Annotated in this window: 47 protein-coding genes, 3 pseudogenes and 1 riboswitch (2 of these 51 only partly in view); of the genes and pseudogenes, 27 read left to right on the top strand and 23 right to left on the bottom strand. The window is 70.1% G+C overall.

Annotation, left to right across the window (positions count from 1 at the left end):
* A protein-coding gene (locus OHB00_RS02905) for a type III polyketide synthase (protein WP_406430869.1) crosses the window boundary here: on the top strand, window positions 1-350 show its end. It extends 835 nt beyond the left edge of the window; the window shows 350 of its 1,185 coding nt (coding positions 836-1,185); its start codon lies off the left edge, out of view; it ends in the stop codon at window positions 348-350.
* A gap of 33 nt (window positions 351-383) precedes the next feature.
* Here OHB00_RS02905 and OHB00_RS02900 read toward each other — a convergent pair whose 3' ends face one another.
* Window positions 384-2,516 carry a SpoIIE family protein phosphatase gene (locus OHB00_RS02900; protein ID WP_406430868.1) on the bottom strand — a complete coding sequence of 711 codons (2,133 nt, stop codon included), beginning with the start codon at window positions 2,514-2,516 and terminating at the stop codon, window positions 384-386.
* A gap of 442 nt (window positions 2,517-2,958) precedes the next feature.
* On the opposite strand from OHB00_RS02900, the gene OHB00_RS02895 reads away from it, so the two are divergent.
* From OHB00_RS02895 to OHB00_RS02885, 3 genes are all read left to right on the top strand, one after another.
* Window positions 2,959-3,468 (top strand): DUF1203 domain-containing protein, encoded by a 510-nt coding sequence (locus tag OHB00_RS02895; protein WP_406430866.1) that lies wholly within the window; start codon window positions 2,959-2,961, stop codon window positions 3,466-3,468.
* Window positions 3,469-3,577: 109 nt separating this feature from the next.
* Complete coding sequence (locus OHB00_RS02890) at window positions 3,578-3,787, top strand: DUF4177 domain-containing protein (RefSeq protein WP_406430864.1); 210 nt, start codon at window positions 3,578-3,580, stop codon at window positions 3,785-3,787.
* A gap of 405 nt (window positions 3,788-4,192) precedes the next feature.
* The gene (locus tag OHB00_RS02885; protein WP_406430862.1) at window positions 4,193-8,467 is read left to right on the top strand and encodes a discoidin domain-containing protein; all 4,275 of its coding nucleotides are present in this window, start codon (window positions 4,193-4,195) and stop codon (window positions 8,465-8,467) included.
* Window positions 8,468-8,541: 74 nt separating this feature from the next.
* Here the strand turns inward: OHB00_RS02885 and OHB00_RS02880 are convergent, their stop codons facing one another.
* Window positions 8,542-9,906: a glutamate decarboxylase gene (locus tag OHB00_RS02880; RefSeq protein WP_406430860.1), complete on the bottom strand. Its 1,365-nt coding sequence runs from the start codon at window positions 9,904-9,906 to the stop codon at window positions 8,542-8,544.
* A gap of 71 nt (window positions 9,907-9,977) precedes the next feature.
* Between OHB00_RS02880 and OHB00_RS02875 the strand changes: the two genes are divergently transcribed.
* The 3 genes and pseudogenes from OHB00_RS02875 (at window position 9,978) to OHB00_RS02865 (ending at window position 11,318) form a co-directional block, all read left to right on the top strand.
* Window positions 9,978-10,130 (top strand): hypothetical protein, encoded by a 153-nt coding sequence (locus tag OHB00_RS02875; RefSeq protein ID WP_406430858.1) that lies wholly within the window; start codon window positions 9,978-9,980, stop codon window positions 10,128-10,130.
* A gap of 116 nt (window positions 10,131-10,246) precedes the next feature.
* A pseudogene (locus tag OHB00_RS02870) lies at window positions 10,247-10,562 on the top strand (hypothetical protein); the annotation flags it as partial.
* Between the two features lie 225 nt (window positions 10,563-10,787).
* Window positions 10,788-11,318, top strand: coding sequence for a hypothetical protein (locus tag OHB00_RS02865; RefSeq protein ID WP_406446360.1), 531 nt, complete (start codon window positions 10,788-10,790; stop codon window positions 11,316-11,318).
* A 693-nt stretch (window positions 11,319-12,011) separates the two neighbouring features.
* On the opposite strand, the gene OHB00_RS02860 is transcribed toward OHB00_RS02865, so the two are convergent.
* The 4 genes from OHB00_RS02860 to OHB00_RS02845 all read right to left on the bottom strand — a co-directional run bounded on the left by OHB00_RS02860 (window position 12,012) and on the right by OHB00_RS02845 (window position 15,744).
* Window positions 12,012-12,239, bottom strand: a complete 228-nt coding sequence (locus tag OHB00_RS02860; RefSeq protein ID WP_406430856.1) for a WHG domain-containing protein — start codon at window positions 12,237-12,239, stop codon at window positions 12,012-12,014.
* Between the two features lie 212 nt (window positions 12,240-12,451).
* Complete coding sequence (locus OHB00_RS02855) at window positions 12,452-12,880, bottom strand: ACT domain-containing protein (RefSeq protein ID WP_406430854.1); 429 nt, start codon at window positions 12,878-12,880, stop codon at window positions 12,452-12,454.
* 299 nt (window positions 12,881-13,179) lie between these two features.
* A riboswitch (guanidine-III (ykkC-III) riboswitch) is annotated at window positions 13,180-13,249 on the bottom strand.
* Window positions 13,250-13,545: 296 nt separating this feature from the next.
* Complete coding sequence (locus OHB00_RS02850; RefSeq protein ID WP_406430852.1) at window positions 13,546-14,460, bottom strand: MBL fold metallo-hydrolase; 915 nt, start codon at window positions 14,458-14,460, stop codon at window positions 13,546-13,548.
* 24 nt (window positions 14,461-14,484) lie between these two features.
* Window positions 14,485-15,744 (bottom strand): MFS transporter, encoded by a 1,260-nt coding sequence (locus tag OHB00_RS02845; protein ID WP_406430850.1) that lies wholly within the window; start codon window positions 15,742-15,744, stop codon window positions 14,485-14,487.
* Between the two features lie 131 nt (window positions 15,745-15,875).
* Between OHB00_RS02845 and OHB00_RS02840 the strand changes: the two genes are divergently transcribed.
* The 3 genes from OHB00_RS02840 (at window position 15,876) to OHB00_RS02830 (ending at window position 18,175) form a co-directional block, all read left to right on the top strand.
* Window positions 15,876-16,085, top strand: coding sequence for a hypothetical protein (locus OHB00_RS02840; protein ID WP_406430848.1), 210 nt, complete (start codon window positions 15,876-15,878; stop codon window positions 16,083-16,085).
* Complete coding sequence (locus OHB00_RS02835) at window positions 16,072-17,463, top strand: amidase (protein ID WP_406430846.1); 1,392 nt, start codon at window positions 16,072-16,074, stop codon at window positions 17,461-17,463. The genes OHB00_RS02840 and OHB00_RS02835 overlap by 14 nt, the downstream gene beginning before the upstream one ends.
* Before the next feature lie 148 nt (window positions 17,464-17,611).
* Complete coding sequence (locus tag OHB00_RS02830) at window positions 17,612-18,175, top strand: TetR/AcrR family transcriptional regulator (RefSeq protein ID WP_406430844.1); 564 nt, start codon at window positions 17,612-17,614, stop codon at window positions 18,173-18,175.
* A 126-nt stretch (window positions 18,176-18,301) separates the two neighbouring features.
* On the opposite strand, the gene OHB00_RS02825 is transcribed toward OHB00_RS02830, so the two are convergent.
* The 5 genes from OHB00_RS02825 to OHB00_RS02805 form a co-directional block, all read right to left on the bottom strand.
* Window positions 18,302-19,162 (bottom strand): amidohydrolase family protein, encoded by an 861-nt coding sequence (locus tag OHB00_RS02825; protein WP_406430842.1) that lies wholly within the window; start codon window positions 19,160-19,162, stop codon window positions 18,302-18,304.
* Between the two features lie 417 nt (window positions 19,163-19,579).
* Window positions 19,580-20,494, bottom strand: coding sequence for an alpha/beta hydrolase (locus tag OHB00_RS02820; RefSeq protein ID WP_406430839.1), 915 nt, complete (start codon window positions 20,492-20,494; stop codon window positions 19,580-19,582).
* A gap of 252 nt (window positions 20,495-20,746) precedes the next feature.
* Window positions 20,747-21,328, bottom strand: a complete 582-nt coding sequence (locus OHB00_RS02815; protein ID WP_406430837.1) for an isochorismatase family protein — start codon at window positions 21,326-21,328, stop codon at window positions 20,747-20,749.
* Entirely contained in the window at window positions 21,309-22,754 is a 1,446-nt protein-coding gene (locus OHB00_RS02810) for an MFS transporter (protein ID WP_406430835.1), read from the bottom strand. Before OHB00_RS02810 ends, OHB00_RS02815 begins: the two co-directional genes overlap by 20 nt.
* A gap of 48 nt (window positions 22,755-22,802) precedes the next feature.
* Window positions 22,803-23,276 carry a MarR family winged helix-turn-helix transcriptional regulator gene (locus tag OHB00_RS02805; protein WP_406430833.1) on the bottom strand — a complete coding sequence of 158 codons (474 nt, stop codon included), beginning with the start codon at window positions 23,274-23,276 and terminating at the stop codon, window positions 22,803-22,805.
* 319 nt (window positions 23,277-23,595) lie between these two features.
* Here OHB00_RS02805 and OHB00_RS02800 point away from each other — a divergent pair, with 319 nt between their 5' ends.
* The 4 genes from OHB00_RS02800 (at window position 23,596) to OHB00_RS02785 (ending at window position 28,014) form a co-directional block, all read left to right on the top strand.
* A complete protein-coding gene (locus tag OHB00_RS02800; RefSeq protein ID WP_406430831.1) occupies window positions 23,596-25,503 on the top strand; it encodes a transketolase in 1,908 nt (635 codons plus the stop codon).
* Between the two features lie 25 nt (window positions 25,504-25,528).
* Window positions 25,529-25,846: a hypothetical protein gene (locus OHB00_RS02795; protein ID WP_406430829.1), complete on the top strand. Its 318-nt coding sequence runs from the start codon at window positions 25,529-25,531 to the stop codon at window positions 25,844-25,846.
* 51 nt (window positions 25,847-25,897) lie between these two features.
* Window positions 25,898-26,536, top strand: a complete 639-nt coding sequence (locus OHB00_RS02790; protein ID WP_406430827.1) for a LysE family translocator — start codon at window positions 25,898-25,900, stop codon at window positions 26,534-26,536.
* Between the two features lie 1,019 nt (window positions 26,537-27,555).
* Window positions 27,556-28,014, top strand: coding sequence for a hypothetical protein (locus OHB00_RS02785; RefSeq protein ID WP_406430825.1), 459 nt, complete (start codon window positions 27,556-27,558; stop codon window positions 28,012-28,014).
* 633 nt (window positions 28,015-28,647) lie between these two features.
* Here OHB00_RS02785 and OHB00_RS02780 read toward each other — a convergent pair.
* The 4 genes and pseudogenes from OHB00_RS02780 to dctA form a co-directional block, all read right to left on the bottom strand.
* Window positions 28,648-29,400, bottom strand: a complete 753-nt coding sequence (locus OHB00_RS02780) for an isocitrate/isopropylmalate dehydrogenase family protein (protein ID WP_406430823.1) — start codon at window positions 29,398-29,400, stop codon at window positions 28,648-28,650.
* 118 nt (window positions 29,401-29,518) lie between these two features.
* A pseudogene (locus tag OHB00_RS02775) lies at window positions 29,519-30,250 on the bottom strand (LysR family transcriptional regulator); the annotation flags it as partial.
* 40 nt (window positions 30,251-30,290) lie between these two features.
* A pseudogene (locus tag OHB00_RS02770) lies at window positions 30,291-31,318 on the bottom strand (glycerate kinase).
* A 121-nt stretch (window positions 31,319-31,439) separates the two neighbouring features.
* Window positions 31,440-32,864 (bottom strand): C4-dicarboxylate transporter DctA, encoded by a 1,425-nt coding sequence (dctA, locus tag OHB00_RS02765; RefSeq protein ID WP_406430821.1) that lies wholly within the window; start codon window positions 32,862-32,864, stop codon window positions 31,440-31,442.
* A gap of 437 nt (window positions 32,865-33,301) precedes the next feature.
* Here dctA and OHB00_RS02760 point away from each other — a divergent pair, with 437 nt between their 5' ends.
* The 5 genes from OHB00_RS02760 to OHB00_RS02740 all read left to right on the top strand — a co-directional run bounded on the left by OHB00_RS02760 (window position 33,302) and on the right by OHB00_RS02740 (window position 38,981).
* Complete coding sequence (locus tag OHB00_RS02760) at window positions 33,302-34,000, top strand: FadR/GntR family transcriptional regulator (RefSeq protein WP_406430819.1); 699 nt, start codon at window positions 33,302-33,304, stop codon at window positions 33,998-34,000.
* Window positions 34,001-34,065: 65 nt separating this feature from the next.
* A complete protein-coding gene (locus OHB00_RS02755; RefSeq protein ID WP_406430817.1) occupies window positions 34,066-35,514 on the top strand; it encodes a four-carbon acid sugar kinase family protein in 1,449 nt (482 codons plus the stop codon).
* Window positions 35,514-36,377: a ketose-bisphosphate aldolase gene (locus tag OHB00_RS02750; protein ID WP_406430815.1), complete on the top strand. Its 864-nt coding sequence runs from the start codon at window positions 35,514-35,516 to the stop codon at window positions 36,375-36,377. The genes OHB00_RS02755 and OHB00_RS02750 overlap by 1 nt, the downstream gene beginning before the upstream one ends.
* Window positions 36,378-36,615: 238 nt before the next feature.
* The gene (locus tag OHB00_RS02745) at window positions 36,616-37,557 is read left to right on the top strand and encodes an NAD(P)-dependent oxidoreductase (RefSeq protein ID WP_406430814.1); all 942 of its coding nucleotides are present in this window, start codon (window positions 36,616-36,618) and stop codon (window positions 37,555-37,557) included.
* Window positions 37,554-38,981: a GntP family transporter gene (locus tag OHB00_RS02740; protein WP_406430812.1), complete on the top strand. Its 1,428-nt coding sequence runs from the start codon at window positions 37,554-37,556 to the stop codon at window positions 38,979-38,981. The genes OHB00_RS02745 and OHB00_RS02740 overlap by 4 nt, the downstream gene beginning before the upstream one ends.
* Window positions 38,982-39,053: 72 nt before the next feature.
* On the opposite strand, the gene OHB00_RS02735 is transcribed toward OHB00_RS02740, so the two are convergent.
* Window positions 39,054-40,685 carry a subtype B tannase gene (locus tag OHB00_RS02735; RefSeq protein WP_406430810.1) on the bottom strand — a complete coding sequence of 544 codons (1,632 nt, stop codon included), beginning with the start codon at window positions 40,683-40,685 and terminating at the stop codon, window positions 39,054-39,056.
* A gap of 215 nt (window positions 40,686-40,900) precedes the next feature.
* Entirely contained in the window at window positions 40,901-41,173 is a 273-nt protein-coding gene (locus tag OHB00_RS02730; protein ID WP_406430808.1) for an enoyl-CoA hydratase/isomerase family protein, read from the bottom strand.
* 7 nt (window positions 41,174-41,180) lie between these two features.
* Here OHB00_RS02730 and OHB00_RS02725 point away from each other — a divergent pair, with 7 nt between their 5' ends.
* Window positions 41,181-41,378 carry a hypothetical protein gene (locus OHB00_RS02725; protein ID WP_406430806.1) on the top strand — a complete coding sequence of 66 codons (198 nt, stop codon included), beginning with the start codon at window positions 41,181-41,183 and terminating at the stop codon, window positions 41,376-41,378.
* A gap of 138 nt (window positions 41,379-41,516) precedes the next feature.
* On the opposite strand, the gene OHB00_RS02720 is transcribed toward OHB00_RS02725, so the two are convergent.
* Together OHB00_RS02720 and OHB00_RS02715 are read right to left on the bottom strand one after the other, a co-directional pair.
* Window positions 41,517-42,536, bottom strand: coding sequence for a LacI family DNA-binding transcriptional regulator (locus OHB00_RS02720; protein ID WP_406445589.1), 1,020 nt, complete (start codon window positions 42,534-42,536; stop codon window positions 41,517-41,519).
* Window positions 42,537-42,895: 359 nt separating this feature from the next.
* Window positions 42,896-43,909: a hydroxyacid dehydrogenase gene (locus OHB00_RS02715; RefSeq protein ID WP_406430804.1), complete on the bottom strand. Its 1,014-nt coding sequence runs from the start codon at window positions 43,907-43,909 to the stop codon at window positions 42,896-42,898.
* 364 nt (window positions 43,910-44,273) lie between these two features.
* On the opposite strand from OHB00_RS02715, the gene OHB00_RS02710 reads away from it, so the two are divergent.
* From OHB00_RS02710 to OHB00_RS02685, 6 genes are all read left to right on the top strand, one after another.
* A complete protein-coding gene (locus OHB00_RS02710; RefSeq protein WP_406430802.1) occupies window positions 44,274-45,596 on the top strand; it encodes an ABC transporter substrate-binding protein in 1,323 nt (440 codons plus the stop codon).
* 22 nt (window positions 45,597-45,618) lie between these two features.
* Window positions 45,619-46,572, top strand: coding sequence for a carbohydrate ABC transporter permease (locus tag OHB00_RS02705; protein WP_406430800.1), 954 nt, complete (start codon window positions 45,619-45,621; stop codon window positions 46,570-46,572).
* A complete protein-coding gene (locus OHB00_RS02700) occupies window positions 46,569-47,435 on the top strand; it encodes a carbohydrate ABC transporter permease (protein WP_406430798.1) in 867 nt (288 codons plus the stop codon). Before OHB00_RS02705 ends, OHB00_RS02700 begins: the two co-directional genes overlap by 4 nt.
* A 10-nt stretch (window positions 47,436-47,445) precedes the next feature.
* Window positions 47,446-50,364: a Tat pathway signal sequence domain protein gene (locus tag OHB00_RS02695; RefSeq protein ID WP_406430796.1), complete on the top strand. Its 2,919-nt coding sequence runs from the start codon at window positions 47,446-47,448 to the stop codon at window positions 50,362-50,364.
* Window positions 50,365-50,455: 91 nt separating this feature from the next.
* A complete protein-coding gene (locus tag OHB00_RS02690; protein WP_406430794.1) occupies window positions 50,456-51,637 on the top strand; it encodes a hypothetical protein in 1,182 nt (393 codons plus the stop codon).
* Between the two features lie 58 nt (window positions 51,638-51,695).
* A complete protein-coding gene (locus tag OHB00_RS02685; protein ID WP_406430792.1) occupies window positions 51,696-52,478 on the top strand; it encodes an alpha/beta fold hydrolase in 783 nt (260 codons plus the stop codon).
* Between the two features lie 53 nt (window positions 52,479-52,531).
* Here the strand turns inward: OHB00_RS02685 and OHB00_RS02680 are convergent, their stop codons facing one another.
* Both OHB00_RS02680 and OHB00_RS02675 read right to left on the bottom strand, forming a co-directional pair.
* Window positions 52,532-53,617: an amidohydrolase family protein gene (locus OHB00_RS02680; RefSeq protein WP_406430790.1), complete on the bottom strand. Its 1,086-nt coding sequence runs from the start codon at window positions 53,615-53,617 to the stop codon at window positions 52,532-52,534.
* A gap of 86 nt (window positions 53,618-53,703) precedes the next feature.
* Window positions 53,704-54,738 carry a LacI family DNA-binding transcriptional regulator gene (locus OHB00_RS02675; protein ID WP_406430788.1) on the bottom strand — a complete coding sequence of 345 codons (1,035 nt, stop codon included), beginning with the start codon at window positions 54,736-54,738 and terminating at the stop codon, window positions 53,704-53,706.
* Window positions 54,739-54,962: 224 nt separating this feature from the next.
* On the opposite strand from OHB00_RS02675, the gene OHB00_RS02670 reads away from it, so the two are divergent.
* Complete coding sequence (locus tag OHB00_RS02670) at window positions 54,963-56,288, top strand: MFS transporter (protein ID WP_406430787.1); 1,326 nt, start codon at window positions 54,963-54,965, stop codon at window positions 56,286-56,288.
* Window positions 56,289-56,838: 550 nt separating this feature from the next.
* Here OHB00_RS02670 and OHB00_RS02665 read toward each other — a convergent pair.
* Together OHB00_RS02665 and OHB00_RS02660 are read right to left on the bottom strand one after the other, a co-directional pair.
* Window positions 56,839-57,234 (bottom strand): DUF3500 domain-containing protein, encoded by a 396-nt coding sequence (locus tag OHB00_RS02665; protein ID WP_406430785.1) that lies wholly within the window; start codon window positions 57,232-57,234, stop codon window positions 56,839-56,841.
* A gap of 127 nt (window positions 57,235-57,361) precedes the next feature.
* Window positions 57,362-57,671, bottom strand: the 3' portion of a protein-coding gene (locus OHB00_RS02660; RefSeq protein WP_406430783.1) for a nuclear transport factor 2 family protein. 107 nt of this gene lie beyond the right edge of the window; only the last 310 of its 417 coding nucleotides appear in the window; the start codon falls outside the window, past its right edge; its stop codon occupies window positions 57,362-57,364.

Below are 57,671 nucleotides of genomic sequence, written 5' to 3'. Positions count from 1 at the left end.
TGGACCGCAGGGGACCACGCGCGGTGCAGGAGACGGTGACCGCGATGTGGGAGTGGCTGCGGCTGCGCCACCAGGACGACGGGCACTCCTGGCATCCCGACCTGCTGCTCGCGCACCCCGGTGGCACACGGGTGCTGGAGTACATGGAACAGACGATGCCCGCCGACTGGCCGGAGGGGCTGCTGGCCTACAGCCGGGACAGCTACACCACGGGCAACCGCGGCGGTGCCGCCGTACTCGACATCCTGCGCCGCGCGCACGACGCCGGCCAGAAGTCGGGCAGCCGTACGGTGCTGTACGCGGCCGCGCCCGGCCTGACGGCCACGGCCGTCGAGGGGGAGTGGCTCTAGCCGAAGGCCGTCCCTGTCAGCGCGGCACCGGCGCTACACCTCCAGCTCCGCCCAGACGGCTTTGCCGGTGTGGGTCCAGCGGACCCCCCAGCGGGTCGTCAGCTTGTGGACGACGTACAGGCCCCGCCCGGTGTCGTCGAGCGGGTCACCGCGGCGCAGCCGCGGCCGGCCGTCGCCGGTGTCACCGATCTCGCAGGTCAGGAGGCTCCCGGCGCGCACCAGGCGCAGCGTGACGGGCCCGGTGCCGAACCGGACGGCGTTGGCGACCAGTTCACTGATCACCAGCAGCGCGCTGTCCCGGGCCTGCTCGCCGGTGTGCCAACGGCGCAGGAGGGGAGCGGCCAGAGCGCGGGCGCGGGCGGCGGTGTCGGCACGGGCCGGCAGGTGCCAGGTGGCGGTGTCCCGGCCGCGGCGGCCGGAGAGCCGGGCGAGCAGCAGGGTGACGTCGTCGCGCAGCGGCTCCTGCGGGGCCAGCCTGGCGACCACGCGACGCGCGGCCTGTTGCAGATCCTCCCAGGGGTGCACCTCGCACACCACGTCCGTCAGTCTGCCGATGCCGTCGTCGATCGAGGCCGCCGGATCCTCCACCAGGCCGTCGGTGTAGAGGACGAGCAGCGAGCCGGGTGGCGCGTCGAACTCCTGCACCTCGAAGGGTTCCCGCACGACGAACTCGGCGCCCAGGGCCGGGTGCGGCTGCGTCGCCACGGTCTCGGCGGATCCGTCGGGACGGACGAGGACCGGGGGCAGGTGGCCGGCGTTGGAGATCACCAACCGGTGGTCGACCGGGTCGTAGACCGCGATGCAGCACGTCGAGCCCAGCGCGCTGTAGCCGGCCGCCAGGCCCGCGTCCGTGTCGTCCAGGAGCGTGACCGTCTCGTCCAACCGCTCCAGCACCTCGCCGGGGCCCAGTCCCGCCGACAACAGCGCCCGGGCCTCCATGCTCAGCTGGCCCATCGCCGCCGCGGCCCCCAGACCATGTCCCACGACGTCCCCGACCACCAGCGCGGTACGGTCACCCGGCAGCGGAAAGCTGTTCACCCAGTCACCGCCGACGCCCGCGCTGTCCGGGGTGGTCGGCTCGTAGACACTGGCGACCTCGATGGTGTCGCTGCCGGCCCGCGGCAGCAGCCGCCGCTGCAACGCCAGGACCTGGGCGTGCTCACGCTGATGCTGGCGGGCCAGGTCGACGTGGCGGGCGGTCTTGGCCACGAGCTCCTGCAGGTCGAGCAGCTCACCGTCGCGGAAGAGGCACTCCGGCCGCCGCCAGACCTCCGTCACCCCCAGCACGATGGGCCCCGGCGTGCCTTCGGGTCCTTCCACCACCAGCGGTATGCAGGCGACGCTCACCGGCCGGTCGCCGGGCACCAGGGCGCGCACCAGCCGCGGATCGCCGAGTGCCCGCTCGATCGCCGCACGGTCGGGGATGACGATGGCCTGCGGGACGTCGTCGCGCATGACCGCGCCGGCCAGCAGCTGGCTCGCTTCCCGGGGAAGGTTGTCCCCGGGGGTCAGATAGCCCTCGGGCCAGGCCCGGTCCGGCACCAGGGCCGCCCGCCGCAGCCGGATGCGCTCCTGCGCCTGCTCGGTGACCGCCTCGCCCGTCCACACCGCGTAGTCGAGGTTGACGGCGGCCACGTCCCCCCAGGCCAGCAGGGACTGGGCCAGGGACTGGGCCGTCTCCCCGATGTCCAGGGACGTCCCGATCGCGGTGGCGGAGGCGTACAGGTGCAGCCGCTTGGCCATGGCGATGAGGGAGACCGTCAGACCGTCCTGCGGCGGCGCGGCCGGCAGGATGCTCATCGAGACCACCAGTTCCGTCCCGTCGTCCCGCCGCAGGCGCTGGACCCGGGCGACATGTGCCTCGCGTGTCTCAAGGACGCGCCGCAGCCGCTGTGTGACCGTCGCGACGTCCTCGGGCGGCAGCAGATCGGCGAAGGCGGCCCCCGGCGCCGCAGTCACCCCCGCGAACGGAGCGGCGTCCAGGTTGGAGCCGCCGATCCTCAGATCCCGGCCGAGACTGACCACCCCGAGGATCTGTTCCCCGCCTTCGGGCGCCTCCGCCGGAGCCCCCGCGTCCGCCACCGTTGCTCCGCCCTTCGGGATGTAATCCCCCAGGGCGCCGCTGACCATGTCGAACGGCGAAGCAGAGGAGGGTGTGGGGTTCATGCAGCTCACACAGCTCGCTGACTCCGGCGCGTACCGGCAGATCTTCCCGAGTCCATGCGGTCGGGCCCGAGAAGCCCGGCCGCACATCTCATGAGTAACACAAATACCCTGCTCACCGAAGGGGCAAAAGTGATCCAAAGCACACAAACCGCTGGTCGCGTCGGCGCTACCAGGTCTGGTGGCCCGGCCTTCGATCTCGCGGCCGCCCGGATCCTGCTGCCGGACGGTCCCGCCGTCCTCTTCCCCGAGACCTACCGGCCGAGCCCGGACGCCGAGACCCTGCGCCGCGCTCGGCGCTGGGCGGTGCCGCGTGCCCTGTCCTGTCTCCACGTCACGGATGCCGGCGTCTCAGGGCGACGGTCCGCCGGGCAGGCGGGCCGGGCACACCGCAGGGTCCGATATCCGCCAGCGACCCGGGCCGTCCCGCGCCACGCTGAACGGCATGACCACTTCCTCTTTCCCTCCCCTTGCCATCCCCGCCGCCACTCTCAAGGAACTCCGGGTCCGTGACGACGCCGGGAATCCGCCCCGCCCGTACCGCGACGACGAAGGCGGTGCGCCACTGCGCTGCTGCCTGCGATCCAGTACCGCCGGAGAACGGATCGCCCTGATCTCCTATGCCCCGTTGCGCCGCTGGGCGGCCCGGACCGACGCCGACCCCGGGGCCTACGACGAGCAGGGGCCGATCTTCGTCCACGCCGATGACTGCGGCGGCCCGGCCGACGAGAACCTCGGCCGCTACCCGTGGGCGCGCCCCGGCGCCCTGCGCGTCCTGCGCCGCTACGACAGCCGAGGGCACATCGCGGGCGGTCGCATGCTGGCGCTTCCCGACGACGCCCAGGCGGCCTTCGTCGACGCGCTGGCCGCGGCCTTCGCCGACCCGGAGACCGCCCAAGTACACGTGCGCGCCGTCGAATACGGCTGCTACCAGTTCCGGGTGGACCGCCCCTGAACGAGAAAAACAGAGGCCCGCGGTGCGCCACCGCACCCGGGGGTGATTGTCTGGCCCTGGCCAATCCCACACCCCGACCCGGCTCCGCCGGCAGGAGGACCCCGCAGTCATGAGCAGTGCCTACGAATACAAGGTCGTCAGTTTCCGGGAGTCGCTGATCGGCGACGCGCTGGACAGCGACAAGCTGGAGAAGGTCCTCAACAAGCACGCCGAGGACGGCTGGGCCCTCAAGGCCATCACCTCCGCCGACGTCAAGGGTCGCATAGGCCCCGGAGCCGTCGAGGGTCTGCTCCTGACCTTCGAGCGTCCGCGCGGCTGACCCCAGCCCCACCACCAGCAGACCGAACGCCCCCCGACCCGCCGCCGCGGTCCGGGGGCGTTGTCGTGTCCCGCCTGACTCGTGCCAGTCACTTTCCTGCGTCACGGGCTACGCAGAAACACGCAAGAAGTTGCGTATTTTGCGTTCCCTTGCAGGGTGAGGCGCTGAGCCTGCCGTTGTGCCACGTCGTCCCGTCGGTTGCCCCTGTGTGCTGATCTCGCTGCAGCGTGAGTTCTTCCGGTGAAATTTGTGTCGTCCTGACGGTGGACGGGCTCGCAGCTATCTGCAATATTTCGATGAATCACTGCAAATTCTCGAGCACCGCACCTTTCTGCACCACTCCGTCAGGAACGAGCCGCCCTCGCCGCCCCTCCGGCGCGCGAGCCTCCGCAGGAAGCGACCCGCATGACTCGACACACGCCGAGATCCTGGAGACGCCGCGCAGCGACCGCTGTGCTCGCCTCCGCCGTAATGGTTCTGGGCCTGCCCGCCACCGCCGCACACGCGGCCGGCGGCCCCAACGCCGCCGCCGACGCCGCGACCACCGCGGGCAGCGCCCGCACCGCCCACGCGGCCCCCGACGTCACCGACGGCGACACCGACACCTACTGGCAGGCCGGAAAGAAGTCGGCCCAGTGGGTCCAGACCGACCTGGGACGGACCAGGCGCGTCCGAGAGGTCGTGCTGCGGCTGCCCGAGCACTGGCAGACCCGCAGACAGACGCTGGCGCTCCTGGGCAGTGCCGACGGCAAGAGCTTCGCCACGCTCAAGTCGCCCGCGCAGTACGTCTTCAGCCCCGGCAACGACAACACCGTGAAGGTCGCCTTCCCCGCGACCCTCGCCCGGTACGTCCGCGCCGACTTCAGCGCCAACTCGGTCGGCGGCACCGCCCAGCTCGCCGAACTGCAGGTCCTCACAACCGCCGTCACGACCCCCGACCTCGCCCTGGGCAGACCCTTCAGCGAGAGCGGGCATGCCGACGTCTACGGCGCGGCCAACGCCGGCGACGGCAACCGCAACACCTACTGGGAGAGCACCAACAACTCCTTCCCGCAGTGGCTCCAGGTCGATCTGGGCTCGTCGGTCCAGGTGAACCAGGTGACGCTGCGGCTGCCCAGCGGCTGGCCGAGCCGCAGTCAGACACTCAAGATCCAGGGCTCCACGGACGACAAGAACTTCACCGACCTGACGGCCTCGAAGGCCTACACCTTCGACAGCTCCGACGACCAGTCGACGACCATCGCCTTCGACGCGACCACGACGCGGTACGTGCGGGCGCTGTTCACCGCCAACGACGGCTGGCCCGCCGGTCAGGCGTCCGAGCTGGAGGTCTACGGACCGGCGACCGGCGACACCCAGGCGCCCACCGCGCCGTCCGGCCTGGGCTACACCGAGCCGGCCACCGGGCAGATCAAGCTGACCTGGCACGCGGCCACCGACGACACGGCCGTGACCGGCTACGACATCTACGCCGACGGCCAGTTGCGGGCGAGCGTCGCCGGGAACGTCCTGACCTACACCGACACCCAGCCGGTCGGCACCGACATCACCTACTTCGTACGGGCCAAGGACGCCGCGGGCAACGTCTCCGCCAACAGCAACAGCGTCACCCGCAAGGGCGCGAGCGGCGACACCCAGGCTCCCACCGCCCCGGGCAACCTCGCCTACACACAGTCCGGCGGCGACGTGAAGCTCACCTGGCAGGCGTCGAGCGACAACGTCCAGGTCACCGGCTACGACGTCTACGCCAACGACCAGCTCGTCAAGTCCGTGGCAGGCGACGTGACGACGTACACCGACACCCCGTCGGCGACGGCCACGGTCACCTACTACGTGAAGGCGAAGGACGCCGCCGGGAACGTGTCGGTGGCGAGCAACGGCGTCACCCGGCCCGGCTCCGGCTCCGGCTCCGACCTGGCCCAGGGCAAGCCCATCGAGGCCTCCTCGTACACCTTCACCTACGTCGCCGCGAACGCCGACGACGGCCAGATCGGCACCTATTGGGAGAGCGCGGGCGGCGCCTACCCGGCCACCCTCACCACCAAGCTGGGCGCGAACGCCGACCTCAGCCAGGTCGTCGTCGAACTCAACCCGGACCCGGCCTGGTCCACGCGCACCCAGAACATCCAGGTACTCGGCCGCGACCAGGACGCGACGTCCTTCACCAGCCTCGTCGCGGCGAAGGACTACACGTTCGACCCGGCCACCGGCAACACCGTGACCATCCCGGTCTCCGGTACCGCCGCCGACATCCAGCTCAAGTTCGCCTCCAACACCGGCGCCCCCGGCGGACAGGTCGGCGAGCTCCAGGTGATCGGCATCCCGGCGGCCAACCCGGACCTCAAGGTCACCGGCATCACCAACACCCCCGCCGCCCCCGTCGAGTCGGACACCATCAGTCTCTCGGCGACCGTCACCAACAGCGGCAGCAAGGCGTCCAAGGCCACCGACCTGAACTTCACCCTCGGCGGCACCAAGGCCGCAACGGCCGACGTCCCGGCGCTCGCGGCCGGCGACTCGACGACGGTCACCGCGAGCATCGGCACCCGGGACGCGGGCAGCTACCCGGTCGGCGCCGAGGCGGACCCGTCGAACAAGGTCATCGAGCAGAACGAGGGCAACAACACCTTCACCCGCTCCGACGCCCTCGTCGTCAAGCCCGTCTCCAGCTCCGACCTGGTCGCCGCACCCGTCGCCTGGACGCCCGCCAGCGCCTCGGCCGGCGACGACGTCGCCTTCACCGTCGCCCTCAAGAACCAGGGAACGGTGGACTCCGCCCCCGGCGCCCACGGTGTGACCCTGACGATCCAGGACGCCAGCGGCGCCACCGTGAAGACCCTCACCGGCTCCTACAACGGCACCATCGCCTCCGGCCGGACGACCGCACCGATCAGCCTCGGCTCCTGGACGGCCGCCAACGGCAAGTACACCGTCAGGACGGTCATCGCCGACGACGCCGCCGAACTACCGGTCAAGCGCACCAACAACACCACCACCCAGCCCCTGTTCGTCGGCCGCGGCGCCGACATGCCGTACGACATGTACGAGGCCGAGGACGGCACCGTCGGCGGCGGCGCCAAGATCGTCGGACCGAACCGGACCATCGGCGACTTCGCCGGCGAGGCGAGCGGCCGCAAGGCGGTGACCCTCGACGCCACCGGCGAGTACGTCGAGTGGACCACCCGCGCCGCGACCAACACCCTGGTCACCCGCTTCGCCATCCCGGACGGCACCGACGCCACCCTCGACGTCTACGTGGACGGCCAGTTCCTCAAGGCGATCGACCTCACCTCGAAGTACGCCTGGCTCTACGGCAGCGAGACCGCACCCGGCAACTCGCCCGGCTCCGGCGCCCCGCGCCACATCTACGACGAGGCGAACCTGCTGCTCGGCAGGACCGTCCCGGCCGGCTCGAAGATCCGCCTCCAGAAGGACGCGGCCAACACCGCCGGCTACTACGCCATCGACTTCATCAACACCGAACAGGCGACGGCGAACCCCAACCCCGACCCGGCCGCCTACACGGTCCCGGCCGGCTTCACCCAGCAGGACGTGCAGAACGCGCTCGACAAGGTCCGCATGGACACCACGGGCAAGCTCGTCGGCGTCTACCTGCCCGCCGGTGACTACGACACCTCCAGCAAGTTCCAGGTCTACGGCAAGGCGGTCAAGGTGGTCGGAGCGGGCCCGTGGTTCACCCGCTTCCACGCACCCGCCTCCCAGGAGAACACCGACGTCGGCTTCCGCGCCGAGGCCACGGCCAATGGCTCGACCTTCGCCGGCTTCGCCTACTTCGGCAACTACACATCCAGGATCGACGGTCCGGGCAAGGTGTTCGACTTCTCCAACGTCTCGGACATCACCATCGACAACATCTGGGCCGAGCACATGGTGTGCCTCTACTGGGGCGCCAACACCGACAACATGACCATCGAGAACTCCCGCATCCGTGACACGTTCGCCGACGGCATCAACATGACGAACGGCTCCACGGACAACCACGTCGTCAACAACGACGCCCGCGCCACGGGCGACGACAGCTTCGCCCTCTTCTCGGCCATCGACGCCGGCGGCGCCGACGAGAAGAACAACCTCTACGAGAACCTGACGTCCACCCTCACCTGGCGAGCGGCCGGCATCGCCGTCTACGGCGGCTACGACAACACCTTCCGCAACATCCGCGTCGCCGACACCCTCGTCTACTCCGGCATCACCATCTCCTCGCTGGACTTCGGCTACCCGATGAACGGCTTCGGCACCGATCCCACCACGATCGAGAACGTCTCGCTGGACCGGACCGGCGGCCATTTCTGGGGCTCCCAGGTCTTCCCCGCCATCTGGGCGTTCTCCGCCTCGAAGGTCTTCCAGGGCATCAGGGTCAACGACGTCGACATCGACGACTCCACCTACGGAGGCGTCATGTTCCAGACCAACTACGTCGGCGGCCAGCCCCAGTTCCCGGTCAAGGACACGATCTTCACCGACATCTCCATCACCGACAGCAAGAAGAGCGGAGACACCTTCGACGCCAAGTCCGGCTTCGGCATCTGGGCCAACGAACTCCCGGAACCCGGCCAGGGCCCCGCGGTCGGCGAAGCCACCTTCCGCAACCTGCGCATGAGCGGCAACGCCCAGGACATCCGGAACACGACCAGCACATTCAAGATCAACGTCGAGTAGGTCCCGCACGACGATGAAGGGCACGGGGTCGGCCACCACAGGGTCGGCCCCGTCCTGTCACCGATCCCTCGCCGTCACCGCATGGGAGCGGGCATGGAGACGCCGGGCCTGAGTCGGCGGGTGACTTCCGTCAGGTCGGCGATGAACCGGCCCGCGAGGTCGGTGGTGAATCCGGTCCGGACGACGAGGCGCAGGACGGAGATGTCCTCGCAGGGGGCCGGGAAGGTGTAGGCGGGCAGGTGCCAGCCGCGTGCGCGCATGGCGTGCGAGACGTCGAAGACGGTGAACCCCTGAGCGCCGGGCGCGAGCCGGAAGGCGAGGGCGGGGAGTTCGGACCCGTCGGTGACCAGTTCCCAGGGCGCGATGGCCCGGATGCGGGCGGCCAGGTCCCGGGCCGTCGTACGGCTCTGGACCGCGAGGTCGCGCAGCCCCTCGAAGCCGTACCGCAGGAAGCTGTAGTACTGCGCGACGACATGGGCGCCGGGGCGGGAGAAGTTGAGGGTGAAGCTGGGGGAGCGGCCGCCGAGGTAGTCGATCTCGAAGACCAGCTCGTCCGGAAGGGCCGCGGTGTCGCGCCACAGGGCCCAGCCGAGGCCGGGGAAGACGTGCCCGTACTTGTGCCCCGAGGTGTTGATGGAGGCGACCCGTTCGAGCTGGAAGTCCCACATCAGAGCCGGGTCCAGGAACGGCGCCACCAGCGCGCCGGAGGCGCCGTCGACGTGCACGGGAATGTCCGTGCCGGTGGCCGCCTGATAGCCGTCCAGGGCCATGCAGATGTCGGCGACGGGTTCGTAGGAGCCGTCGTAGGTGGAGCCGAGGACGGTGACGACGCCGATGGTGTTGTCGTCGCAGTAGGCGGTCAGGGTGTCGGGGGTGAGGTGATAGCGGCCAGGCTCCATCGGCACGTAACGCGGCTCGACCTCGAAGTAGTTGGCGAACTTCTTCCAGCACACCTGGACGTTGGCGCCCATCACCAGGTTGGGGCGGCCGGTGTCCTTGCCCTGCGCGCGCCGACGCTGCTGCCAGCGGCGCTTGAGCGCGAGCCCGCCGAGCATCGCCGCCTCGCTGGAGCCGGTGGTGGAGCAGCCGCGGACCCGCTCCGGGTGCGGTGCGTGCCACAGCCGGGCGAGCATCCGCACGCAGCGTTCTTCCATGGCGGTGATCTGCGGGTACTCGGCGCGGTCCGCGAGGTTCTTCTCGGCGGTGTCGGCCATCAGCTGCCGCGCCTGCGGTTCCATCCAGGTGGTCACGAAGGTGGCGAGGTTGAGCTGCGCGTTGCCGTCGAGCGTGAGCTCGTCGCGTACCCGCCGCAGTACCACGTCCGGTGCGGATGCCGACCGTGGCAGTTCGTCGACGAGAAGGATCTGATCGGTGGCGGCGGGCGGGGTGAGGGTGTCGAACGCGGTCGCGGTGATGACGTCGGTATCCGGGATGGGCATGTGTGCCTCGGTGCTTTCTGGTCCGTGTGGCCTCCGTACGCTCCTGACGCTAGATCGCCACGGGGTGCGGCGTGCGTGCCGATTACACCGATCCAGCGACCGGTTTGCGCACCGATGAACTGAATTTTCCCTTGCGTATACAGGCGCGTGGGGTTGGGGAGGCCACATCGGTGCCGAAGCGCACCAACGGCCACATGCCGCCGGTGGAACGCGCCGCAACCTGACCCAGCGGTGCCGCGCTGTTGCCACCGCCCGGCGCCCGGGCTCGGCGGCGGTCGAAAACACGTTGGCCGTCCTCCGCCGAGCTGCGACGATGCCCCTGTTTCCCAACGGAGGACATTTGTTCGTTTTCGTGTGTGCGGGGTGCGGCGCCAGACTCACGGGCCCCCTCTCCCAGGTCGCCCTGCCGGCCCACGCCCATCAGAAGTACGGCAACGGGATTCAGCTCCCGGTGCTCATGGAGTCGGGCACGTTCGCCGTGGACCCGGAGCCCTGGGGGCCGCCGTGGCGGACGGGAGCGGAGATCGACCCGGACGAGGCGGCCGCCCGCGGCATCTACGCGCCGGTCAACGCCCTGTCCGACGGCGCGCCCGGAGCGATCGTCATCGCCCCCGGGGACGCCCGCGGCACCGTACTGATCCCGGAGAAGGCAGGCTGCTACCAGCCGTCCGCACTCCCTGGCTGCGCGAGATCCTCGACGACCTCACACAGCACATGTACGCCGGGCTCTTCTAGCCGGCCGACAGAAGGCGCCGACACCCGCCCTCCGGCCTGTGCACCAGCCGCCTGGGCGGTGAGCTGGGACCACCACAGACGCGAAGACACGACGCGTCGTCGCAAGGGCGTCCGGCCCCGCGCGCAGAGGGAAGAGGAGCGGCACCATGAAAACAGCACCTCTCGGGCATCGAAACCGGCAGACGATCAGGTCGGCGATGGTGGTCGCGGCGTTCGTCGCGGCAGGCACGGCGGCGTTGTCGATGCCGTCGGCCCAGGCGGTCACCGGCAGCGCCCAGGTGACCCCGGCCAGCGCGGCTCAGTGCGAGGGTGGCGCCAACGGCTTCGTCGACATATCCGATAGCCTCTCGGGCACCATCCCGGGGCCGGCCGGCAGCTACAAACGCTACGGCCAGACCGGTCACGTCCGGATCACCCTGGAGTACGGCACCGTCAGCGGTGCCCAGCGCGGCTGGGCGAAGATCGACGGCGGGACTTTCCCGGGCGACCGCGTGTGGATGGACCGGACTCAGGACGGCGGCTCGACCTGGCTGCAGTGCGGACCCTTCACCGTCGGCTCGAACGGCGCGTCGAAGACCAGCGCCGCCAAGAACACCAGCGGCAGCAGTTTGTGGCGGTTCCGCGCGTGCGGTGACTTCACCGGCGAGTCCGGTTACGTCTGCACCAACTGGTGGTAGGACCCGTCCGGTCCAACCGTCGCCAGGGGCCGGGGCGCGCCACGAAGGGGGAAGCGCGTCCCGGTGCCCGATCGGACCGCTGCTGATCGATGGCGGACGACCGCTCAGCCGCCCGTTCACTGCCGGCACCCGCAACGACCGCACGCAAGCCGAAGCGGTCACCAGCCGCATCCGTGTCCCACGCTCAGCCCCGAACTCGTCGTCGCGGAGACGGGCTGCTCACCCCGTCGATTCCGCGCCCACCTCCACGGGCGTGCAGTCAACGCCACGGCTCCCGAGCGCTACGGCCGGCTTCCCGACCGGACGCTCTCCGGTGGTCAACGGGAGTCGGCCATCCGGTACTTGACCCCCAGCACGCGCGGCTTCGCGGTCGCTGAGAGCTCCGCCAGGGCCTGGCCCTGGAACTCGTCGGTGATGACGACACGCTTCTGTGAGTCGTAGGACTTCTTCCAGCGCAGCGCGGTCCGCCGGGGCGCTACGGGGAGAGTTCGCTGCGGTTCCGGCCCGACAAGGCGGCGACAGTGCGCTGCAGTCGGCGCACCGCGGATGGCCGCTGATCCAGCACAGCTTCATGGGAGCCGCGCCGGTTGCGGGCCTGTGACGGGCACGGAAGGCCTCCGCGTTTCGCGCCTGGATCTCATCCCTGACGCCCCGATGTCACTGTGCCGGCAGAACGAGTCCTGCCTCCGGTTCTCAGTCGAGAGCGAATGCATCCGCGAGCGCGTTGATCTGCGCGGTGAGCATTGTGCCGCCGTCGTGGCCCATGCCGTCGAACTGGCCGGAGACTTCCAGGCTGATCGCTCCGTGCCTGTGTGCCCAGGCGAGTACGGCCCTGGCCAGGGCGGCGCCCTCGGCTCCGGCCGCCGTCTGCTTGTGCACCCATTCGGTGACTGCCGGGTCCGTGGCGGCCCATGTCTGCATCTGTTCCACTACGGCTGTACCGCGGGGGACGGCTCGGCTGCGTCGAAGGTCGGCAGGAACGGCCCGAGCACGGCTCGTGCGCTGGCCAGTGTGTCGGGCGGGGCGGTGTACCCCGGCAAGGGCGGCCGAGGAAACCGGCACCGGCCGACACCGGAGGCCGGCGCGGGTCAGCGTCGGCCTCCGGCCCATTCTGATCTTGTCCGTACTTCGACTCACCCGGCGGCCGGGCGCCCGGGGCCAGCGTGCGACTCGCGAGCGAGGTCTTCGAGCAGCCTGACCGCCAAGGCGGCGCTGTCATGCGGGACGAACAAGTGGTCATGGTAGAAGCCGGCCACGACATTGCAGCTGAGCCCCGCTCGGGTCAGTACCTCGGAGACGGCAGCGGTCAAACCGACGGCTTCCAGGGACGAATGCACCCGCAGCGTGATCCAGCCGGCCACGTACTCGTATCCCAGTCCCAGCCTGTCGGCGTCCTCCTTGCGCAGGACGAGAGTGAGTCCTTCTTCCTCCGCGACCGTCACAACTGGGGCTACTCCTGCGGGAATCGCCGCACCGGGGATCGAGACGAACACGTACCCACCAGCGTGAAGTTCTGGGCGCATACCGCTGAGCAGCGCTGACAGATGGGTTTCTCCAGCCAACTCCCTACTCCTGTCATGAAATGAGGGTGGGAGGAGCCGGGGGTGAGATCACTCCCCGCTCCTGAAAGTGGGCACCAGGGCGGCTGCGGACACGGCAGCCCAGACTCCCTCGAGGAGGAGCAAGCCCCAGGAATGCTGGTCCAGGGCAACGATCGCGAGTATCGAGGAACCAGCCAGGTTGAGCGCGAGATAGGCGGTGGAGCCCGGACTCAGTCGTCCTGCCTGCGCGGCGAGGAAGGACGAGAGGACGAACAGAGAGCCAGAGAGCTCAGCATGCTGTGAAAGGGACATTATTGTGATGCGCGCCGTCTTTGCTCGGCCGGGTACGCAACGCTCTCGTCCGGGGCTGGCGCAGAACAGCGCCGCCGCAAATGACGCTAGCACGAACACCGGCTCTACGGGCGATGTGGCCTCCTCCTGGGCGAAGGCAGCGGTGTCCGTTGGACAGCCCAGCCTCGGCGGGCCCAGCCGAGGGCGTGCAGGGTGGTGCAGGGGCCAAGGGGGCCGCGTTGTTTCTCTGGCCTGTACCTTCGCAGAGGTCGCGGTCGACCACGTGGGCGTGACCGCGACCGAGGGGTATGACGTCAAAACCCTGGACCACGCGTGACGGAGAAGTTCAGCTTGCCACGGGAGCGCTGTCCTGACACGGCCCGGACAGTCGCCGGTCAGCGCGAGTCAGCGGGCACGGGCGAGAGCCGGTAGGCGCCCTTATGGGGGACGACGCGGCCGGCGGTGGGCGGTGCGAAGTGGGTGCCCAGGACGAGGGTGTCCGTGTCGGCGAGTGAGTTGAGCAGCGTGCGGCGCGAGGTCTCGGACTGCTGTGGGTCGATGTCGACGCAGGCGCCGATGGCGGGGTGGGCGAGCTGGACGGGGTGGTGGATGCAGTCGCCGGTGATCAGGGCCGTCCGGCCGTGACTGGTCAGCTCGACGGCGGCGTGGCCGGGGGTGTGGCCGGGGGTGGGGAGCAGGCGCAGGCCCGGGGCGATGTCGACGCCCTCGGCGGGGACATCGACGAGGTCGAGCAGCCCTGCCTCCTCCACCGGGATCACGGAGTCCCGGAACATCTGCTCGCGTGCCTCGTCCATGTCGTACCCGGCCCAGAACTCCCGCTCGGTGCGGGAGGTCAGGTAGTGGGCGTGGGGGAAGGTGGGCACCCAGTCACCGTCCACCTTCCGCGTGTTCCAGCCGACGTGGTCGGCGTGCAGGTGGGTGAGGATGACCACGTCGACCGAGTCCGGGGGGAATCCGGCGGCGGTGAGGTTGCGAAGGTAGTCGGTGTCCAGGTCGTGCCAGGCGGGGTTGGCGCGTTCCTTGCCGTTGCCGATGCCGGTGTCGACCAGGATGCGCAGGCCGCCGAGGGTGAAGGCGAAGCTGTGGCTGTCGATGCGGAGGGTGCCCTTGTCGTCGGCGAAGTGCGGGTGCAGCCAGTCCTGTGCGGTGACGAGGTCCGGGGTGGCGTCGGGCAGCAGCCACGGTCCGGTGGCGGGCGGCAGGGGGATCTCGTCGATGCGGTGGACGGTGACGTCGCCCACGGTCCAGGAGGAGCCGGCGGTCGGGTCGGTGGCCGGTGCAGTGCTCATGATCGTTCTGTCCTTTGAGTCCCGTTACGGAAGGTCGTTGTGTGCGCGGTGGGCTGTGCCGCCCCTCGACACGGTGAGTGCGGCCAGGGCCGCGACGGCGAGCAGGGCGGCGGCGATGGCGTAGGCGTGGGCGGCGGTGCGCAGCCCGTAGTGCTCGGTGGCGGCGCCCGCGGCGATGGCGGGCAGGCTCATGGAGAGGTAGCTGAGGACGTAGTAGGCGGCCAGGGTCGCGGCACGGTCCTGTGCGTCGAGTGCGGCGAGTGTCATGCGCAGTGCCCCTTGGGAGACGGCACCGAAGGCGACTCCGGCCAGGGCCGCGCCGCCGTAGACGGCGGGCAGGCCGGCTCCGTGCAGGCCACTCAGTGTCAAGGCCGTGGCAGGGACGACGGCCAGGCTTCCGCAGGTGGCGGCGGTGTGCGGCGCCGTGCGCCGCAGTGTCCACACGGTCAGGGTGGCCGCGGCGGTGAGCGTGAAGAAGACCATTCCGCCGGCCGCCTGCGGAGCATCGGGGGCCACGAGGTGTATGAGCGCCGGCCCGAGGGAGGAGTAGAAGCCGCCCAGGGCCCAGATGGCGACGACAGCGGTGCCGGCCGCGAGCAGGGCGCGGCGTGCCGGCGGTGGCACGGCGAGTTGGGGGCGCAGGGAGCGCAGGGCGCCGGGGTGCGGGCGGGCCGTCTCCGTGGTGAACGTGACCGCGACCGCCTGTGCTGTGAAGAGGACGGCCAGCATGATGTAGACGGTGACCGTGGGGGCGGGTGCGAAACGGATGAGGAGGGTGGAGGCCAGAACGCCGGCGGCCATGCCCGCCACCGGAGCGATGCTGTTGGTCAGGGCCGGTGGGCCCGGACGCCGGGGGTCCTCCAGGTCGAGGAGGGCCGCGCCCGCGGCGCTGGTGGCCGCGCCGGTGGCCGCCCCCTGCAGGACGCGGGCGGCGATGAGCGCACCGGCGCCGTCCGCCGAGGCCAGCAGCACCATGGAGGCGGCCTCCACCGCCAGCGCGCCCACCAGAACGGGACGTCGTCCCAGGTGGTCGGAGAGCGCTCCGGTGGTGAGCAGGGCCAGCAGCAGGGTCAGGGAGTAGGCGCTGAAGACCAGGGTGATGGTGAGCGCGGACAGGTCCCAGACGTCCTGGTAGTGCGGGTAGAGCGGGGTGGGCGCACTGGATGCCGCGAGGAGGGCGGCCAGGATCGAGGCGGCCAGGACGAAGGGCACCGAGCGCTCGGTCGTGCCGCGGACGATGTGCTCGGGGCGTGGCGCGGGGGCTCGTGGTGTGACGGTGGACATCGGACTCCTCGGGCTCTAAAGGCAACGAGTTGGCTTTAAGTCACCGTAGGTCCTACAGTGGGCTAACGCAAACTCTTAGCTTTTGAGTCGCGGGGTGCGCTACGCCCCTACAGCCCGAGAATGGAGAAGCCATGTCCGCCACAGAACTCACCGCGCCGGAAGCGGCCCGCTGGGCCGCTCGCGCCGGGCTCCCGTTGCCTGCCGACCGCCACGCCGCGGTCGCGGCCGTCGCCCATCACATCCACTCCGTCGTCGCGGTCCTGCGGGAGCTGGACTTCGGGGACACCCCGCCCGCCCCCGCCTACCGCGTGGGAGAGGAGAAGCACGATGCAGCCCTATGAACTGTCCCTGACCGCGGCCGCCTCCGCGATCCGGGCACGGCAGCTGTCCCCCGTGGAGCTGGCGGACTCCGTCCTTCAGCGCATCGCCCAGGTGGAGCCGCACCTTCAGGCCTACGTCACCGTCACCGCCGAGCACACCCGCCGGGCCGCGCGTGAAGCCGAACACGACATCGCGGCCGGCCGCTACCGCGGTCCGCTGCACGGCATCCCCATGGGCCTGAAGGACCTGATCGACGTCGCCGGCCTGGCGACATCGGCCAGTTCCCGGGTCCGAGCCGACCACCGCGCGCAGGCCGACAGCACCGTTGCCGCGCGTCTGTCGACGGCCGGCGCCATCCTGCTGGGCAAGACACACACGCACGAGTTCGCCTACGGGCTGACCACCCCGCAGACCCACAACGCCTGGGACCGCAGCCGGGTCGCCGGTGGCTCCAGCGGCGGATCCGCGGTCGCTGTCGCCTCGGGCGCCGCCACCTTCGCCGTGGGCACCGACACCGGCGGATCCATCAGGGTGCCCGCCGCGCTCAACGGGGTGGTCGGCCTCAAGCCGACCTACGGCCTCGTCCCCCGCCACGGCGTCACGTCCCTGTCGTGGTCGCTGGACCACGTCGGCCCGGTCACCCGCACCGTCGAGGACGCGGCCCTGGTCCTGACCGCCCTGGCCGGACACGACCCGCGCGACCCCGCCTCCCTGACCACACCCGTCACGGGATACCAGCCGGATGCGGGCACGAACCTGACGGGGCTGCGGGTCGGCGTGCCGCGCACCTATTACTTCGACCACGTCGACCCCGAGATCGAAGCCGCGGTCCGCCACGCTATCGACCAGCTTCAGGTGCTCGGCGCACGCCTCGTCGAGGTCGAGATCCCGATGACCCGCTACGTCCAGGCCACCCAGTGGGGCCTGATGGTGGCCGAGGCCACCGCCTACCACGAGGGCACCCTTCGCACAGTCCCCGAGCTCTACCAGGCTGACGTCCGCATCCTCCTCGAGGCCGGCGAACTGATGCCCGCCGGGGACTACCTGCGCGCCCAGCGCTCCCGCACTCTCATGCGGCAGGAATGGGGCCGCATGCTGCGGGAGGTCGACGTGATCGCCGCCCCCACCGTCCCTGCCACCGCCGTCAAGGCCGGCCAGGAGACGATCACCTGGGCCGACGGCACCGTCGAGGGCGTCTCCGACGCCTACGTACGCCTGTCGTCCCCCGCCAACATCACCGGAGTACCGTCCCTGTCCGTACCGGTCGACCACGACACGACGGGCCTGCCGATCGGCATGCAGCTCCTCGGACGGCCCCTCGGCGAGAGCACGCTCCTGCGGGTCGGCCACGCCTACGAGCAGACCCAGCCCGCCCGCGAGCTCGCGCACGCCACGTGAATGAGTCCCCGGCCCGGCCGCATCACTCCGACCGGGCCGAAAGCGCCGTACACGACGCGCGGCGAGGAGGCCGTCGAACGGCGGCCGGTTGCACGCACGGAGGTCTACGGATCACCAGACGCAATGATTTTGCTTTAAGGTGGGTTCTATGAGCAGGCAGATGGTGCGCCCGGGCGGGCGCAGCGCCCGGGTCCAGGCATCGGTGCACGCCGCCGTACACGAGCTCGCCTCGGAGATGGGCCGGGACGCCCTGACGGTACCGCTGGTCGCCCAGCGTGCGGGCGTGACACCGTCGACGATCTACCGCCGCTGGGGGGACCTGCAGGAGCTGTTGTCGGACGTAGCGGTCGAGCGTCTGCGGCCCGACACCGCACCCGGGGACCACGGGACGCTGCCGTCCGACCTGACGGCCTGGGCGGAGCAGTTCCTCGACGAGATGTCCTCCCCCGCCGGCCGCGCCTACATCCGCGACGCGCTGCTCGGCGACTCGGACGGCAGCAACGCCGGCCAGTGCTCCGCCTACGCCGCCGAACAGATCAACGTCATCCTCACCCGCGCGACCGAACGCGGCGAGAAGGCGCCCGACGTCGAGACGGTCATCGACCACGTCGTCGCTCCCCTGATGTACCGCATCCTCTTCCGCCCGGACGGACTCGACGCCGAGTACGCCCGCCGACTCGTGACAGCAATCCTCGGCCCCGCCGGCCCATGACCTGGAGCGGACCGGACTCGTTGACCATCTCGGACCGCCGCCGTCTTTTGTGGCCGCCGAGCGGGCTGCAGGCCGTGACCCGGCCGACCCGAGGACGGGTTCAGCGACGGGCCTTCAAACCCGTTCTCACGCCAGCCCGTGACCGGTCCCAGGCCGGTGTGGCCGGTCTGGAGACCGGGTTGCGTCAGCTGTCCGCTGCGGCGTCGGCCGCCTTCTACCGGCGGTGAGCCGGTAGAAAGCGGCGGCGTTGCCCCAGAGGACGGCGTCGAGGTGTTCCTCGCCGACAGTCTCGGCGATGAGCTCGAAGTCCTCATCCACGAAGGGACGGCGAGCGCGGGTAGAGGGCAGGTCGGTGCCGACCATCAGCGCGGCGGGGTTGGTCTTCACGATGGCGGTCATGACGTCGGCAGGGTCGAGGTCGACGCGCCCGAACCCCGTGGCCTTGACTTTCACGCCTTGTTCAACCAGCTTCAGCAGGTGCCGGAGTCCGTCGCGGTGCAGACCGAGGTGATCGATACTGACCGAAGGCAGCGCCGCCAGGGTGGTCGCCAGGTCGGGAAGAGTCCGTGCGTCGATATAGAGCTCGGTGCGCCACCCGGCCACGTCGTGAACGCGGCGCGCGAGACGGTCCAGTTCGTCCAGGGTGGCTGACCCGCCGCGGCGCACGTTGAAGCGGACAGCCCGCACCCCTGCGGCATCGAGTTCAGTGATCTCCTCGTCCGTGACGGTGGCCGGCACCTGCGTAACCCCCGCGTAGGTGGGGCCCAGCCGGGCCAGGGCGTCTCGCAGGTAGCTCTGGTCGAAGCCCTGGAAAGAGCCCGAGACCACCGCTCCGCCTCGGATACCGAGGCCGGTGACACGCTCGCGGTACTGGTCGACGGAGAATGCGGTGGGCAGGTAGCCATCGTTCTCGATCAGCGGGAACCGTGGGTCAATGATGTGCAGGTGGGCATCGAAGACAGGGCGCTGAGGGATGCGGTTGCTCATGCCTGTCCCTCCCCGCCCCCTGCGCGAGCAAACAGCTCTGTCTTGAACCAGTCGTGGTCGGTCACCGCGTGCTGGTGCTGTTGCATTCAGTGCTCCCTACCTTGTTGATCGGGATGAGCGAGCCATTCGTAGGGTTGGCTCACCCAGGGGGTTTGTCGTCTTCTGGTGTGCTGGTGCCGTGTGCCGGAAGGGGTAGGGTCGGGCGGCAGCGCTGATCCGGGCTGCGGTCAATCGGCGCGGCGCATGCTGTCGCGGTCACCGCCGCAACGCCACGCCCTCCACCGCGACGTCCTGGCCGCAGAATGCAAGGAACGCGCCGCATCACGTCTGTGCACGTGCGCGACCGGCGCCATGGCCGAGGGGCATGACGAAGCCTTCCTGCGACACGCCGCGAAGCTCAGGGAGACCACGGCGGGACTACTCTCCACCTGGTGCCAGGTGGCTCCGGAAGAAGGCGGTGGCCGCGGCCGAGGCGCGGGCGAACTCGGTGGTGTACGGGGCGAAGTGCCCGCCGGGGAGCATCACCAGCTGCTTGGGTTCCAGCGCCCGGTTGTAGGCGGCAAGTCCGGTGTCGGTGAGGGTGACGGTGTCCTGCTCACCGACGATCATCAGCAGCGGTGTCGGGGAGACGCGCTCGATGAAAACGCCCGGTTCGTACATGCGCGCGTTGCGGGTGGAGCGGACGGTAACGGTGTTGTCCCAGCGTGTTCCTTCGGGGAGTTCCTGGAGGTAGAAGTCGACGGCATCCTGGGCGCGGTAGGAGGCGGGCACGGCCGGGTCGGCGCTGACCAGGGCCTGGGTACGCGGCGCCTCGCCGGTCAGCTGCGCTCGCTCGTCGGCGTCGAGGGCGGCCTCCAGGGCGGCGATGTTGTCGGGGGCGACGCGGCGCCTGGACTGCTCGAAGCCGCTGATGGTGGGTACCTGGGCGACGACGGCCTTCAGACGGCGGTCGGTGGCGCCGAGCACGATCGCGTGTCCGCCGGCGTAGCTGGATCCCCACAGTCCGATCCGGTCTGCGTCGACTTCGGGGCGCGATTCCAGGTAGGTGAGGGCGCGCCGCCAGTCCGCGATCTGCTTCCAGGGGTCGATGTCCTGGCGCGGGGTGCCGTCGCTGGCGCCGAAGCCGCGGTGGTCGTGGACCAGGACGGCGAAGCCGGCCTCGGCGAACGTGGCGGCCAGGCGAAGGAGCGCCATCTCCTTCACCGCGCCGTACCCATGGGCCATGGTGATCGCCGGGTGCCGGCCGGGCCGGTCGGGAACGTACAGCGCCCCGCGCAAGGTCACGGCGTCGGGCGCCGGGAACTCGATGTCGTGGTGGGTGGACTGGGTCATAGCCTGCTTCCTCCTGATTGCGTGACCGGTGTCGTCGGGTGTGTTGTGCACATCTCCCACGTTGCGCCGGGCGATACACGCCCATCCGCGCGTGCCCCTCCTGCACTGTGAAGGGACTGCTGGTTCGGTTCGTGGGGGACGTGATGGCGGGCAGGGGGTCAGTGGGCTGGTGGTGGGCAAGCTGGTGGCCTGCTGACGAGCCGGGGGATGCCAGGTTCGCCAGGGGGACGGCAGTAGCGCCGTTCGGCGCGGTCACCCCTGCACGGGCGCCTCGTGATCTCTGGGGCACAGGAGAGCGAGGATCTCGGCTGTGGTGCCGGTTTCGCCGAGTGCGGGGAAGACGTGACGGGTGCTGTTGTCGTGGGCGGCCGGGTTGATGTCGGTCATGGCGTCGGTGACGAGGGTGACGTGGTAGCCGTGTTCGTGGGCTTGGCGGGCGGTGGATTCGACGCCGAAGCTGGTGGCGACGCCGGTGATGACGACCTGGGTGACGCCGAGTCCGTCGAGGTGGTCGGCGAGGTCGGTGTTGTGGAACGCGCCCCAGGTGTGTTTGGTGACGGTCTTGTCGCCGGGCTGCCGGCCGAGGGCGCGGAGCAGGTCGGTGAAGCCGTCGGGCAGGTCGCCTGCGTCTTCGCCGCGCTCGGTGCGGCCGGGCGCGGTGCCGGCGACGCTGACCAGGACGACCGGCAGTCCCTCGGCGCGGAAGGCGTCGGCCAGTGCCGCGGTGTTCGCGACGACGTCGCCGAACGGGTGCACGGTCGGCAGACCGGCCAGCCCTTCCTGCAGATCGACGACGATGAGTGCGGTGGTGGGGTCAACGACGGTGACAGGCACGGGAGTTCTCCGGATTTCGCGGGTACAGCGAGCGATCGGCGACGGTCATGACGATCAGGGCGGCGCTGATGCCGACCATGATCCAGGCGATCAGGTGGAGGCCGTGGTCGGTGACGTGGGTGTGGAACACGATGCCGGTGATGGCCGAGGAGGCGATCGAGCCCATGTAGGCGAAGGTGCGCAACAGGCCCGAGGCGGTGCCGAGTTGTTGCGGGGGAGCCTGGTCGTAGAGGGCGGTCTGGTTGCCCGCTGAAGCGGCGCCCATCGAGATGCCGAACACCACGGTGATGGCGACGACCAGGCCGATCCAGGTCGACGAGGTCAGCAGGAGAACGCCGGCCGAACCCGCCACGCACATCAGCGCGGCGGCGATCAACGGTCCTCGTACGAGATTGCGTCGCGACACTGGCGCGATGACCAGCGCGGACACCAGCGTCATGGGCAGCAGGAGCAGTCCGGCTTCGCTCTCGGACAGGCCGCGTACGGCCTCGGTCCATTGCGTCAGTCCGTAGAGCACGACGTAGACGCACAGCATCACCAGGCCGAAACGCAGATAGGTCCGGGTCAGCGCCCGGTGGGCCGCGAGCAGGCGCACGTCGAGGAACGGGGTAGCGGCCCGCAACTCCCAAACCGCGAGCGCCGCCCCCGCCGCCACCGCGATGCCCAGCAGGTACCAGTGCGCGACGGGCAGGTCGTAGAGGAACACCAGCAGCGCGGTCATCGTCGCGCCGAAGCCGAGGATGCCCGTCACGTCGAGGGCGGAGGCGACGCCGCTCAGGGTGCGGTCGCGGCCGACGGGGTGGTCACGGGGGATCCAGGCCAGTGTCGCGGCAAGGGCGATCAGCGCCACCGGCACGTTGACGAAGAACACCGACCGCCAGGTCAAGGCACCGACCAGAACGCCGCCGACGGGCAGCCCCAGCGACGCCGTGGCCGTGCCGGCTATCTGCAGTGCGCCGAGGACGTTGCCGGGCGGCTCATCGAGACCGGCGTCGTAGGCCCGGCCGCGGATCAGCAGCATCGCCGTCGGGTAGGCGCAGGAGGTGCCGAGACCGATCAGGACTCTGCTGATGAGCAAGGTGGTCAAGTCCTGCGCGAGACCGCCCACCGTGCCGCCGGCCGCCACCAGCACGATTCCGGTCAGAAAGACCCGTCGCGGACCGAACACCTGGGCGGCCTTGCCGGCCGTGGGCTGGGCGACGGCGCTGGCCAGATACAGCCCGGTCACCAGGGCCGCGGTCTGCCCGACCCGGACGTGCAGGCCGGCGGCGATCGGTATCAGCGCGGTGGCGATCAGTGAGCTGTTGATCGGGTTCAGCGCGGAGCCGAGCAACAGCGGCACGGTGAACCGCCAGGAGAATGGACGCGCGGCTCGGCCTTCTTCACCCCGGGCGCTGGCGACGAGGTCGGACTCCGGCTCAGGCATGACACGCCCTCCGCTCCTGGGTTGAGGCTCGGTGATCGCGGTCGCCGGTCAGAAAAGGTCGGCCAGCCGCTCGATCAGCGGCGCAGCGGCGTCGAGGGTCGCGATCTCTTCGGGTGTGAAGGACGTCGCCATCGCCGCGGCCATCGTGTCGGCGACCACGCTGCGCTCGGAACTCAGCACGGCACGGCCGGCATCGGTGACCGTGAGCAGCCGGCGACGCCCGTCGGCGGGATCATCGGCACGGACCACCAGCCCACGGCCTTCCAGTACTGCGACGGTGGCACCCATCGCCTGGGGAGTGATCTGCTCACGCCTGGCCAGCTCCGCGGTGGTGACCGCACCCAGCCGCTCGAGCCGCGAGAGCGCCGTGAGCTGCGGGCCCGTCAAATCGCCCTCGCTCAGCGCCTCGTGACTACGACGCCTGAACACGCCGATGCTGATCCGCAACCGCGTGGCGACCCCGATCAGCTCGGGGTCCGGCTCAGGGGTGTCGGTGCGGTCGTCCGATGCTCGTGAAGACATATTAGAAGGCTAGCCTTGCAAGATATCTTTTGCAAGGCTAGCCTTCTAATATCATCGCGATCGCCTGGTTGATCCTGAGCCTTCCGCTGCGCCCCGCCGCCGGCGAACAGGGCCCGTCCGGTACGGCAGACACGGAAGTGGCCGGTGTTGAGACGGCAGACCACAGCCCGACCACCCCCGCACAGAGGACGCCACGACCCCGCGGCCGCGGGCCAACTCGACAGCCTCGTGGCTCGGTGGGCGCTCGGGATGGCTGAAGCGACATCACGCTCAGCCGGGGCACCGGGCTGAGCAGCATACGAACAACGGGAGCCACCAGATGACTACGACAGAATCTGAATCCACGGTCGGCCTCGATGCGGTCGCCGAACTCGCTGCACAGCTGCGGGTGGACTCGGTCCGCTGCTCGACGAGCGCTGGATCAGGCCACCCGACATCGAGTATGTCGGCCGCCGACCTGTTGGCCGTGCTTCTCACGCGGCACCTGCGCTATGACTGGGACTCGCCGGGACTGCCGGTCAACGACCACCTGATCTTCTCGAAGGGGCACGCGTCGCCGCTGCTTTACTCGGCGTACAAGGCCGTCGGTGTCGTGTCGGACGACGAGCTGCTCCATGGCTACCGTCGCTTCGGTCAGCGGCTGCAGGGCCACCCGACGCCCGTCCTTCCGTGGGTCGACGTCGCGACCGGCTCGCTCGGCCAGGGACTGCCCGACGGTGTCGGCGTGGCACTGGCCGGCAAGTACCTGGACCGGCTGCCCTACCGGGTGTGGGTGCTGTGCGGAGACAGTGAGCTGGCCGAGGGTTCGATCTGGGAGGCGCTCGACAAGGCGTCCTACTACAAGCTGTCCAACCTGATCGCGATCGTCGACATCAACCGGCTCGGCCAGCGCGGGGAGACCGAACTCGGCTGGAACACAGCGGCGTACGAGCGCCGCGCCGAGGCGTTCGGCGCGCGTGTGATCACGATCGACGGGCACGGCCTGGACGAGATCGACGCGGCGTTCTCCGCTGTCGCGGGCGCCGCGGACTCCGGGCAGCCAACCGTGATCCTCGCCAAGACGATCAAGGGCCGCGGGTTCTCCGAGATCGAGAACAAGGACGGCTGGCACGGCAAGGCGCTGCCGACGGACATGGCGGAGCGGGCGATCGCCGGTCTCGGCGGCGTCCGTAACCAGGTGGTCCGCGGGCCGCTGCCCGAGGCGGCGACTCCCGGCCCCGTCCCGGCCAAGCCCGGCACGGCAGCGACGCCCTCAGCCCCGCCCCCTGCGCCGCCGGTCTACGAGGTGGGCCAGAGCGTGGCGACGCGGAAGGCCTATGGCGACGCGCTGGTGGTGCTCGGCGCCCGCGACGACCGCGTCGTGGCGCTGGACAGCGAGGTGAGCAACTCGACGCACGCCGACGAGTTCGCGCGCACGTTCCCCGACAGGTACTTCGAGATGTTCATCGCCGAGCAGCAGATGATCGCCTCGGCCACGGGGCTGGCGGTCCGCGGCTACAAGGTGTTCGCCTCTACCTTCGCGGCGTTCTTCACCCGCGCGTACGACTTCATCCGGATGGGCGCGATCTCCGGGGTGAACCTGAAGCTTGCCGGCTCGCACGCGGGCGTGGAGATCGGCGCGGACGGGCCGTCGCAGATGGCGCTAGAGGACCTGGCGATGATGCGCGCGGTGCACGGGTCCACGGTCCTGTATCCGAGCGACGGGACCAGCACGGCCGCGCTGGTGGCGGAGATGGCCGGCACGCCGGGCATCAGCTACCTGCGCACCACCCGCGGCGGCTACCCGGGGCTCTACCCGGCAGGGGAGAAGTTCCCGGTGGGCGGCTCGAAGGTACTCCGCTCCAGCGGCACCGACCAGGTGACACTGATCGGCGCCGGCGTGACGCTGCACGAATGCCTGCACGCGGCGTCGATGCTCGGCGCCGAGGGCATCACGGCGCGGGTCATCGACCTGTATTCGGTCAAGCCAGTCGACACCCAGACACTGGTGGCGGCGATGGAAGCGACGTCGGGCCGCATCGTGGTGGCAGAGGACCACCACCCGGAGGGTGGCCTTGGGTCGGCCGTCGCGGACGCGCTGCTCGCCGCAGGTCAGCAGAACGTACGCCTGACGCACCTTGCCGTCCGCGAGATGCCCGGCTCTGGCTCGGAGAGCGAACTGCTCGCGTGGGCCGGCATCGACGCGGACGCCATCGCGGCGGCAGCCCGGAAACTGATGGACAGATGACGGACTCCACCCGCCACGGCACCCGTTGGTCGGCAACCTGACGCTGGACTTCGAGATCTTCTCCGTCAACAATGCGCCCGGCCGGCGCCTGGTGGTCTACCGAGCCGAACCCGGCAGCGGGGCCGACCAGTTGCTGGCCCTGCTGGGCAGCTTCACCCCCACCGATTTCCCAGACCTTGCTGCTGGCCAAGGCCACATCCGACACCGCCACCACCAAGCTCGACTCTCTCAGGACCGCCTTGGACAACCGGCGGGAGGTGACTCTCAGTGCCGACTTCCCTCAAGGACACCGACCTGTCCACGCACACTCCTGTGGACCTGCACGCCTTCGCTACCGAACTGAACAGCCGTCCATGCAGTCGCCGCTGCTGGCCATCGAGGAACAGGAGATGCCGTGACGACGGCTATCGGCGGCTTTGCCCTCTTCGCCCTGTTGGTGACAATAGTCCCAAGGCCGGACACTCTTCTGGTACTGCGTAACTGCATGCGCGGCGGCCGTCTCTCGGGCGTCACGACCGCCCTCGGGGCGGCGACAGGATCACTGGCCTGGGCTGTGGCCACCGCCGTCGGGTTGGCCGCGGTCTTGCAGCGGTGGGATACGGCGTTCGCGGTGGTCCGTCTGGCCGGCGCCGCGTATCTGATCTTCCTGGGCGCCCAGACTCTATGGGCTTATCGCCGAGGTGGTGTTGATGAACCGGACGTTGCGGAGGAGTCAGTCGACCGGATGTCCGCCACCAGGACGCGAGCCTTCCGCCAAGGTCTGCTGAGTTGCCTCCTCAATCCAAAGGTAGGCATCTTCTTCGTGGCCGTGGTCCGGCAATTCCTGCCCAACGGCCGCTCAGCACTCCCCCTGACCATGGCTTTTGGTGTCGTCGACGCCGCCATCGCCGCACTGTGGCTGACACTGGTCGCGACGTTCGCGACCCGCCTGACGACTTGGCTCCGCCACCCCCGCGTGAATACAGCCTTGGAACGGACCACCGCCGGCATCCTGGTAACCCTCGATATCGGCACCGCTGCGGAGACACTCTGAACCGCGTGACAGAGTGACTCGTACCCGTATGGTCACCGCATGGGTGGGGGCGGGCTTCCCCGGCAGAGGCTGGTCGTGATCGCGGACGACGACACCAGGTCGCGGCTGTGCCGTGGGTGTGGTGAGCCGTTGATGCCGAACATGAAGGCGACGGCGGTGCTCTGCTCGTCGGCGTGCCGGTCGAAGGCAGAAACGGTGCCCGCGGTCCTGCTGCCGACGGGGAAGGAGCCGCCTACCGTGCCTCGCGCAGTACCCGCCTGCCGGTGGCAGATTGGTCAATAGGCGATAGCTTCTGCCATCGGTAAGGGCGGTCCGTCAGACGCCTCCCTCGCGCTGGACCGGGACCAGCAGGCGCGGCCACCACACCTCAGCCAGTCGGGCATCCCCCCTCCAAGGCAGCAGCCCACCTGATGCGGTCACAGCACCTGAGAGTGCGCCACGGGATCAGCACCGGAACCGGAACCTGAACCGTCGGCCAGGTCGAGGATGCCGACCAGGAAGAATGCGTTCCGGGCGGTCGATGTCCTGGGGGCGGTCAGCGAGCGCGAATGGCACCGCCCGGGCAGTGCATTCCTGCGGCAGAGGCCGTACGAGCTGCGAATGCGGGCGCAGTGCGCACCGGCCGAGGAGGTGAGAGCCAGGCCGCGCCTGCTGCCTGACGCAAGGGAACGCGGGCCCTGGTGCGGGTGAGGTTCCGGTTGCGGCGGCGCGCACTTGAGTGGCAACACACCCGTACCGCCAGTCCGGCCATGTCCGGTACCGAGGTGCCTTGCGCGCCGTCCAGGCCACAGTCGCGGGCGACCTGGTCGCGCGGCGAGATCTGGGCCCGCGCAGGCAAGCACGCCAGCAATCACCACGGATACCCCAGGCGTACACCGTCGACATCCACATGATCCCGGACGAGCCCCCGACAGACCCACTGCGGGCTGGAGGCACGGTGTTGCAGGACCATCGGCTTCGCCGCGACCTCACCCGGCAACTGGTATCAGTAGACGGTCGGCGGCTGGCGCAATCGTGGCATGTGTCTCCAGCGCGTGGACGACGGTGTGCCGCACGACCTGGGCGACCCCGTGGCAGGCCCCGTCGAGACCGGCCGCTGGTACGACCTGCGCGTGGAGGTGGACGGCCGGCGCATCCGCTGCTACCGCGACGGCGAGTTGATCCACGGCATGGAGGACGACCCAGCGACCCCGGAGGTCTTCGCCGTCTCCGCCGTCCGCGACAGCGCGGCCGGTGACGTGATCATCAAGATCGCCAAGTCGGCGCCCGAGCCCGTCACCGTCCGTCTCTGTCTGACCGGCACGGACGCCGACGGCGGTTTCCGGCGGACCGTCCTCGCCGCGCCTCCCCACGCCACCAGCCGGTTCGAGCCCGCCCCGGCGGCCCCTGCCGAGGACCGGCTGCCCGGGCCGGTCTGCGACATCCCGCCCCACTCCTTCACCGTCCTCCGCACCCGTCCAGGAAACCTTCAGCCATGACCCGGTCCGCACGTCCCATCCTTGAACCACGCGTGCGTGTGCCGATGGGCTGGAACAGCTGGGACCGATACGGCACCACGTCACCCGGAAAGAGGTCCTCGCCAACGCGACCTTCATACGCGACCACATGCCGTCGCACGGCCGGGACACCGGGGTGTGGACATCCAGTGACAGGACCCCAGCACGCGCCCATGGCTACTACAAACCCGGGCGGCCCACTGATCCTCGACGGCCACGGCTCCAACTGCTCGTACCGAACCGGGTGCCCTCGGCGGCGCAGCCCGACCGGCGCCCGGCTCACCGCGGCGGTGAGCACTCCCGGTTCGCGCGCGAGATGCGCGACATCGGTGGCCTCTACGTCTCGTCCGTGACGTGGACCCCTCCGGGTGCGGGGCTGACCGTTACCCACCGCACCGACTACGAGTCCACGATCTCGCGGTCGTCGGGTCCGGTGGGCGGCCCTCCTTCTGGCGGACCTTGTCGCGCAGCCGGTCCGGGGGAGTACGCCTCACGGACGTGGCGTTCAACAGCGGCCTCAAGGGCGAGTACGTCCATTGGCACACCTTCGCCACCGCGCCTTCCCCTTCGGGGATCTCCGTCGGCGGCCGACGGAGATCCCGTCCGCACCCGACGTCAGAGGCTCAGCGCGTCGATGAGGGCCTTGGTGACGTCGTCGGTCGTGGCCGTGCCACCCACGTCGCGGGTGAGGATGCCGGCGGCCGTCGTCGCCTCGATGGCCTTGTTGAGGCGGGCCGCCTGGTCGGGGAGGCCGAAGTGCTCCAGCATCAGCGCGGCGCTGCCGACCGCGCCGATCGGGTTGGCCAGCCCCTGGCCCGCGATGTCGGGGGCGGAGCCGTGGACGGGCTCGAACATGCTGGGGAAGCGGCGTTCGGGGTTGAGGTTGGCGCTGGCGGCGAGGCCCAGGCTGCCGGCGAGCGCGCTGCCGAGGTCGGAGAGGATGTCGGCGTTGAGGTTGGAGGCGACGACGACGGAGAGGTCCTCGGGCTTCAGTACGAACTTGGCGGACATCGCGTCGACCAGGACGCTCTCCGTCTCCACGTCCGGGTAGTCGAGCGCGACCCGCTTGAACACGTCGTCCCACAGGACCATGCCGTACTGCTGGGCGTTGCTCTTGGTGACGGAGGAGACCTTCCTGACCGTCCGGGTGCGGGCCAGGTCGAAGGCGAACCTCATGATGCGTTCGCAGCCGACCTCCGTGAACAGGGCCGACTGCACGGCCACTTCACCGCCCGGCCCGCGTCCGCCGAGGTTGCGGCCGCCCAGACCGGCGTACTCGCCCTCGCTGTTCTCGCGGACGACGACCCAGTCGAGTTCGGTGTCGTCGGCCTTGCGCAGCGGACTCTGCACGCCGGGCAGGAAGTGCACGGGACGGACGTTGGCCCACTGGTCGAAGTTCTGGCAGATCCTCAGGCGCAGGCCCCAGAGGCTGATGTGGTCGGGGACATTGGACGGCTCCGCATCGGCGCGCCAGCCGGGTCCAGGAGGACGGCAGGACGGCGACGCCCACCCCGGTCAGGACGAGCGGCAGGATCGAGGTGCGGTGGTCGACGACCGTGACGATCTCCGTGCCGGTGCCGCCCGCGGTGACATCGTCGACGATGCTACGCATGAGGCTGCCGGTGCGGGAGGCGATGAGCTTGTGCCCGGCCAGGTCCTCGGGCCGGATCGTGACGTCGTCCTCGATCGCCCCGCCGGGCGCGGCGACGACCACGAACGGCTGGTCCTCGACATGCAGGACGTCCAGCCCGGACGGGTTGACGGGGCTCGACGATCCCAGCAGGCCCAGCTCGCAGGCCCCGCTGCGGACCAGGGACACGACCTCGTCGGGGGTGAAAGCGGCCTGGGTGCTCACTGTCACGGACGGGTGCAGCTCGGCGAACCGGTGGATGAGGGTGGTCAGCGGCTCGATGCCGGGCGAGGGCATGGTGGCCACCTCGACCGTGCCGCCGTGCAGCCCGGCGAGCGCGGCGGCGGTGTCGCGTACGGCGGCCAGGTCCCGCAGGACGCGGCGGCTGGGCTCCAGCAGTTCCGTGCCCGCCTCGCTGAGGACGACACCGCGCCCCACCCGGTGGAAGAGGGCCACCCCGAGGTCGGCCTCCAGGTTCGCCATGGCCTGCGACAGCGACGGCTGTGCCACATGGAGTGCGGCGGCGGCCTTGCTGAAGCCGCCGTGTTCGACGATGGCCAGGAAGTACTCCAGCTGCCGGGCGTCCACGGTGCCTCCGCCGGTTGATCTGTCCCAGGACAGGGCCAACTTATCCGCCGGGGCCGCTTCGCCCGCCGATCCAGCGGTCGGCGAGCGTCCGGCCGCACCGCGCGAGCAGCCGCGCGGACAGCGCGCCGTCGTTCGCGCAGTCCTGGTCGGTCAGATCCGTCAGGGCCTGGACGGAGCGGAAGTGGGCGGCGCTGCGTTCGGCGGGCAGGGTGCAACGACCGGCGACGGCGTGCACCTCGACGCCCTGCCGACGGGCCCGTCGTGCGAGCGCGACGGGCAGCTTGCCCGACAGGGACTGCTCGTCGAGGCTCCCTTCACCGGTCACGACGAAGTCGCTCGTGACGAGCAGAACGTTGGCGCCCAGCAGGGTGAGGAAGTAGTCGGCGCCCGAGCACATCCGTCCACCCAGCAGCAGCCCGGCGTATCCGAGCCCACCGGCCGCCCCGGCCCCGGCGGTTCGGGCGAGGCGGGCCGCGTCCTCGACACAGGCCGCCTCCAGCCGTCGTACGAAGGCGCCGAGGGCCGCGTCCAGTTCTCGTACGTCGTGCTCGGTGGCCCCCTTCTGGGGGCCGTAGACGGCGGCGGTGCCGGTCGGTCCGAGCAGCGGGTTGTCCACGTCGGTGGCGAGGACCAGGTCGACCCCGGCCAGTGCGGCACGGGCCGAGGTGAGGTCGACCGTGTGGAGGTCTGCGAGTCCCTGGCCGCCGGGGCCGATCGGGGCGCCGTCCGCGCGGGCCAGTACCGCGCCGAGGGACTGGAGCAGGCCCGCGCCGCCGTCGGTGGTGGCGACCCGCCGAGGGCGAGGACGATGGTGTCCGCCTCGCCTGCCAGAGCGTATTGGGCAGCCTGACCGATGCCTCGGCTGGTGGCGGTCAGCGGTGCCTTGCGGCCGTCCGGCAGGACGCCGAGGCCGCAGACGGCCGCGGCTTCGACGAGGACGGTACGGCCGTCGACCGCGACGGGAGCCGTGCCGGGCCGCCCGGTCGGTCCGGTCACGGTGACCGTCTCGGCGCGGAAGCGGCCCGCCGCGCAGGCGGCGGCGACGCTTCCCTCTCCTCCGTCGGCCAGGGCGAGTCGGGTGACGCGGGTGTGCGGGGGCGGCTTCCCGCAGCCCGCGCTCCGGCGCGGGCCCCGGCGTCGGCGCTGAGCAAACCCTTGAACTTGTCCGGGGCGATCAGGACAGAGGCCATCAGGGGGCCAGCTCGGCGGTCTGGGCGGCGGGGGGCGCGACGGTCGGGCGGTGCTTGTCGAACTCGCTCCCGGCCCCGGCTTCGGTCCCGGCCTCAGTGGTCAGCGGCGGTTCTCCCGCCCTTCCGGCCAGCACCGTCCGGGCCCGCTCCAGGTCCAGGCCGTTCTCCCACCTGGCGACGACCAGGGTGGCGACGGCGTTGCCGAAGAAGTTCACCAGGGCCCGGCACTCCGACATGAACTTGTCGATGCCGAAGATGAGCATGATGCCCGCGGCCGGGACGGAACCGACCGTCGACAACGTCGCGGTGAGCCCGATGAATCCACCGCCCGCGACGCCCGCCGCTCCCTTGGACGTCAGCAACATGACGGCCAGGAGACCGAGTTGCTGGCCGAGGGAGAGAGACGTGTCGGTGGCCTGGGCGATGTAGAGGGTGGCGAGCGAGAGGTAGATCGCCGCGCCGTCGAGGTTGAAGCTGTAGCCGGTCGGCACGACCAGGCCGACCGTGGACCGCTCCGCGCCCATGAACTGAACCTTGCGCATCAGTCCGGGCAGCGCGGGCTCGGCGGTCGAGGTGCCCAGGATCAGCCAGAACTCCTCCTTGAAGTAGCGGAAGAGCTGGAAGATGTTCAGCCGCACGTACAGGGCGAGGACTCCGCCGAGCACGACCACGACGAACAGGGCCGAGGTGACGTAGAAGAGGATGATCAGCGAGCCGAGGCTGGTCAGCGTGGACAGGCCGAACTTCCCGATGGCGTACGACATCGCGCCGAAGGCGCCCAGCGGCGCGGCCTTCATGACGAAGGACAGCACCTTGAAGACGACCTCGGTCAGCCGTCCCACGGCTGCGATGATCGGCTCGCCCGTCTTGCCCACCATCTTCAAGGCGATGCCGAAGACGACGGCCAGGAAGATCACCTGGAGGATGTTCCCCTCGACGAACGGGCCGAAGAAGCTGTTCGGCACGATGTTGGTGAGGAACTCCCACCAGTGCTGGTGCTCACCCGTCTCGATGTACTGGCTCGCGTCGCCCGACGTCTGCAGCGTCGACGGGTCGGCGTGCACCCCGTCGCCGAGCCGGAAGATGTTGATCGCGGCGAGCCCGGTCAGCAGAGCGACGATGGTGCCGACCTGGAAGTAGGTCAGGGCCTTGATGCCAGTGCGGCCGACCTTCTTCAGGTCCGCGACGCCGGCGATGCCGCCGATGATCGTCAGAAAGACGATCGGGCCGATCAGCATCTTCATCGCGGTGATGAACGTCGTGCCGATCGGCTCCATGTCGGTGGCCAGATCCGGCCACTTCCACCCCAGCACGATGCCGATCACGATCGCCACCAGAACCTGGACGTACAACTGCCGGTACCACGGCTTCGCCGCGATACGCGCGGCTTGCTCGGCTCGACCGTGGCTTGGGGTATGCGTCATTGCAGCCTCCCTGAACGCGCGATACCGAGCCCGATCGGTACGCGCCAGCTTTGGGCCACAGTGAACCGGTCCGGCATTCAGGGGGTCCACGACCAAAAATCGATGCCCCGTATAGGCACGGCCTATTGGTTTCCTCCCGAGGCTGACAGCCGGCCGTCCAGGGCTCCCACGGCATCCCCGAACGGCTCGTGCTGCCCGCGGATGCGCTGACCGCGAGCGGCACTGGCCGGGAGAGGGGAGTCGACGGGTGCGCTCGGCGTCGTGTCGACGAGGCGCGATGTGGGGGCCTCGGCGGCCGGGTGGCACCCGCATCCATGATCCCTCGATCGTTTCCGACTGGGGTCTTGACGAGTCTTACCTCCGGTGTCATCGTTTCCGGCACATAGACATCAGATGTCTGATGTCAGATGTGATCGCCGAACGAAGAGGTTCCTGTCATGTCGCTCTCCGATGACCTCGCCGAGCAGCTGCTCACCGCGATCATTGACGGCCAGTACCCGCCGGACTCCGCCCTTCCGCCCGAGGGAGAGCTCTCGCAGCAGGGCGGGGTCAGCCGCCTGACCGTTCGCGAGGCGGTCAAGCAGCTGCGCGCGCAGAACGTCGTCCGGGTGGTGCGCGGCCGGGGCACCTACGTCAACCCGCCGGATCGGTGGACCGCGCTGGAGCCGGTGGTGCGGGCGGCCTCGCGGACCTCGAGCGGCGCCCTGTCGGAGCGGCTGATCGAGGCACGCCGGCTCATCGAGAACGGCGCGTGCGAGCTGGCCGCCTCCCGCCGCACCGACGATGACCTGGAGGTGCTGCGCCAGCACCTGGCGGTCATGCGGGAGGCCGCCGACGCGGGCGACACCGAGCAGTTCGTGCAGGCCGACATCGACTTCCACGACACGGTGATGCGGGCGACGGGCAACCTGTTCGTCCCGCTGCTCTTCGAGCCGTTCGGCCCGCTGCTGGTCGAGGGGCGCCGGGAGACCTCGGCCGTCCCGGAGATCCGTACGAACGCCATCGCGCACCACGAGGCGGTGCTCGCCGCGCTGGAGTCCGGCAGCCCCGAGGCCGCCCGGGTCGCCATGGACGGGCACATGAACCAGACCGCCGACGACCTGCGCACCCATGTGATCAAGGGCGACCTCGACTGACGTTCCCCAGCTCCCCCCAGCCCCCCAGCTCTCCTCAACTCCCCGCTAGAGACCAGGAATTCGCCATGTCCCTACCTCTCCATGCCCAGACGGGACCCGTCAGCGAGGCCGCGGTGCTGGAAGGGCTCCCCCCGGTCCGAGAGGTGAGCGCCTCCGAGGTGGCCGCCCGCGTCCTCGGCGGCCCCCGCCTGGTCGTCCTCGACGACGATCCGACCGGCACGCAGACGGTCGCGGACGTGCCGGTCCTGACCTCCTGGACGGTGGACGATCTGCGCTGGGCGCTGCGCCAGGACAGCGCCGCCTTCTTCGTCCTCACCAACACCCGCAGCCTGTCGCCCGAGGACGCCGCCGCCCGCAACCGCGAGGTGGTTCGCGCTCTGCACGAGGCCGCGGCGGCCGAGGGCACTGGTTACGTCCTGGCCAGCCGTGGCGACTCGACCCTGCGCGGGCACTTCCCGCTGGAGACCGATGTCCTGGCCGAGGAGCTCACCGAGTTGGGCGTCGGTGCCCCGGACGGCGTGGTGCTGGTGCCCGCCTACATCGAGGCGGGCCGACTGACCGTAGGCTCCCGGCACTGGATGCGGACGGCCGACGGGCTGCTCCCGGTCGGGGAAAGCGAGTTCGCCCGCGACGCCACCTTCGGCTACCGCAGTTCCTCGCTGCCCGAGTGGGTCCAGGAGAAAACGGGCGGGCGGGTGCCCGCGGACGAGGTTCTGCGTATCACCCTCGACGACCTGCGCGGCGGCGGCCCGGCACACACCGCGCGGCTGCTCAGCTCCCTGCGCGGCGGACGCACGGCCGTGGTCGACGCGGTGTGCGACGACGATCTGCGGGTGCTCGCCCTGGGCCTCGCGGAGGCGGAGGAGAACGGCACGCGGCTGCTGTACCGGGTCGGTCCGTCCTTCGTTCGGGCCCGTGCCGGACAAGCGGCGCGGGCACCGCTCACCCCGGCGCAGCTGCGCCCGCTATGCGGCGAGGCGCCGCACGGGCTGATCGCCGTAGGATCTCATGTCTCCCTGACGACACGGCAGTTGGACCGGCTGCGGGAGCGCGGCGGGATCGCCGAGTACGAGCTGGACGTGGCCCTGCTGCTCGACGAGGAGCGGCGTGAGGCCCACATCGCCGAGGTCGCGGCCGCGGCCGCCGGCGCACTGGACTCGGCCGACGCCGTGATCCGCACCTCGCGCACCCTGGTGACGGGTGCCGACGCGGACGACAGTCTGGCGATCTCCCGCCGGGTCTCCGCCGCGCTCGTGGAGGCCGTACGGCAAGTCAACGCCACCCGGCGGCCCGCTTTCGTCGTCGCGAAGGGCGGTATCACCTCCAGCGACACCGCCACACACGGTCTGCAGATCCGCCGCGCGTGGGCCCGGGGCACGCTGCTGCCCGGAATCGTCTCCCTCTGGGAGCCGGTGGACGGCCCAGCGGCCGGCGTCCCCTACATCGTCTTCGCCGGGAACGTCGGCGGCCCCGACGCGCTCGCCGATGCCCTCGACCTGCTCCGGAGCGCCTGATGCTGCTGCACGGAACCGAGGCCCTGAAGCAGGCCGCCGCTGCCGGTCACGCCCTGCCCGGGTTCGTCGCCTACAACCTGGAGACCGTCCAGGGCATCACGGCCGCCGCCGAGGCCGCCGGACGGCCCGTGCTGATCCAGGCGGGCTCCAGCCCCTTCAAGCACGCCGGGCGCGGGGCCCTGATGCGGCTGGCGCTGGACGCCGCCGAACACTCCGGCGCCCGGCTCGGAGTGCACCTCGACCACAGCCGGGACCTGGACGAGATCACGGCCTGCCTGGAGGCTGGCTACACCTCCGTCATGGTCGACGGCTCCCACCTGCCGTTCGCCGAGAACATCGCGCTGACGCGGGAAGCGGTCCGGCGGGCTCGTGAGCACGGTGCCTGGGTGGAGGCCGAGCTCGGTGCCCTGCCGGGCGACGAGGACGTCTCCACCGATGCCGTCGCGCAGACCGCGGCGATGACCGATCCGGGGCAGGCGGCCGAGTTCGTGGTCGCGACGGGCGTCGACGCGCTCGCCGTGGCCGTCGGCAACGTCCACGGCTTCACCAAGGACCCGGTCCGCCTCGACCTGGACCGGCTGGCCGCGATCCACGAGCTCGTGCCGGTCCCGCTCGTGCTGCACGGCGCCAGCGGCCTGCCCGTCGACGAGTTGCACGGCGCTCTCGCGCGCGGCGTCGCCAAGGTCAACGTCAACGCCGAACTGCGCCGCGCCTACCTGGAGGCCGTCCACGCGATCCTCCCGGCCGCGCTGCCCGGCTCCGACGTCGTCTCCGTCTGGGCGGCGGGCCGTGACGCTATCCGGGACGCCGCCCTGGAGGTCATCGGGCGCTTGAGCCCCCGCGCCGAAGGGGGAGACGCGTGACCTTACCCCGGCCCCGCTGACGACGAACCGCACCGCCGCGCCGTACGGCACGAGACCGCCGTACGACCGCCCGCCGCATCGCACCACCCTCGCGAGCCGCCCCGACAGCCGCCGGCCCCTGCGCCATCCCCCTCGCAGACGCCGCGGTTGAGCGCGACCCCTTCACTTCTGGCGGTGCCTTCCCCACCGCCGGCAGCCAACTTGCTCCTCTCCCCTTTCTCTTCGCAGGAGGACAAAGATGTCTCCGCCCCCCCGTCCCCACACGGCCGTCATCGGCCTGGGCGCCATGGGACTTCCCATGGCGCGCCGCCTGGCGGGCGAACTGCCCGTCTCCGTCTACGACATCGCGGCCGATCGGCGATCGGCCCTGGCCGCCCAGGGCGCACGCGACGCCGCGTCCCCGGCCGAGGCCGCCCGTGACGCCGACGTCGTCGTGCTCGCCGTACGCGACCAGGCGCAGGTCGAGGGCGCGCTGTTCGGTGTGAACGGCGCCGCCGAAGCCCTGCGCCCCGACGCGGTCGTGATCCTCACCAGCACGGTCGGCCCCGAAGCGGCACGCTCCACCGCCCAGCGCCTCGCCGAGCGCGGTGTGCTGACCGTGGACGCGCCGGTCAGCGGTGGCCCCGTACGGGCCGGAAACGGCGATCTGCTGATCGTCGTCGGCGCCGAGGACGCGGCGCTGAAGACGGCCCGGCCGGTCCTCGACCTGCTCGCCTCCACCCTCACGGTCGTCGGCCCGCGGCCCGGCGACGGACAGGCCATGAAGGCCGTCAACCAGCTCCTCGCCGGGGTGCACATCGCGGCCGCGGCCGAGGCGATCGCGCTCGCCCGCGAGCTCGGGCTCGACCCGGGCACGGTCGTGGACACCCTCAAGCACGGGGCCGCCGGCTCCTTCATGTTCGCCGACCGCGGGCCGCGCATGGTCCAGACGTACGAGGAGGGCTCCGAGCCCGAGGTCAAGTCGCGGCTCGACATCTTCGTCAAGGACATGGGCATCGTCACCGGCATCGCCAGGAACGCCCACGTGCCGGTGCCCCTGGCCGCGGCGGCCGAACAGCTCTACCTGCTCGGCGAGCGCGCCGGGCTCGGCGCCTGCGACGACTCCTCCGTCGTCACCGTCCTGTCTCCCAAGTCGTCGGAAATACCCGCAGAAACCGCCACGGAAGGAGAGGGACGATGAGCCACACCGCCCTGCTCACCATCGCGGTCGCCGGTGTGGCGACCCTGCTCCTGCTCATCCTCAGAGCCAAGGTCCAGCCGTTCGTCGCCCTCATGGTCGTCAGCGTCGGCGTCGCGCTCGCCGCGGGCGTGCCCGCCGCCGACCTGGTGAAGACCATCGAGGACGGCATGGGGGCCACCCTCGGCCACATCGCCACCATCATCGCGCTGGGCGCGATGATCGGCCGGATCATCGAACTCTCCGGCGGCGCCCACGCGTTCGCGCACTCTCTCATCGAGAGGTTCGGCTCCCGCCGCACCCCGCTCGCCCTGACCGTGGCCGGGTTCGTCCTGGGCATCCCGGTCTTCTTCGAGGTCGGCCTCATCATCCTGATGCCGATCGCATACGGAGTCGCCCGAGCCTCCCGCAAGCCGCTGCTGATCTACGCGCTGCCCATGGGCGCCGCGATGCTCACCGTGCACGCCTTCCTGCCGCCGCACCCCGGCGCCGTCGCGGTCGCCGCGACGATCGGCGCCAGCCAGGGTCTGATGCTGCTGCTGGGCCTTCCCGTCACGGCCGTCGTCGCCCTGCTCGGCTACCTCGTCTCCCGTCGCCTCACCCGCCACGAGTACCCGATGGACCCGGCGGTGTACGCGGAGGTGTACGGCGAGACGGAGGCCGGGACCGAGGGTGGCAGCGCGCCGGCTCCCGTGGAGGGCGGTCACGCCACCGCCGTACTCACCAAGCCCGCACCCTCGGAGACCGACGTCCGGCCGCCGTCCTTCGGCATGGTCCTGGCGCTGATCGTCACCCCGATCCTGCTGATCCTCCTCGGCACCATCGGCCAGAACGCGCTCGCCGAGGGCTCCACCCTGCGCGCCGTCCTGACCGTCCTCGGCGCCCCGATGGTGGCCCTGCTCATCGACGTCGCCCTGTGCGGCTGGCTCCTGGGCGCCCGTCGCGGCTGGAACCGCGCGCACATCGCCGAGGTCATGGGCTCCGCGCTGCCGCCCGTCGCGATGGTCATCCTCGTCGCCGGAGCAGGCGGCGTCTTCGGCAAGGTCCTGGTCGCCAGCGGCATCGGCGACGCGATCGCCGACGTCCTGGACCGCACCGGGCTGCCCGTGCTGGTGCTCGGCTTCCTGACCGCCCTCGCCCTGCGCGCGGCCCAGGGGTCGGCGACCGTGGCCCTCATCACGACCGCCGGCATCCTCACCCCGCTGCTGCACCGCGCCGACCTGTCGACGGGTCAGCTGTCGCTGGTCGCCCTGGCGATGGGCGCGGGCGCCCTGGCCCTGTCCCACATAAACGACGCCGGGTTCTGGATGTTCACCAAGCTCGCCGGTCTCGATGTGGCCGCGGGCCTGCGCACCTGGACGGTCCTGACGACCGTCATGGGATGCGCCGGCTTCGCCCTCACCGCCGCGCTGTGGCCGCTGGTCTGACACCTGGCCCCACGCACGGATCCACCCGCCCGAGCCCCGACCGGCCCGGGCGGGCGGCTGTCTGTGCCGGGGCTACTTCTTCGCGCCCTTGTAGCCGGTGACCTTGGCGATCCAGGCCACGAAGTCGGGCAGGTCGATGTTGGCGCCGTGGCCCTGGTCCCAGTAGTAGAGGTGGTTGACGTCGTCGCCGAGGCCCGCCGCGGCCGCAGCCAGGTTCGCGGAGATGACGTGCGAGGTGTCGGTGTCGTTGGTGCCGAGGCGGATCCACCAGTGCTTGGTCCGCTTCGGGTTGGCCTTCTGCACGAGGTGGTACATCGGGTTCATCAGGTCGAGCTTGGCGGGGATGTCACTCGCGACGCGCTTGGTGGTCAGGCCCGTTGTGTCGTTCTTGGCGCCGTACGCGGTGAAGTGGCGCGCCTTGGTGGTGCCCGCGCCGAACTCGTTGTTCTCGCCGGCCGACAGGTCGAAGGCGTCGAAGGCCGGGGCGGTCTTCTTGCGGGCGCCGACGTGGGTGAGGAAGTCGTCCCAGGTGAAGGCCGCCTTGCCGTTCTTCCAGGTGATGAAGGTGTTCTTCGCCAGGTAGGTCTCGCGGTCGGAGTCCGACAGGGCAGCGAGGTAGGTGGTGGCCGCGGGCTCCAGGTACTGCGTGACCAGGTAGTCGTCGTAGTTGCGGGCCGTGAGCGTGCCGAAGCCCGAGCCCTTCAGGCCGCGCAGCTTCAACTTCGCCTGGTACTCGGCGAACTGCGACTGGAGATCCTTGGACACCGTCTGGTCGACGACCTTGCCGGTGGACTGGGTGACGTTGGTGCCCCAGTTCCACTCGTAGGCGCCGTCGGCGTGCTCCAGGTCGGTGATCGGGCACCAGGCGCCGGTGGCGAAGATCGCGTCGGAGGCGTCGGCAGCGCCGATCTCGTCGAGGAGCTTGTCGTAGAGCGAGCTGTCGCCGGACGCGCCGAGCAGCGCGGACAGGGCGCCGCCCGCGCTCACGCCGGCGGAGACGATCCGGTCGGTGTCACCGGGGATGCGGCCCTTGTTGGCGCGCAGATACCGCACGGCCGCCTTGAGGTCGACGATCGCCGCCGGGGCCGTGCCGTAGTACTCGCCGGCGGAGTTCGTCGTCGTGCGGCCTCGGGCGCCGGGCTCGACGACGACGTAGCCGGCCAGGAGCGCCATCTGCGGCATGGCTGCCGCACCGCCGCCGCTGGGCGCGGTGGGGGAGGCCGACGCGGTGGCGGATGCCGACGGAGACGCCGACGCAGAGGAGCTGCCGCCGCCAGGGGGTCCTCCGGCTCCCACGGCGCCACCGATCCCGGTCGCCGCCGCCACCGAGGACTCGACGTAACCGGCGATGACGTTGGACAGGACGATGGGCGCGTTCGAGGCGTCCACGGCCTTGCCGTCGATCTCGACGGGCACGCTGACGATCAGACTCTGGTACTTCTCGTCGACCGGCTTGGAGACGTACGTGATGGCCTTCCAGAAGTGGTAGGTCACGTCGTGCGCGGTGCCGTCGGTGTCCGTGAGAGTGGTCGTGATCTCGGTGTAGCCCTCCGGATCGAAGACCAGGCCGTCGGAGGACGACGAGTCGGAGGCGGTCTCGCTGGACGCCTGCGCGCTGACGGCGATGCCGCCGACTGCCGCGACACCGGCGGTCGCACCGATCCCCAGAACGACCGACCTACGTTTGATCGCCTTGTGCTTCAACTTGATGCCCTCTCCGGAAGTGTCCCGCCGGTGCCCACGGATGGTCGCGGACTGAGTGATCCGCTCCTGCGAACGTAGAGAAGTGTTGACGATAACGCCAACGATCCTGCTCGTTTCATGGGGGACCCATATGACCTCATGGGCGGCTCACAGCGGCGTCACGTCCGGTGTACAGGAGAACTTCCGGAGTGCGGCCTGGCGGCCATGTTCGGGATTCACTTCCTCACCGCGGTGCGTGCCGGCAGGAACGACGTGATGCGGGTCCGGGCCGGTTCGCCGTCGGCCACCGCCGCGATGAGCCTGGCCTCCTCTTCGAGGTGCTGCCCCAAGGCGTTCCGCTCGCCGGCGGACAGCAGCCGTTTCGCCGCGGTGAGGGCCTCCGTCGGTCTCTCGGCGAACTCGACGGCGAGGGCGGTGCTGTCCAGGCCGGGGTCCGGCACCAGGCGCGAGACCGGACCCCAGCGTTCGGCCTGCTCTCCGGTCAGCACCCGGTTGGTGAGGACGAGATCGGCTGCCGGTCTCGGCCTCGGCCTGACCATCGCCGACCAGATGCTGGTCGCCACCGTCACCGTGCACGACCCCGACGACAGGGTCCTGGCGTGGGTCAGGATCTATCTCCACCCGGACTACGACACCTCCGAAGAGACCATGGATCTCACCACCGGGAACTGGTCCGCCGCCGAGCCGACGTAAGCTTGCGCGACATCCCTCAACCGCACGGTGCCCCAGTGTTCGGCGGCGCGGTGGCCGGCCCCAGTGCGGGTTCACGCAGGCGTACGACTGTCCCGGCTGCACTGGTGGAGAGGGAAGGGCGCGGCGGTCGCCGTCACCTCAGTGCTGTGGCCGCACCGACTCCCGGATCACCAACTGGGTGCTCAGGACCACGTGATCGTCGCCCCTGATGGTGTCCTCACGGTCGAGCGCCAGGCGTACGGCGGTCCGTCCCAGTTCCTCGTACGGGACACGGACCGTGGTCAGGGACGGTGTCAGGTCGGCGGCGTAGGGGACGTCGTCGAAACCGATGAGCGACACGTCACGGGGGACCCGGAGACCCGCCTCGCGCAGGGCGGCCAGCACGCCGACGGCGATCGCGTCGGTGGCGGCGAAGACCGCGGTGAAGTCCAGGCCCGCGTCCAGCGCGTCGCGCACCCGGCGGTATCCCGAGGCGCGGGTGTACAAGCCGGGCAGGTCGAGGTCCTCCGCGTACGGGACCGAGTGGGCGCGCAGCGCGCTGAGATGGCCGTCGTGGCGCTGTTCGGCGCTGCTGAAGCCCGGCTTGCCGCCGAGGAAGAGGATGCGTCGGTGCCCGGCGGCGAGGAGGTGCGAGGTGGCTTGGAACGCGCCGCCCCGGTTGTCGTAGTCGACCACGGTCGCCGGGATCCCGGAAGGCAGCGCAGGGCGCCCGATCAGTACCAGTCGGGATCCGGCGGCGTCGAGGGCCGTGGCGTACTCGGCCATGCGACGGTGGTAGGCGTTGTCGGGGACGGTTCCGCCGACGAGGAGGACCGCGGCGGCGTGCTGCTCCCGCATGAGCTGGACCAGGTCGTCCTCCCGAGCGGCGTCGCCGTGGGTGGAGCAGACCAGGCTCAGCCTGCCTCGGCCGGTGGCCTCCTGTTCCACGCCTGCGGCGACATGCGTCAGTGAGGGACCAGTGATGTCCGGGACGACCAGGGCGACGGGACCGGCGACGGCGCCGGAGAGGGCCTTCGCGTGGACGTTCACCACGTAGTGCAGTGACTCGACGGCTGCCATGACGCGGGCCTTTGTTTCCGCCGACACCGGGTAGTTGCCGGCCAGGGTGCGGGAAACGGTTGCTACCGATACCCCTGCCTTTGCCGCGACATCGCGGATGGTGCTCGGTCCGTCCGGCCTCGTGCCCTTCCGTCTGGTTCTGCTGCCTTCAGGGCCCTTGCGGGCGCTCTTCCCGTCGTTCGTCACAAGGGCTGACGCTACTGCATGGGTCACGCTTGCCGCCCGATCGGAGCGGGATCTGCCGTGCGCGGAAGGTAAACGATTACTGCACTCCGTCCGGAGTCGCCATCATGCCCGCCAGCCGTCTGCGCTGGGGAGGACGGCCTGCCATTTGCTTGGGAGCCGACAGGACCGGTGCGGCTCCCGGGCGCCGACGCGGCGTCCGCTCACCCGTGACGGGAACGTCGGCAGTGGGACGACGTCGCGGTCTGTGACCGGACTCCGCAGCGGCCCCCGGGTCAGGCGCTGTTGACCAGGTCGGCCTGGCGGACGGCGTGGGCGAGCGGAGCGCCCGCGCCGAGCAGGGCCAGCTCGTCCACGACGGTGCGGCCCAGTCGCTCCAGTTCGTTGCCGAGAGAGCCGGCGATGTGCGGGGTGAGGAAGACGTTGGGCAGCCGGTACAGGGGTGAGTCCGCGGGCAGGGGCTCCGGCTCGGTCACGTCCAGGACGGCGCCGATCCGTCCGGAGACCAGTTCGTCGGTGAGCGCGTCGGGATCGACGAGGGCGCCCCGGGAGGTGTTGACGAGCACCGAGCCGTCGGGCATCAGCGACAACCGTCGGCGGTCGAGCATGCGGTAGGTCTCCGGGATGTCCGGCGCGTGCAGGCTGACGATGTCGCTGGTGCGCATCAGCTCGTCGAGCGGCAGGAGTACGGCGCCCAGGGCGGCGGCCTCGCCGGCGTCGACGTACGGGTCGTACAGCGTCACCGCGAAGTCGAAGGGCCGCAGCAGTTCGAGCAGGCGGCGTCCGACCCGGGAGGCCCCGATGATCCCGACCCGTCTGCCGAGGTTGCCCACGGCGGCGAGGTCCGCGGGCGGCGGGAACGCGTTCTCGGTCCGGAACCGGTGCCGCAGCCCGAAGGCGTCCTTGCCGGAGAGCAGGATCGCGGCGAGCGTGAACTCGGCGACCGGGAGCGCGTTGGCCCGCACGGCACTGGACACCGAGACGCCTCGCTCCCAGACCTCGGGAGCGATCAGGTTGCGCACGCTGCCCGCCGCGTGGAGTACGGTCCGCAGCCGGGGCGTCGCGGTCAGGACGGCCTCATCGACGCGCGGGCAGCCCCAGCCGGTGATCAGCACCTCGGCCTCGGCCAGTGGCCCCGCCATCGCCGGCTCGGCGAAGTCCTGTACGACCAGGGCGGGGTCGATCCGCGCCAGGGCCGTCAACCGTGCCATCAGCCGGGGCGGGAAGAGCTCGGGAAGGTGCACCGGGTTCATGGCGAACACGGCGCGCGGTAGCTCGGACGTGGCCATGGATCTCCGCTTCTGCTGTGAGGAGATGAAGAAAAGGGAGGGTAAACGTATTCTACGCTAGAGCTCGCCGGGTGCACCGGTCAATGTTCCGCTGTAGGCGACGCGTCAGGGATCCGTCCGGGAGCGTCGGGCCTCCCATTTGAGGTAAACGTGGAAGTCGCAGGCCAGCGCGGCCCACTGGGTTACTTTCCGGCAAGCCTCGCGAAACAAATGACCTCATCCCTCTTGTGGGGCCGCCCTCCGAGGTCCTACCGTCCACGGGAAACGGTTACTGAAACCGTGCAGCCATTGCCTCTCTTGCTGCCTGCAGTCGCCCGCGCCCCCTCCCCACCGCAGGCGCTGTCCGCCTTTCCCCGGAGGACCGATGAGCAACATCCCCACGAGAGCCCTCGCCGGCGCGGCCGCCGCCCTCTCGCTGTCCCTCGTCCTCAGCGCCTGCGGTGGCGGTGAGGAGACCGACTCGGCGGCCAAGACCACCGGCAAGGTGCAGCTGGAGTTCTGGAGCTGGACGGAGGGGATCCAGCAGCAGGTTGCGGTCTGGAACAAGGCGCACCCCGAGACCCAGGTGAAGTACGTCAACGCGGCCGGCGACACCGTCTACCAGAAGCTGCGCGCCGCGGTGACCTCCGGCAACGCACCCTGTCTGTCCAAGATGGACGGGATGAACCTGGCGAACTTCGCCGCCGACGGGCTGCTCACCGACATCACCAAGGTCGCCGCCCCGTACAGGTCCCGCTACACGGCTCCCGCCTGGAACGCGGTCAGCCCCGGCGGCGCGACCTACGGCATCCCCACGGGCTCCTCACCCCTGTTCACCGCCTACCGGGCGGACCTGTTCCAGAAGTACGGCATCAAGGCCCCGACCACCTGGGACGACGTGATCGCCGCGGGCAAGGCCGTGCAGAAGAAGGACAAGAACGTCAAGATCTTCAACATGGCGGGCGAGGACCCGAGCACCCTCGTCGACCTGTCCTGGCAGGCGGGCGCCGAGTGGTACAAGCTCGCCGGCGACCACTGGGAGATCGGCTTCAACTCGCCCGACGCGCTCAAGGCCGCCGACATCGTTCAGCAATTGGTGGACGACAACCTGGCCTCCAACGCCTCCTACGCCGACCCCGGCGTCTTCAAGACCTGGGACCTCGGCAAGACCATCCTGATGACCACCTCCACCTGGCAACTGCCGATCTACGACACCAACTTCCCCAAGTCCAAGGGCAAGTGGCAGCTCGCCGCCGCACCGGTCTTCGACACGGCCAAGCCGCAGACCTCCAGCAACTTCGACGTGACAGCGGTACTCAAGGGCTGCAAGTACCCCGACCGGGCAGCCCAGTTCGCGGCCTGGCTGTCCAGCAGCAAGGAGTCGCTGACCGCCCTCACCGACCCCGCGTCCAAGTCGGGGCTCTTCCCGGCGGTCAAGGACGTCTCCCCGTACGTCGACAAGATCATCCCGACGGAGATGTTCAACGGGAAGTCGGACAGCGCGCAGATCATCACCACCGCCGCGTCCCGGGTGGGGGAGCAGTGGCAGTACGGGCCGGACTACGCGGCCATGTACTCCGAGATGCAGAAGCAGTGGGGCAAGGTCATGAAGAAGCAGCTCACCGTGAAGGACATGCTGACGCATCTTCAGGAGTGGGTGCTCGCCGACCTGAAGAACAAGGGCGTCAAGGCCGTCGCGGCCGGCTGAATCACCTGATCTGGAGACTTTCTTGTCCACTCTCACGCGGCCGGCGAAGGTCGCCACCGACTCCCCGGTCCGGCGGACCTCCCCCCGCCGGGCCGGGAGACGGGGAGCCTACAAGGGCCTGCTGTTCATGCTGCCCTTCCTGATCGGCTTCCTCCTCACCTACGTCGTGCCGATCGGCTACGCGCTCAACCAGAGCCTGCACGAGAAGAAGAGCAGCGGCATCGGCTTCGGCCCGACGAAGGTCGTCTTCGCGGGCTTCGCCAACTTCGCGGCGATCCTCGCGGACGGCACCTTCTGGGCCGGCATGCTGCGCACCCTGCTCTTCGGAGCCGCGCAGATCACGGTCATGCTGGGCATCTCCCTGCTGCTGGCCCTGCTGCTCGACGGCGTCGCGGCCCGCGCGGTCCGCTTCTTCCGCGCCGGACTGCTCATCCCGTACGTCATCCCGGGCGTGGTCTCCACCCTGATCTGGCTGTTCCTCTACAGCCCGACCGCGAGCCCCATCATCGACCTCGCGGACAAGGCAGGCACGACCGTCACCTTCTTCGGCGGCATCAACACCTATCTTTCGCTGGGCAACCTGCTCACCTGGCAGGGGATCGGCTTCAACATGATCCTGATCTCCGCCTCGCTACAGGCGCTGCCCCGGGAGCTGTACGAGGCGGCCCGCCTCGACGGGGCGAAGGAGTGGCGGATCGCCTGGTCCGTGAAGGTGCCCAACATCACCGGGATCCTCATCCTGACCGGCATGTTCTCCCTGATCGGCCGCCTCCAGCTGTTCACCGAGCCGCTGTTCCTGCGGTACGTGGCGCCGGAGTCCATCAGTACGGACTTCACGCCGATGCTGGAGATCTTCGACCGGGCCTTCAAGACCGGCGACTACCAGTACGCCGCCGCCGAGTCGCTCGTCCTCGCCGTCGTCACCGGCATCCTCGCCTTCGTCTTCTACCGCGTCACGAACAGGAAGATGTCATGAGCAGCGTCGCCCACGGGGGCGGTGTCCGCCCCACCCGCCGGGCGGTGGCCCTCACCACCGGCCTCCTGATCGTCTTCCTGCTCTACTCCCTCGCCCCGACCTGGTTCCTGCTGGTGGCGTCGACGAAGAACCAGACGGACCTCTACTCCACTTTCGGCCTGTGGTTCTCCACCAACCACCTCGCCGACAACTTCCAGGCGATCTGGGACTACCACGACGGCGTCTTCGGCCGCTGGATCCTCAACTCCGTCCTCTACTCCACCGTCGGCGCCGCCGGTTCGACGCTCCTCTCGCTCGCCGCCGGCTACGGACTGGCGAAATTCGACTTCCGGGGCCGGGGCGCCCTGTTCGGCGTCATCGTCGGCGCCTCCCTGCTGCCGAGCACGCTGCTCGCGTTCCCGCTGTACCTCGTCTTCGCGGACATCCACCTCACCAACACCGTCTGGGCGGTGCTGATCCCCTACTTCATCAACCCCTTCGGGGTCTATCTCGGCAAGGTCTACGCCGACAGCTCGGTACCCACCGAGCTGATGGAGGCGGCCCGCATCGACGGCGCGAGCGAGACGCGGGTCTTCTTCTCGATCGCGATGCGGCTGATGCGCACCGGCGGCATCACGATCTTCATGCTCGACTTCGTCAACATCTGGAACAACTTCTTCCTTCCCCTGTTCATGCTCAACGGCGAGCGCTCCTTCCCCGTGACCCTGGGCCTCTTCTCCTGGGTGCAACAGGCGCAGCAGTCCCGCGACATGAACACCCTCGTCCTCACCGGGTCCCTGCTGTCGATCATCCCGCTGGCGGTCTTCATGTTCGCCCTCCAGAAGTACTGGCGCAGCGGGATCCTCATGGGCAGCCTCAAGTAAAGGAACAGCTGTGCCCAACGCACCCAAGAGACGTGACGTGTTGAAGTACGCCGGAGCGACCGGCGTCGTCGTGGCGGGGGTCGGTCTGCCCCTCGGCACCGCGGTCCCTGCCGCGGCAGCCGCGCGGGTGGACTGTGCCCCTCTGGACATCGTTGTCTTCGGTGACACCGCATCCGAGACCGCCCACACTCTCACCGCCGTCCTCTCCGACACGGTCACCGGCGGACTCGGGCAGAGCGCCCGTGTCCTCAACCCGACCGAGCCGGCCTCCTACTGGGGCGGGACCCTGACGTTCGACGTGGCGGTCAGCCCGACGGGCACCACCTACGTCACCGTCCGCCTCTGGGGCGACGACCACGACGACTCCTCCGAGGAGGCCGCGTCCGGCACCGACATGTGGCGCCTCCAGCTCTTCTGCGAGGGCAAGCAGGTCGGCTACGAGGACCAGGGCGCCGTCGACTGCCTCGACATCCTCGACACCGCCCCGCGCACCCCGGGCCGCTTCTTCTTCCACACGCTGCCGTTGCCGGAGAAGATGACCGCCGGCAAGGAGAAGGTGTCGCTGGAGATCCGCGCCATGGGCCGCATCTGGTCCTACGGCCAGGATTCCTCCCAGCTCTACCGGATCATGACCACCCCGTCGCGCGGTATCTACCGCCTCTACACCCACACCGACCCGTGCTTCGTGCCGCCCAAGGGCGAGGTCCAGGGCCCCGCGCCCGAGCCGAAGCCGCGCACGGGCGGCGAGGAGATCCTGGACGCCATCAAGGCGCGGGTGCAGAAGGACCAGAAGAACCTCCTCACCACCGCGAATCCGGCCACCTTGGACGGCTGGGCCATGCAGTCGCTGGCCGAGGGCTACCTGTGGTCCGGCAGCCCCGCCTACCAGAACCCGCAGGCACTGGACCGGGTGCTCCAGGCGATCGACGGCCGGTACCTGGCGTGGAAGGCCGACTCCACCGTCCTGACCGGCTCCGACCAGCAGTGGCAGGGCTTCGGCCGGGTCGGCCTGGTGCTGGCCCTGCTGTGGGAGAACCTCGGTGACCGTCTGAGCGAGCGGGTCACCGGCTCGCCGTACGCCATCGCCAACCCCGGCTTCGAAGCGGGCGGCGACACCCCGCAGGCATGGTCGGCGCCGAGCTGGGCCCTGAGCACCGACGCGACCTGCACTCGTGACACGACGGTCTCGCGCAGCGGCTCGGCTTCCCTGAAGCTCAAGGCCACCGCGACCGACGGCAAGGTCTACGTCTATCCCGACGCGAAGACGAAGATCGGCTCAGGCACGTACACCTACGGCGCCTGGATCAGGACCGACGGCGTCACGGGCGCCGGCGCCCACATCGACCCCTTGTTCTTCGACGCGAGCGGCAAGCTGGTCGGCAGCGACCACAAGGTGTACGCGAGTAAGGGCACCCACGACTGGGAGTACGTCAAGTTCGTCTTCGACACCCCTGCCGGCGCGACCCAGATGCAGATGACCCTGCGCCTGAACGGCCCCGGCACGGCCTGGTTCGACGACGTCACCCTCGTCGCGCCCGCCGATACCACCACTCCCGTGCCGCCGGTCCGCAAGGACGCGTACATCGACATGCTCCAGTCCAGCCGGGACTACTGGCGTCGGCACTTCCCGCACTACAGCAACCAGTCGCAGATCTGCGCCATCGGCCTCTACCAGGCCAACCGCGGCCTGAAGCTCCTCGCCCCGGACCTGGCCCGGTCCGAGGACAGGATCCGCGACTACATGTACCAGTCGATCGGCATCAAGCCCTACCTCGGCCCCGAGGACGCCGACGGCAACCCCGCCAAGCCGCTCGGCGAGAGCTACTACCAGGTGACCCGCAAGGGCCTCACCCGTGAACTCGGCTACGTCGGCAGCTACGGCGAGGTCCTGGACTGGCTCGTGATGATGTACGAGTCCGTCACGCGCGGATACGGCGGCCAGGAGGCGCCCGAGCTGCGCGAGCAGATGGTGAAGATCTCCAAGGCGCGCGGCGCGTTCCGGGTGATCGACGTCGACCGGGACGGCTGCCGCATCTCACGCATCGAGACGGTGATCGGCTGGCGCAACGAGGTCTACCCCGGCGAGACCGCGTACGCCTCCCGCACCGCCTGGGACTCCAACCCCCTGATGACGGCCGCCGTCTTCAAGGACCCCGACATCGTCGGCTGGACCCAGGAGATGATCACCGACGGCCAGCTCTACCCCCAGCTGAACCTCCAGGCCACCCATCCCTGGACCCGCGTCGGCCTCAACGCCCTGCGGTTCCTCTCCCGCGACCTTCCCGAGTTCCAGTCACTGCCCGCCCGGCCCGGCCGTATCCCCACCGCCTGGGAGCAGCCCGACTTCGTCCTCACCGACGAGGAGAACGGCTGTGTCGCCGTCAAGAACGGCGAGGAACTCCTCTTCGCCTCCCTCTACTTCCGCTCCCGCCAGGGCGTGAACAACTACGCCCGTATCCACCACGTCACCCCCACCGACCAGCGTTCGGCCACCATCCGTGAACGGTCCGGCGGTCTCACGGACGACACGTTCACCGCCCGGGACTGGGTCCTGTGGGACTACGCCATCAACGACCCCGGTGCCTCCCACCTCCCGCCCGGCGGCTTCCCGCCCCCCGGCGACACCCTTCACCAGGCCCTGGCCGGCGACGTCTACCACCTCGCCCCCGTCCCCGACGACGTCCCCGACCCCACGCTCGGCGTCCACTTCGACGGCGTGGAGACCATGCTGGTGGGCCGCGCGCCGTTCTACCTCTGCGAGTACGGCGACTACCTGATCGCCATGAACACCAGCACGGACAAGGCCGTCACCCTCCCGCCGCGAACCGACTTCGGCCCCGCCCGCGACCTGGCCACCGGCAAGACCGTGGGAGCGGGCCACCGGCCCAGGCTCGGCCCGCTCAGCACCCTCGTCCTGTACCGGGGCTGAGGCAGTTCCCGGGCCGGTGCGGTATGGGAGACCGCACCGGCCCGCCCCCCACCTCCCTTCACCACTCAACGTCGAGTGAGAGGACCGTCCCTTGAACGAGCCGCAGTCCAGCCCTGGCACCCCTCCCTCCCGCCGCCGTTTCCTCAAGCTCACCGCGGTCGGTGCAGGCGCCGCCGGGCTCGCGGGCGCCGGGGGACTGGCCGGCGCCGACCCGGCCGCCGCCGTCACCTCCGGCCTCACCGCGCTGACCCACCCCGGTGTCCTGCACAGCCGCTCCGACCTCGACCGCATGCGCGCCAAGGTCGCGGCGGGCGCGTCCCCCTGGATCGAGGGCTACAACGTCTTCGCCGCCGACCGCTTCTCCTCGTCCTCGTACGTCGTGGCCGGCGGCCAGGCGACCGTCACCCGGGGCAGCGACACCGAAGACGGCAACACGGAGCTCTGGTACGACTGCAACGCCGCCTACCAGAACGCCCTCATGTGGTACATCACCCAGGACACCGCCCACGCGTACAAGGCCCTGGAGATCATCAAGTCCTGGACCGACGCGCTTGAGGAGATCAACGGCAAGGACGCAGAACTGGCCGCCGGGATCTACGGCGCCAAACTGGCCGCCGCCGTCGAGATCATGCACTACACCGGCCCGTCGGGCAGCTGGTCGCAGTCCGAACTGAACGCCACCGTCGCCATGTTCGAGAACATCTTCGTGCCACTCATCAACGTCTACGGCGACGGCGGCTACGGCCTGTGCGGGCTGAAGGGCATGTTCCAGATAGCGGTGGCCTGCAACAACCTCACGCTCTTCAACGACGCCTACAACGCCTTCTACACGCACAGCTGTTGCGGCCTGACCAAGCTGATCCAGCCCGGCACCGGCCAGTGCTGCGAGTCCGGCCGCGACCAGGCGCACACCCAGCTGATCCTCGGCTCCCTGGCCGAGATCTGTGAGACCGGCCGGGTCCAGGGCCTCGACCTGTACGGTGCGTCCAGCTCGCTGCTGCTGTCCGGGTTCGAGTACACGGCGAAGTACAACCTCGGCGACACCGTCCCGTACGACGCCACCTTCGGCCGGTGCAACTGGCACTGGTCGGCGATCTCCACCACAGGGCGAGGCACGTTCCGGAACATCTACGAGATGGCGTACAACCACTATGTGAAGCGGGCCGGCAAGTCCGCGCCGTACACAGCCCAGGTGGCGGGTCGACTGCGGCCGGAGGGTGCACCCTTCCAGTGCGACCACCCGGGCTTCGGCACCCTCCTCTTCTCACTCTGATTCTCACTCTGAGTTCCGAGTTCGACTTCACGTACGCGACCGACGAGGAGGGCCCCGAGTGATCGACGTCGGCCGCATCCGCCTGTTCTGCACGAGCCTGGGCCCCGTCGGCGCCCCCGCGCTGCTCCTGGTGCACGGCTGGGGCGGCGACGGTAGGGAGTGGTCGCCGCACGCCGAGGCGCTGGCCGAGCGGTTCCGGGTGGTCGTCCCGGACCTGCGCGGCCACGGCCGCTCCGAGGTACCGGACCAGGGCAACACACCGGTGGGGATGGCGGACGACCTGGCCGCACTCATCGAGACTCTCGCCACCGGAGCGGTGGTGGCCGTCGGCCACTCCATGGGCGGTCAGGTGGCAAACCTGCTGGCGGTACGGCACCCGGAGCTCGTGCGGTCGGTCGTCGCCCTCGACCCCGCCCACGGTGCCCGCGGTGCCGAAGTGGACGGGATCCCGGCGCGCCTGGCCGACTACGAGGCCCGCGGAGCCCGGGCCGCCGCCGAATTCGTGGCCGACGCGTTCTCCCCGCAGGCCCCGCCAGGGCTGCGCACCGCCCATGTCCGCACCATGCTCGGCACCCCGGACCACGTCATCGCCCAGTCGTACGCGGGCATGTACACCGACCCGGACGCGGTCGGCGTCCGCCCGCACAGTGAGGCGTACCTGCGCCGCCGCCCCCAGCCGGCACTGACCGTGTGGACCTCGACGGAGGCGGCCGCCTGGGAACGCGGCTTCCTCCAGACCCAGGGCTCACGGGTGGAGCACTGGCCCGGCACCGGCCACTACCTGCACGAGGAGCGGCCCGAGCGCACGGTGCGGCTCATCCGGGAGTGGGCCGCCGGGTGATCGCACGGCGGGGAGAACGCCGACCGTCCCCTTCTGTACGGCCGAGCACCTCTTCAGGAGAGCCGAGAGCCCAGCAGTCGGCGGGTGTTGCCCCCGTAGATCGCGGCTCGCTCGTCCTCGGTGAGGTCGAGTTCCTCCACGTTGGCGATGGCGGACCGGATGTAGCCGGGGCCCTTCTCGGGGTCGTACGGGGAGTCGCTGCCGAACAGGACCCGTTCGGGGCCGAAGAACTCCACCGCGCAGCGCAGGGCGTGGGCGGCGCCGAAGAGGGCGGTGTCGGCGTAGAACATCTTGAAGTAGTCGACCGGCCGCTTGGTGAGCGGATAGCCGGTGACGTCCTCCTGCTGATGGGCCGGGGTGCGGGAGCCGAGCTGGTCCCAGCCGGGGCCGACGCGGCCGGAGAAGTGCGGGACCATGCTGCCGCCGTGGTGGATCAGGAACTTCAGGTTCGGGTAGCGCTCCAGGACACCGGAGAAGACGATGCGGGCCATGAAGGCCGACAGATCGTACTCCCAGCCGAAGGTCCACCAGATCTCGTACTTGGAGCGTTCCTCGGTGGGGTAATCGGCCCAGGTGGAGTTGCGGCAGGGGTGCACCTGGATGAGGAGGTCCAGTTCCGCGCACCGCTTCCAGAACGGTTCGAAGCGGTCCTCGTCCAGGGGGTGGTCCTGGACATGGGTGTAGATCTGTACGCCGACCGCACCCAACTCGTTCACGCAACGGTCGAGTTCGGCGACCGCGGAATCCACGTCGTTGAGCGCGACCGCGGCACAGAAGCCGGCGAAGCGGTCGGGGTGCTTGCCCACCAACTCGGCCAGGCCGTCGTTGCCGCGGCGGGCGAAGTCCGTGGAGACGGCGGGAGCGCCGAAGTCCTCGACGGGCGGGGCGGCGAGGTTGATGATCTGGCGGTAGCCGGGGAACTCGTCCAACTGCCGGAAGCGGACGTCCAGATCGACCAGGGACGGGATGTTCATGATGCGTTTGCGCAGGTTGGCGACGGCCGGGACGCCGTCGAGGGCGAAGAGGCGGTCGGCGTAGTCGCGCGGCAGGATGTGACAGAAGGCGTCGAGCTTCTCGGTCGTCTTCTCCGGCCGCGTCGGTGAGTTCAGCTCCGTCTCGGTTTCCGTGTTCTCGTGCATGGCGTTCCTCTCCGTCGGGCGGCCCGGGTCCGGGCATCCCGAAAGGGCGGCACCCGCCCGGGGTGCCGCGTCAGCGAGGGGGACTGTCAGGATCGGCGGCTGGTCGAGGCCCTCGGGATCAGCGTGGGCGCGTAGGTCAGGGTCTGGGGCGGCTTGCCGTCGATGGCGCGCTGGACCAGGGTCACCGTGCCCTGGGCGATGTCCCGGAACGGGACGCGGACGCTGGTCAACGGGACGGGGAGGCGGGCGGCCACGGGCGTGTCGTTGTAGCCCACCAGGGAGAGGTCCTCCGGGATACGCAACCCCTGGCGACGGGCGGCCGCCATGACGCCGATGGCGGTGTTGTCGTTGACGCACAGCACAGCGGTGGGGCGAGGGGTGTGCGACAGGATGTGGGCGGCGGCGTCCTCGCCGCTCTCCATGCTGAAGCCCGACACGCGCACCAGCGCGTCGTCGACCGGAAGGTCCGCCTCGGTCATGGCCGCGCGGAACCCTGCCGTACGGCCGAGTGCGCTGGAGGCGTGGGACGGGCCGGCCACTACGGCGATCCGGGTGTGTCCGAGGTCGATGAGGTGGCGAGTGGCCAGATAGCCGCCGAGGCGGTCGTCGCCGACCGCTGCGGGGCCGCGGCCGTCGGTGCGCATGGCCAGGGCGTAGGGGACCTCCTGGTCCGCCAGGGTGCCGATGAAGGTGCCGGCGCCGTCGAGACGGGCGGTGGTCAGCACCATGGCGTCGACCCGGCGCTCCAGCAGCAGGCGCCCGCCCGCCTCCTCTTCGTCGGGGTCGTCGCCGGTGGTGGCGACCAGGGCGAGAAGGCCCTGTCCCCGGCAGGCGGCGGCGATCTCCTCGTACAGCATGGCCATGACCGTGTCGGTGAGCCGGGGCACGATCACGCCGACCGTGCGGGTGCTCTGCCGCCGCAGACTCGACGCCGACGGATCGGGGGTGTAGCCGACCTGCTGGGCGATGGTCCGGATGCGCTCCGCGGACGCGCTGCGGGAGAACGGATGCCGGTCGTCGAGGGCACGCGACACGGTGGACGGGTTGACGCCCGCCGCGCGTGCCACGTCGGCCATGGTGGGCCGGCGCTTTCTGCCGCTGCCGGCTGATCGTGCCGTCATGCCGCTCGACTCTCCCTTCGCCTGTTCACTCGGTGCCTTGCCATCGTCCAGGGGGTTGACGCGCGAAGAAGCCCGAACTCATGATGCATTCGTTCGTGCAATCGTATGCACACTATGCCATGGCCCGACAGCGGCAGAACCCCCCCCGGCATCCGGCAGCCCACGATCGACCAGCGTCGACTCGCGCGCCGCTCGCCCCTGAGTGAACAAGGCGGTTCACGCAGATGACAGACACCAACACCTCCACGTCCCCGCAGTACTCACCCGCCACCGCACCGCGGTACGCCCGTCGCGAGACGGGCCTCATCCTCGTCTTCGCCCTGCTGGGCACCCTCTTCGACGGCGCGGAGATCAACCTCGTGGGCTATCCCATGGCCTACATCGCCGACGGCCTGCACGTGTCGACGATCCAGATCGTCTCGATCGTCACCTACCAGGGCTTCGCCTCCATCGCCGGTGGCTTCCTGTTCGGCTGGCTCGGCGACGCCATCGGCCGCCGCAAGACCTACGCCATGTGCGTGCTCGCCTTCGGCCTGGCGGCCCTCCTCGGGGGCTTCGCCACCGACTGGACCACCTTCCTGCTCACCCGGCTGCTCGCCGGGATCGGCATGGGTGGTCTGTTCGGCCTGTCCTTCTCGATGTTCACCGAGTGCTGGACGCCCCGTCGGCGCGGCGCCATGGGCGGCGCGATCCAGTCGATGTTCTTCGTCGGGCAGATCATCACCGTCGGCGTGATCTTCGCCTGCGTCTCGGCCCTGGGCCGCGACGCCGGCTGGCGCGCGGGCTATCGGCTGATCGGCGTCGTGAGCCTCGTGGTCGCCGTCGCGGCGGCGTTCTGGCTCCCGGAGTCCCGGCACTGGGCCGAGTACCGGCGGGCGTTGGCGGCCGGCGAACTGCCCGAGCGGTTGCGTCCGGCGAAGATCCCCTTCAGCGACCTCGTCAGGGACGGCAACGCCCGGCTCTTCCTGACCTTCTCGGGCATCGCCACGGCCACCTTCGTGGCGAGCAACGCGATCGGCGCCTATCTGTCGACGTACCTCCTCAAGGGCCAGCATCTGCCGTTCGGCCGGGTCACGGTGATCGTGCTCATCGGATACGTCGCCACGATCCTCGCGTACACCGCCACCGGTTGGGCGTCCGACGTGGTCAGCCGCAGGCGCGCCTATCTCTGGGCCAGTGTGGTGGGCACGGTCGGCTTCGCCTGGTTCCTGGTGCTGGTCACCTCGGGAAGCGATCATGTGAGCACCCGGTTCTGGGCCGACCAGACCTTCTGGGCCCTGGTGGTGTGCGCGGCGGGCTTCGGCGGGTTCGGCGTCATGGGCGTATGGATGTCGGAGATGTTTCCCACCCGACTGCGCGCGACCGGCTCCAACAGCACGTATTACATCGGCCGTGGGCTGGGGGCCGGTGTCTTCCCGCTGGCGGCGCTGGGTCTGGCCGGCACGGTACCGCTGGCCCTCGGCCTCGGCGTGATCGGCCCCGCCCTCGGCCTCGTGCTCAGCCTCACCGCACCGGATCGCACCGGCAGGGCCATCCAGTCCCTGGAGTAGCGGCTGATCCCCGGACGGGCCGACCGTCAGGATTTCTGTGTCTGCTGTGAGTCCGCCAGATAGTCGACGATATTGTTGACGATCCTTCGGGGTGAAACCTAGGGTCTCTCCATCACCGCGAGGGTTTTCGAGACACCAAGGGAGAAAGATCAGTGAAACGCCGGAGTCACCTTGCCGGGATCGTCGCCGCAACCGCCGTTCCCGCCGTGGCCGGGTGTTCCTCCGGCCGCCGTCCTTGCCGACGGCGCTGATGTGCTGTGCCGTGTAGCTCTTCAGGAACGCACGGTCGGCGCCCAGGACGCCCTCCCGGGTCAGGTCGCGGCTCACCGGGAATGGACAGCCGGTCCAGCGGCAACTGCACCTCCCCGTCCACCCGTTCGTCGCCGATGTCCAGCAGGACCGCGGAGGTGGCCATCGGGTGTGCGCCGGCCGGCGGCGCGAGAACGCCGGCCAGCAGGAGGGCCGCGAGAAGGAACGCGGTCAGCAGACGGTACGTCGGTTTGGTCATGGTCCTTCCGGTCTTCTCGCTCCTCCTCACCCGTCGCTTCCGTCAGTTCCAGCCGTAGTCGGCGCTCTCGTCGCGGAAGATCGTGTGCTGGTGGACGCCGGGGTCCTCGTCCGCGGGCTGGTTGGAGAACTCGATCCAGGCGGACGGGCCGTCGAGGCGCACATACGTGTTGACGTCGTTGATGGTCGTCCCGCCGCTCCAGCTTATGTACGTCTTGTCGTACTCGGAGACGTACTTGGCGAGGAGCCGCGCGGCGGCCTTCTCGTCCAGGTCGTCGACCCAGGCGGCGAGCATCGCGGTGACCTTGGCCCGCTGCTTCTTGCTCAGGCTGCTGACGAGGACGCCCTCGGGCTCGGCGGGGAAGGGGCCGTCGTTGCCGGGGCCGAGCAGCAGGTCGTCGAAGCTGCCGTCGATCGGTACGGCCGTGCCGCACGGCACTGGGCTCTACATCTGGTCTGCCCCCTCCGGGATACCGATCCTGTGGGCGCTGGCCGGCCCGAAACTCGGCGAACGCGAAGTCCCGGCCGCCATGTGCCCGGGCCACGGGGCCCCGGGTACTCTCCGCTCAGCCGGCGTTGAACGCCTCCTCGACTGTCAGCGTGTCCTCGTACAGGTGCATGCGGACGATCCGGTTGCCCTCGACCATCAGGTGCATGGCTGCCGGAGTGGTGAACTGCTTCCCACTGGCCACGACGGTGTGCGTGAAGACTGCCAGCAGCACTACGTCACCACCGTCGACGATGGCGCGCTCCAGCACGACCTTGCTCCTGCCGTGCGCGAAGTGCGGCCACATCGTGGTGAAGTACGGCGCGACCTCCTCCCGGCGGGTACGGCGCCCGGTCCAGGGCAGCGCGTCACTGCCGGGCACGTGCCAG

This window comes from Streptomyces sp. NBC_00631, assembly GCF_045206895.1.
GTDB lineage: Bacteria > Actinomycetota > Actinomycetes > Streptomycetales > Streptomycetaceae > Streptomyces.
This window is presented reverse-complemented; position numbering and strand designations above follow the sequence as displayed.

Excerpts from the sequence above, each read along its gene's own strand:
- OHB00_RS02900 (WP_406430868.1), bottom strand. The coding sequence starts at position 2,516 with ATGAACCCCACACCCTCCTCTGCTTCGCCGTTCGACATGGTCAGCGGC.
- OHB00_RS02895 (WP_406430866.1), top strand. The coding sequence starts at position 2,959 with ATGACCACTTCCTCTTTCCCTCCCCTTGCCATCCCCGCCGCCACTCTC.
- OHB00_RS02890 (WP_406430864.1), top strand. The coding sequence starts at position 3,578 with ATGAGCAGTGCCTACGAATACAAGGTCGTCAGTTTCCGGGAGTCGCTG.
- OHB00_RS02885 (WP_406430862.1), top strand. The coding sequence starts at position 4,193 with ATGACTCGACACACGCCGAGATCCTGGAGACGCCGCGCAGCGACCGCT.
- OHB00_RS02880 (WP_406430860.1), bottom strand. The coding sequence starts at position 9,906 with ATGCCCATCCCGGATACCGACGTCATCACCGCGACCGCGTTCGACACC.
- OHB00_RS02865 (WP_406446360.1), top strand. The coding sequence starts at position 10,788 with ATGAAAACAGCACCTCTCGGGCATCGAAACCGGCAGACGATCAGGTCG.
- OHB00_RS02860 (WP_406430856.1), bottom strand. The coding sequence starts at position 12,239 with ATGCAGACATGGGCCGCCACGGACCCGGCAGTCACCGAATGGGTGCAC.
- OHB00_RS02850 (WP_406430852.1), bottom strand. The coding sequence starts at position 14,460 with ATGAGCACTGCACCGGCCACCGACCCGACCGCCGGCTCCTCCTGGACC.
- OHB00_RS02845 (WP_406430850.1), bottom strand. The coding sequence starts at position 15,744 with ATGTCCACCGTCACACCACGAGCCCCCGCGCCACGCCCCGAGCACATC.
- OHB00_RS02840 (WP_406430848.1), top strand. The coding sequence starts at position 15,876 with ATGTCCGCCACAGAACTCACCGCGCCGGAAGCGGCCCGCTGGGCCGCT.
- OHB00_RS02835 (WP_406430846.1), top strand. The coding sequence starts at position 16,072 with ATGCAGCCCTATGAACTGTCCCTGACCGCGGCCGCCTCCGCGATCCGG.
- OHB00_RS02830 (WP_406430844.1), top strand. The coding sequence starts at position 17,612 with ATGAGCAGGCAGATGGTGCGCCCGGGCGGGCGCAGCGCCCGGGTCCAG.
- OHB00_RS02825 (WP_406430842.1), bottom strand. The coding sequence starts at position 19,162 with ATGAGCAACCGCATCCCTCAGCGCCCTGTCTTCGATGCCCACCTGCAC.
- OHB00_RS02820 (WP_406430839.1), bottom strand. The coding sequence starts at position 20,494 with ATGACCCAGTCCACCCACCACGACATCGAGTTCCCGGCGCCCGACGCC.
- OHB00_RS02810 (WP_406430835.1), bottom strand. The coding sequence starts at position 22,754 with ATGCCTGAGCCGGAGTCCGACCTCGTCGCCAGCGCCCGGGGTGAAGAA.
- OHB00_RS02805 (WP_406430833.1), bottom strand. The coding sequence starts at position 23,276 with ATGTCTTCACGAGCATCGGACGACCGCACCGACACCCCTGAGCCGGAC.
- OHB00_RS02800 (WP_406430831.1), top strand. The coding sequence starts at position 23,596 with ATGACTACGACAGAATCTGAATCCACGGTCGGCCTCGATGCGGTCGCC.
- OHB00_RS02785 (WP_406430825.1), top strand. The coding sequence starts at position 27,556 with ATGTGTCTCCAGCGCGTGGACGACGGTGTGCCGCACGACCTGGGCGAC.
- dctA (WP_406430821.1), bottom strand. The coding sequence starts at position 32,864 with ATGACGCATACCCCAAGCCACGGTCGAGCCGAGCAAGCCGCGCGTATC.
- OHB00_RS02760 (WP_406430819.1), top strand. The coding sequence starts at position 33,302 with ATGTCGCTCTCCGATGACCTCGCCGAGCAGCTGCTCACCGCGATCATT.
- OHB00_RS02755 (WP_406430817.1), top strand. The coding sequence starts at position 34,066 with ATGTCCCTACCTCTCCATGCCCAGACGGGACCCGTCAGCGAGGCCGCG.
- OHB00_RS02750 (WP_406430815.1), top strand. The coding sequence starts at position 35,514 with ATGCTGCTGCACGGAACCGAGGCCCTGAAGCAGGCCGCCGCTGCCGGT.
- OHB00_RS02745 (WP_406430814.1), top strand. The coding sequence starts at position 36,616 with ATGTCTCCGCCCCCCCGTCCCCACACGGCCGTCATCGGCCTGGGCGCC.
- OHB00_RS02740 (WP_406430812.1), top strand. The coding sequence starts at position 37,554 with ATGAGCCACACCGCCCTGCTCACCATCGCGGTCGCCGGTGTGGCGACC.
- OHB00_RS02715 (WP_406430804.1), bottom strand. The coding sequence starts at position 43,909 with ATGGCCACGTCCGAGCTACCGCGCGCCGTGTTCGCCATGAACCCGGTG.
- OHB00_RS02710 (WP_406430802.1), top strand. The coding sequence starts at position 44,274 with ATGAGCAACATCCCCACGAGAGCCCTCGCCGGCGCGGCCGCCGCCCTC.
- OHB00_RS02700 (WP_406430798.1), top strand. The coding sequence starts at position 46,569 with ATGAGCAGCGTCGCCCACGGGGGCGGTGTCCGCCCCACCCGCCGGGCG.
- OHB00_RS02680 (WP_406430790.1), bottom strand. The coding sequence starts at position 53,617 with ATGCACGAGAACACGGAAACCGAGACGGAGCTGAACTCACCGACGCGG.
- OHB00_RS02675 (WP_406430788.1), bottom strand. The coding sequence starts at position 54,738 with ATGACGGCACGATCAGCCGGCAGCGGCAGAAAGCGCCGGCCCACCATG.
- OHB00_RS02670 (WP_406430787.1), top strand. The coding sequence starts at position 54,963 with ATGACAGACACCAACACCTCCACGTCCCCGCAGTACTCACCCGCCACC.